The organism is Nonomuraea sp. NPDC046570, assembly GCF_040645915.1.
Taxonomy (GTDB): Bacteria; Actinomycetota; Actinomycetes; order Streptosporangiales; family Streptosporangiaceae; genus Nonomuraea.
This window is the reverse complement of record NZ_JBEYZF010000015.1, coordinates 112,425-168,628: the sequence shown is the minus strand read 5'-3', so window position 1 is coordinate 168,628 and position 56,204 is coordinate 112,425. Positions and strand designations below refer to the sequence as shown.

Genomic DNA, 56,204 nt, shown 5'->3' with positions numbered 1-56,204 from the left:
TCGGTGTTGACCGAGTAGCCGAGGGACTTGATCGCGGGCAGCGCCAGCCAGCGCTCGGTGGTCATCATGGTGACCTTGTTGAGCGCCCAGGCGGGCGGGTCGAGGATGTCCTTCCAGCTGGTCGGCACGGCCTTCACCAGGTCGGTGCGGTAGCAGATGCCGGTGGTGCCCCAGGTGTAGGGCACGGAGAACTTGTTGCCCTTGTCGTAGGAGAGCTGGGTGGCCTCGGGGAAGAGGTTGGCCAGGTTGGGGATCAGCTCGGCGTGGATCGGCTCCAGCAGGCCCTGCTCGTTGAGCGCCTGGGCGTACTGACCCGAGACGAAGGCCACGTCGATGCCGGTGTCGGCGCCGCCGGTCAGCTTGGCCATCGCGATCTCGTTGGTGTCGTGGAGCGCGATCTTCACCTCGGAGACGCCGAGCTTCTCCTTGGCCTTGGCCGGCAGCTCCTCGGGGGTGTAGCCGGGCCAGACGGTGACGTTCAGGTTCTGCTTGGACAGGTCCGCGTTGGCGTTGAGCTGCGCCGCCGCGGTGGCCGCCGGGTTGGCGCCGGTGGCCGACGAGTCACCGCCGCAAGCGGCCAGGGCGAGCGCAAGTCCGGCGACCGCTGCGGCTGCCGGAAGACGACGGGTGTACCGGGTACGGGACACGGCCGCTACTCCTTCTAGATTCAGGTGTACGAGGGGTCGCGCGACCAACCGGGCACGGCAGACCAAAGCAGGAGTGTTGCAGCACACATCAACATGAGCAAGACTTTTCCGGACATAGTCACCTGGAAGTTTGGTCCACTTGTTGAACTCCGCTTCAATATGGGAGCTCCTGCTCTCGCTGGGTGAGAAGCCCATTACCAGATCCGACGGCCCTGATCGCGTTTCGGGATCAACAGTGCCGCATCCGGAAGACGGCCTTACCACCGCCCTCCTCCAAGCGCTGTCCGGCGAGGTGCCGCCGCCCTTCGCCGTGCGCCGGTACCACCCGCTTCCGCAGGTCGGTGCGGGTGAGCGCGGGTTCACCGTGGATCAGACCAACCGGTCGATCGTGGTGGGCGAGCGGGTGGTGGTGAAGTGGCTGACGCCGCCCGTGCCGATGCCGCATCCGACGCCCGCCGCGTTCGCGCATCTGACCGAGGTGGGGTTCGCCGACACGGCTCCGCCGTACGCGGCGATCACCAGGTGGGAGGGGGCGGAGGAGCTGCTGGTCGCGCTGGTGACCGGGTTCCTGCCCGGTGCGCGGGACGGGTGGGAGTGGTGCGTCGACGAGGCCGAGGCGGGCCGGACCGCCTTCGCCGCCGACCTCGGCCGCCTGGCCGCCGACCTCCACCTCGCCCTCGCCACCTTCCCGGACCCGGCACCGGAGGCCCACCCCGCCGAGGGGCTCGACACGACGGCGGCGGCCACCAGGGCCGAGCGGGCTCTCGCCGAGGCGATGGCGCTCACCGGAGGGGCGGACGGCGCGTGGCTGGCCTCGCGCGAGGACGCGATGCGCGCCGAACTCGCCCCGCTGGCCGGGCCCGTCGAGTCCGAGCTGATCCGGATCCACGGTGACCTGCATGTGGGGCAGATCCTCCAGTGGCGCGACGGCTACGCGGTGATCGACTTCGACGGCAACCCGACCATCGCGGAGGCGGCGCCGTACCAGCCGGCCGCCAGGGACGTCGCCCAGCTCACCACGAGCCTGGAGCACGTCGCCCAGGTCGCGGTGAAGCGCCGGGGGACCGCGCCCGCCGACGCCGCGCGCTGGGCCCGGGAGAGCCGCGCGGCGATGCTGGCCGCCTACACCACCCGCCTGTCCGAGCGCGGCCGGCCCGAGCTGCTGGACGCCGCCCTGATCCGCCCCTTCGAGGTGGAGCAGGAGTGCCGGGAGCTCATCTACGCCGCCCGCCACCTGCCCCGCTGGCGCTACGCCCCGATGGGCGTGCTGCGCACCTGGTACCCCGATCCTGAGGAGACCCCGTGAACCCCGAGCTGTACCTGGCCGATCTGGAGGCCAAGCCCGCCGCCCTGGCCGCCCTGGCCGAGTCCCTCGACACGGCCGACCCGTTCGCGGAGTTGCCCGCGGGCATCAGGCGGGTGCTGTTCCTCGGCATGGGCAGCTCCAGGTACGCCGCGGGCGTGGCCGCGCTCCGCCTGCGCGCGGCCGGAATCGACGCCTATGCCGAGTACGGCTCGGCCGCCGCGTCCTTCCCCGCCGGGCCCGAGACGCTCCTCGTGCCGATCTCGGCGACCGGCGGCAGCCGCGAGACCCTCGACGCCGCCGCCCGCTACGCCGGGGGCCGCTCGTTCGTCGCGGCGCTGACCAACGCGCCCGGCTCGGCGATCACCGAGGGGGCCGGGCTGGTGGTGCCGATGCTGGCGGGCGAGGAGCGGGGCGGGGTGTCGTGCCGTACCTTCCAGCACACGCTCGCCCTGCTGCTCGCGCTGGAGGCGCGCCTGACCGGCTCGGGCCGTGACGTCGCCGCCCTGGTACGGCACGCCGCCGAGGCCACCGCCGACCTGCTGGCCCGCCGCGAGGAGTGGCTGCCCACCGCTTTGGACCTGCTCGACGGCCCGAACGGCGTGTACACGATCGCGCCCGCCGAGCGGCTGTCGTCGGCCGAGCAGTCGGCGCTGATATTCCGCGAGGGCCCGCGCCGCCCGGCCGACGCCTGCGAGAGCGGCGACTGGTCACACGTGGACGTCTACCTCACCAAGACCCTCGACTACCGGGCGATCCTGTACCCGGGCTCGGCCTACGACGAGCAGGCCATGGACTGGGTACGGCAGCGCGGCTCGGCCGTGCTGACCGTCGGCGGCCACGTCGAGGGCGAGCGGGCGGCCGTCCGGTACGCGCACGACGACGACCCCGACGTCGCCCTGCTCACCGAGACGCTGGTGGCCGAACTGGTCGCCGCCCACTGGTGGCTGGCTCAGTAGGGGGTGCCGTAGGCGGAGCGGACCGTCAGCGCGTGCTCCACCAGGACGATCAGCGTGTTCTTCACCGCGTCCCTGGCCCGCGCGTCGGTACGGACGATCGGGACGTGCGGCGGCACCGAGAGCGCGTCCCGTACCTGGCTCTCCAGGTGCGGGAAGCCGCCCTCCCAACCGTTGACCCCGACCACGAACGGCAGGCGGGCCTCCTCGAAGTAGTCGATCGCCGGGAAGCTGTCGGCCAGGCGCCGGGTGTCGACCAGCACGACGGCGCCGATCGCGCCCCGGACCAGGTCGTCCCACATGAACCAGAACCGGTGCTGCCCCGGCGTGCCGAACAGGTACAGGATCAGGTCGCGATCCAGCGAGACGCGGCCGAAGTCCATGGCCACCGTCGTCGTCGTCTTCAGCGGCGTCATGCCGAGATCGTCGATGTCCTTGGAGGCGTCGGTCATCACCGCCTCGGTGGTCAGCGGGAGGATCTCCGACACCGAGCCGACGAACGTCGTCTTGCCCACGCCGAATCCACCCGCCACGACGATCTTCGTCGAGGTCAGCCCGTTAGAGCCCGCGTAGTCCACTGAGCACCCCTTCCGGGAGGTTCCTGTCGGGCAGGCCCGGCCCCGTCACCAGCGGCGCACCGACGACAGCTCGGCGCGCACGGCCGGCGTCAGCACCTGCCCCGCCCGCTCCACCAGGATCGTCATCTGGTAGGCCACCAGGCCCATGTCGCAGTCGGGGGCGGCCAGCACCGCCAGGCACGAACCATCACTGATCGACACCACCAGCATCAGGCCGAACTCCATCTCGACCACGGTCTGGATGACGCCCCCGCCGTCGAAGACGCGGGCGGCGCCCTGCACCAGGCTCACCAGTCCCGCCGCCACGGCGGCGAGTTGGTCGGCCCGGTCCTTGGGGAAGCCGCGGGAGAACGCCATCGGCAGACCGTCCGCGGAGACCACCACGGCGTGCGCGACGCCCGGCACCTCCTGGACGAAGCCACTGACCAGCCAGTTGATGTCACGTGCCGCCTGGCTCATTTCCTTCAACGGTCCTCCTCGTTGTCGATCTCGGCGCGGCCCTCCATGACTCCCCGCGCGAAGGCGCGGGCGGTGGCATGCCGCCGTTCGACCGTGCGTCGCCCCCGCGTGGCGGCCCTGCCTGTACGCACCGAACTCAACCTCTCGCCGCGTGGGACTCCTGGGGATATTCCAGCAAGTGCGGGACATTGGAACACATCATTACCAGAACGGCCAAACGAACATAACGCGACATAAGGGGTCTCGCGCGACGCAAGCGCCGAGAAGCTGGAGCCCCTGCTGGTTCCGGCGAAAGTCGATGAAAACTCAGTAAGTATCTGCTTATGATGTTGGCTCGTTCCAGCACCGGAGAGAGGGCCGTAACGCCCGAGAGGCGAGTCGGACTCACGACGGTCACGACATTGTGATTTGCCGACATTTCGCCATATGTTGAGCCGGACCGCGCCTAACCTCGACAACTCCGGACCGCGCCAGGCTGCGAGGCCGCAAGCTTTGGAGGCGAAGTGGCAGCCGAGCAGGTCAGTTCCGCCATTGAGGTCGACGGACTGTGGAAGATCTTCGGTCCCCGGCCCGACCGGGTCCTGGCCGGGCCGGACAGACATCTGGACCAGGCCGCGCTGCGTGAGAAGACCGGCTGCACCGCCGCCGTCAGGGACGTCTCCTTCGAGGTGCGCCCCGGCGAGGTGTTCGTGGTCATGGGCCTGTCCGGCAGCGGGAAGTCCACCCTGGTCCGCTGCCTCACCCGGCTCATCGAACCGACCGCCGGCCGGATCGTGCTCGGCGGCGAGGACGTCGGTGCCGCCTCCCCCGCCCGCCTGCGCGAGCTGCGCCGGCACCGGGTGAGCATGGTCTTCCAGCACTTCGGCCTGCTGCCGCACCGCCGCGTCATCGACAACGTCGCCTACGGCCTGGAGATCCAGGGCCGCTCCCGGGCCGACCGGCACGCCAGGGCGCGCGAGATCCTCTCCCTCGTCGGCCTCGACGGGCACGCCGGGCACTACCCCGACCAGCTCTCCGGCGGCATGCAGCAGCGGGTCGGCCTGGCCCGCGCGCTGGCCGTCGACCCCGAGGTGCTGCTGTTCGACGAGCCGTTCAGCGCGCTGGACCCGCTGATCCGCCGGGACATGCAGGCCGAGGTGATCCGGCTGCATCGGGAGGTGGGCAAGACGATGGTCTTCATCACCCACGACCTGTCGGAGGCGCTCAAGCTGGGCGAGCGCATCGCGATCATGCGGGCGGGCTCGATCGTGCAGCTCGGCACGCCGGAGGAGCTGGTGGGCGCTCCCGCCGACGACTACGTGGCCGACTTCGTGCGCGACGTGCCGCGCGGTCATGTGCTGTCGCTGCGCTGGATCTGCCGCGCGCCGGAGCCGGGCGAGCCGCTCGACGGTCCCGCGCTGCCCGCCGGCACCGTCATCAGGGACGCCGTGCCCGCCACCACCGCGTCGGCCAGGCCGATCCGGGTGATGGACGGGGAGGAGCTGGTGGGCGTGGTGGACCGGGTGGACGTGCTCAGCGCGATGGCGCGTGCCGTACCGGGTGAGGGGGCGCGGGCGTGAGCGCGCCGCCGGTCGCCTCGCCCGTTCCGGCCGGGGTACGGCTGCCGCGCTGGACGGCGCCGGTGAGCGTCGCGGTGCTGTTCACCGCCGGGTACCTGGTCTTCAAGGGCTCGGGGACGCTTCCGCACGACGACGACGCCCGGCAGTTCGTCGCGATCACCGAGTTACGCGAGTGGATCGACGACCACCGCAACGACAACCCGCTGTTCCTGTATGTCGTCAACTACATCCGGCTGTTCATCGGCGCGCTCTACGGCGTGCTCCAGGCGGGGCTGCACGCGCTGGGCTGGCCGGGGCTGATCGGTGTGGCCGGCGGCCTCGGCTGGCTGGCCGGCGGATGGCGGATCGCGCTGATCGCGGTCGCCGGGTTCGGCTCGTTCGGGGTGCTCGGCCTGTGGCCGGCCGCCGTGGACACGCTCGCGCTGGTGGCCTCGGCGGTCCTGCTCTCGCTGCTCGTCGGGCTGCCGCTGGGCGTGTGGGCGGGCCGCTCCCCCCGGCTGCGCAAGGCCGTCACCCCGGTCCTGGACGTCATGCAGATCATGCCGACGTTCGCCTACCTGGCGCCGATGGTGCTGTTCTTCCAGATCGGCGCCGCCGCCGGGACGGTCGCCACGATGATCTACTCGATCCCGCCCGCGATCCGCATCACCGCCCTGGCCATCGAGCAGGTCTCCCCCACGGCCGTCGAGGCCTCCCGCTCGCTCGGCGCGACCCGCTGGCAGACGCTGCGCAAGGTACACCTGCCGCTGGCCCGGTCCACGATGGCGCTGGCGGTCAACCAGACCATCATGATGGCGCTGTCCATGGTGGTCATCGCGGCGCTGATCTCCGCGCCGGGACTCGGCTCGGACATCATCCGCGGCCTGTCCCGCGCCAACGTCGGCCTCATGCTGCCCGCCGGGCTGGCCATCGTGGTCATGGCCGTCGTGCTGGACCGGATGACCACGGCGGCGGCCAGGCGACCGCCCGGCGGCTCGCCGGGCCGCGCCGGGCTCGCCGCCGCGGCGGCCCTCGCCGCCACCGGCCTGGCGCTCACCGCGGTCCTGCCCGCCGACTTCCCCTCGGCGTGGGCCCTGCGCGTCGCCGCGCCGGTCAACCAGGCGGTGGCCTGGGCCGAGCTGCACTGGTACGGCTTCACCGAAGGTCTGCGGAACCTGTCCACCGAGGTGCTGCTCAACCCGGTGCAGGAGTTGCTCACGTCGGCCCCGTGGTGGCTGGTCGCCGGGGCGCTGCCGGCCCTGGCCTGGTGGTCGAGCGGGCTCCGCCCGGCGCTCACCGCGCTGGCCTGCCTGCTGGCGCTGGCCCTGCTCGGCCTCTGGCAGCACAGCATGGAGACGCTCACCACGGTCGCCGCCGCCGTCCTGCTCACCCTCGTCATCGGGCTGCTGCTGGGCGTGACCGCGGCCCGCCGGCCGCGCTACTCCGCCGTGCAGCGCCCGCTGCTGGACGCCGCCCAGACCATGCCCGCCTTCGTCTACCTGCTGCCCGCGCTCGCCCTGTTCGGAGCCACCCGTTTCACCGCCGTCTTCGCCTCGGTGATCTACGCGGTGCCGCCGGTGGTCCGGCTGGTCGAGGACGGCATCCGGGCGGTGGCGCCCACGGTGGTGGAGGCCGCGACATCGGCTGGGTCGACCCCTCGCCAGCTGCTGTGGAAGGTGCAGCTGCCCATGGCCAGGCGAGCCGTCCTGCTGGCGGCCAACCAGGGCATCGTCATGACGCTGGCCATGGTGGTGGTCGGGGGCCTGGTCGGGGCGGGCGGGCTCGGCTACGACGTGGTGTCCGGCTTCTCCCAGCGCACCGACTTCGGCATGGGTTTCGCCGCGGGGATCGCGACCGTGCTGCTGGGGATCATGCTCGACCGGATCAGCCAGGGCGCCGAGAGGCGCCCTTCCCCCCGAGTAAGAGGATGAACGACATGAAGATCGGAAGTAGGGTCCGCCTGCTGGCCGGTGTTCTCGCGCTCGGCCTGGCGGCCGGGTGCAGCGGCGCCAAGGTGGAGGAGCCGGCCGGCTCCGCCGCCCCGCAGGGGAACCCGAGCGCGTCCGCCGCCGGGACCGTCAAGATCGCGATCAACCCGTGGGTGGGGTACGAGGCGAGCGCGAACGTGGTGGCCTACCTGCTGAAGAACGAGCTGGGGTACACCGTCGAGCTGCCGGAGATCAAGGAGCAGCTCGCCTGGGAGGGCTTCGAGACCGGTGACGTCGACGTCATCATCGAGAACTGGGACCACCCCGACCTGAAGAAGAAGTTCATCGAGGAGAAGAAGGTCGCCCTCGAAGCCGGTTCGACCGGCAACAAGGGCGTCATCGGGTGGTACATCCCCAAGTGGATGGTCGAGAAGTACCCCGGCATCACCGACTACCGGAACCTCAACAAGTACGCCCACCTGTTCAAGACCTCCGAGTCGGGTGACAAGGGCCAGTTGCTGTTCGGCGACCCGTCCTACGTCAGCAACGAGGACGCGCTCATCAAGAACCTCAAGCTGGACCTCAAGGTCGTCGTCGGCGGCAGCGAGGCGGCCCTGATCAAGGGCGCCCAGCAGGCCCAGGCGCAGCGGAAGCCGCTGCTGTTCTACTTCTGGGACCCGCACTGGCTGTTCAGCGAGACCGACCTGGCCCGGGTGAGCCTGCCCCCCTACACCGAGGGCTGCCAGGACGACCCCAAGAAGGTCGCCTGCGACTACCCCGAGATGGATCTCGACAAGATCGTCAGCAAGCGGTTCGCCGACACCGGCGGCAAGGCGTACGAGCTGGTCAAGAACTTCACCTGGACGAACGAGGACCAGAACGCCGTCGCGGACGACATGACCAACAACGGCATGACGGGCGAGGAGGCGGCCGAGAAGTGGATCGAGGCCAACAGCGCCAAATGGCAGGCGTGGATCCCGAAATGACCTGACCGGCCGCGGCTTCCTGGGGGTCGTGGAGTGGTGACGAGAACCAACAATCTCCTGGAACACGAACTAGGCGGTGGAGGCATGGGAATTGGCCAAGACCGAATCCTGTGACCGACTCATCCCTCGCTGAGAAGTATCCCGAGGGAATCTCCGCAGTCTCTTCAAAACCAATAAATCTGGAAATACCGATCAGGTGTTCGTCACCCCGATCGTATGGAAGGACCGGCTCCCCAAGTGATCTACGACTACGTCATCGTCGGCGGCGGCTCGGCGGGCTGCGCCCTGGCCAACCGCCTCAGCGCCGACCCCTCGACGACGGTTCTGGTGCTGGAAGCCGGCCGGCCCGACTACCGGTGGGACGTGTTCATCCACATGCCCGCCGCGCTGATGTTCCCCATCGGCAGCCGCTTCTACGACTGGAAGTACGAGTCCGAGCCCGAGCCGCACCTGGACGGGCGGCGCGTCTACCACGCCCGGGGCAAGGTACTCGGCGGGTCGAGCAGCATCAACGGCATGATCTTCCAGCGCGGCAACCCGCTCGACTACGAGCGCTGGGCGGCCGATCCCGGCATGGAATCCTGGGACTACGCGCACTGCCTGCCGTACTTCAGGCGGATGGAGAACTGCCTCGCCGACCCCTCGACGGAGTTCCGCGGCGGAGACGGGCCGCTGAAGCTGGAGCGGGGGCCGTCGCAGGGGCCGCTGTTCGAGGCGTTCTTCGAGGCCGTGCGGCAGGCCGGGCACCCGCTGACCGACGACGTGAACGGCTACCGCCAGGAGGGCTTCGCCGCCTTCGACCGCACCCTGCACCGCGGCCGCCGCCTGAGCGCCGCCCGCGCCTACCTCCACCCGGTACGGCACCGCCGCAACCTCACCGTGCGCACCAGGGCGTTCGTCCGGAAGGTGCTCTTCGAGGGCACCCGGGCGGTCGGCGTGCTCTGCGACGGCGGACCGGTGCACGGCCGGGAGATCATCCTGTGCGGCGGCGCGATCAACTCCCCGCAGCTCCTACAGCTCTCCGGCGTGGGCGACCCCGCCGAACTGGCGGCGCTCGGCATCGAGGTGGTCCACGACCTGCCCGGCGTCGGCGAGAACCTCCAGGACCACCTGGAGGTCTACGTGCAGCACGCCTGCCTCCGGCCGGTCTCCCAGCAGCCGTCGCTGGCCCTGTGGCGCCGCCCTCTCATCGGCGCGAACTGGCTGTTCCGCCGCAGCGGGCCCGGCGCCACCAACCACTTCGAGGCGGGCGGCTTCATCCGGTCCAACGACGAGGTCGCCTACCCCAACCTGATGTTCCACTTCCTGCCGATCGCGGTGCGCTACGACGGCTCGGCCCCGGCGGGCGGGCACGGCTACCAGGTGCACATCGGGCCGATGTACTCCGACGCGCGCGGCTCGGTGAAGCTCAGGTCCGCCGACCCGCGCGAGAAACCGGCGCTGCGCTTCAACTACCTGTCCACCGACCAGGACCGGCGCGAGTGGATCGAGGCGATCAGGCACGCCCGCGACATCCTCGCCCAGCCGGCCTGGTCCGGCCTGGACGGCGGGGAGCTCTCCCCCGGCCCCGCGGTGCGGACCGACGAGGAGATCCTCGACTGGGTACGGCGCGACGCCGAGACCGCCCTGCACCCCTCGTGCACCTGCCGGATGGGCGTGGACCGGATGTCGGTGGTCGACCCGGCGACCATGCGGGTGCACGGCCTCGACGGGCTACGCGTGGTGGACGCCTCGGCCATGCCGTACATCACCAACGGCAACATCTACGCCCCCGTCATGATGCTGGCCGAGAAGGCCGCCGACCTGATCCTCGGCGCCACCCCACTACCCGCCGACCCGGTGGACTTCTACCGGCACACCTGACCGACACCCACTTCGCACCATGCTTCTATTCTGAATAGAATAAATAGATAGTAACGATCAAGTAGCCTGCCGAGATGTGGAAGCTCGAAATCGTTGAGCCGGTGCGAGACTGGTTGCGCACCCTACGCAAGGAGAACCCGAGGCTGGCGCGAGAGGTAGCCGGTGCGATCGATGTGCTCATGACCATCACCCCAGCGTTTCACCGACCCCTGGTCGACAGCCTTGCGGGTGATACCGCCAAGTCCATCGGACTGAAGGAGTTGCGTGTCTCCGGCACAATACGCATCGCCTTCGTCGCCCACCGCGGCACCATCGTGCTTCTCCTGTCCCACGGTGACAAGCGCAACACCGACAGCAGGAAGTTCTACGACGGGTTGATCATAACGGCGCGGGAGCGGTACCAGCAGTGGCTGATCGACAAGGAGGACGAATGAGGTATGACGACAGCGCCCTGGCCGAGATCTTCGACGCGCCCGGTGAGATGGATGAGATCCGGCAGCAGGCCTCCCGGCGCGTCGCGGGGCTCCGACTGGGAGAGATCCGCAAGCGCATGGGGCTGACGCAACAGGTGATCGCCGAACGTATGGGGGTCAGCCAGAAGCGGGTGTCCGCGATCGAGACGGCGACGCTGCCCACCATCAAGGTGTCGACGCTCACCGCCTACGCCGAGGCCCTGGGGGGCAGGCTGGACGTGTCCATCGAGGTGAACGACCAGCATCTGACCGTCGCCTGACCATCAACCGGCCGCTCGTGGGCGGAGACTCGGGCGACCGGCCGAGCGCGCCCGTGGGCTCACGGAGCGGCGCGCCCACGAGGTCACCGGTCGAGGCGGCGCCAGAGGCGGACTGACAGCGGGAAGAAGATCGCCAGCAGCGTGAGCGGCCACGCCACCGCCATGAGCGGTGCGTGCTGGGCGACCCAGGACTCCCCGCCCCAGCCGGGGTTGCCGAACAGCTCCCTGACCGCGGCGACCGTGGACGAGAGCGGGTTCCACTCGGAGATCGCGCCGAGCCAGCCGGGCATCGTCCCGGGCGCCACGAACGCGTTGGACAGGAAGCCGATCGGGAACTCCAGCGCCTGGACGACCACCATCGCGCCCGGGTCCTTGAACAGCAGCCCGAGGAAGATCCCGGTCCACAGCAGGGCGAGGCGGAGCAGCAACAGCAGCCCCACCCCGCCCAGCACCCCGGCCGGGCCGCTCTCCGGCCGCCAGCCCACGGCCAGGCCGCAGGCCAGCATCGCCGCCAGCAGGACGACGGAGTTGAGCAGGTCGGCGACGCCGCGGCCGATCAGCACCGCCGACGGCGCCATCGGCATGGATCTGAACCGGTCGGTGACGCCCCTGGACAGGTCCGTGGTGACGGCCAGCATCGTGGCTCCGAGGCCGAAGAGCATCGTCATGCCGTACATGCCCGGCATCAGGAAGGCGAAGTATCCGGCCCCTTCGGGGACGGCCACCGCCCCGCCGAACAGGTAGCCGAAGGCCAGGGTGATCACGATGGGGAAGACCAGGGAGAACACCACCGTGGCGGGCTGGGCCACCCAGTGCGCCAGGTCCCTGCGGGCCACGGTCCAGCCGTCGGCCAGCGCCCAGCCCAGCCTGCTCGCCGCGCTCTCGGGCGCGATCGTCATCGTGCTCAAGCCGCCACCTCCCGGCGGTCGGTGAGGCGCAGGAACGCCTCGTCCAGTGTGGGCCCGCGCAGGGCGACGTCCTCGACCGTGATCCCCGCCTCGGCGAGGGCGGCCAGCGCGCGGGTCAGGGCCTCGACCCGGTCGGTGACCAGGGCGCTGACCCGCAGGGTGTCGGGATCGGCCTGGGGCTCCGCGCCCGTGGCACGGCCGACGGCGGCCACCGCGTCCGCCAGGTCGGCGGCATCGCGGACGACCACATCGAGCCGGTCGCCGCCGATCGCCGACTTGAGCTCGCCGGGGGTGCCCTCGGCGACCACCCGCCCGGTGTCGATCACCGAGATCCGGTCGGCGAGCAGGTCGGCCTCCTCCAGGTACTGCGTGGTCAGCAGCACGGTCGCGCCGTCGGCGACCAGTTCGCGGACCGCCGTCCAGACCTCGTTCCTGCCGCGCGGGTCGAGCCCGGTGGTGGGCTCGTCGAGGAACAGCACGGGTGGCGAGAGGATCATGCTGGCGGCCAGGTCGAGCCTGCGCCGCATGCCTCCCGAGTAGTCCTTGACCGGCTTGCCTCCCGCCTCCCGCAGGCCGAACCTGTCCAGCAGCTCACCCGCCCTGGCGCGGGCCGCCGCCGCGTCCAGGTGGTAGAGGCGGCCGAACAGCTCCAGGTTGGCCCGGCCGCTGAGGATCTCGTCGACGGCGGGGTTCTGGCCGACCAGGCCGATGCTCCGCCGTACCTGGCGGGGGTGGGTGGTGACGTCGAATCCGGCGACCCGTGCCGTGCCCGAGTCGGGGCGCAGCAGCGTGGTCAGGATCCTGACGGCCGTGGTCTTGCCCGCTCCGTTGGGCCCGAGCAGCCCGTGTACCGTGCCCCTGCTCACCTGGAGGGCGAACCCGTCCAGGGCCGCCTTCCCGCCGTACGCCTTGCGCAGGTCTTCCGCGATGACCACAACGCCTCCTCTGTTCCGTACGCTGTACCGTACAGCATACGACAAGTGGTCCGTACGACGTACGGTACGCTTGGCCGTACTATGGCGACCGAGTACACCGGCAGGGGCGACCCCGCGCGCAGCCTCGCGCTGCTGTGGCGCACCAGTGAGCGCCCGAGCCGCAAGGGCAAGCCCGACCTGGGCGTGGACCGCATCGTGCGCGCGGCGATCGACGTCGCCGACGCCGAGGGGCTGGCCGCGCTGTCCATGCGCCGCGTCGCCGAACGCCTCGGGGTCGGCACCATGTCGCTCTACACCTACATCCCGGGCAAGGCGGAACTGCTCGACGTCATGCTCGACACGGTGTACGGCGAGACCGCCCGGCCGGAGCACGTGCCCGGCGGCTGGCGCGCCCGCCTGGAGCTCATCGCCAGAGAGAACTGGGCCCTCTACCTGCGCCACCCCTGGCTCCTGCAGGTCGCCGTCAGCCGCCCGGTGCTGGGCCCCAATGTGACCGCCAAGTACGAGTACGAGCTGAGCGCCATCGACGGCATCGGCCTGACCGACGTGGAGATGGACTCCGTCCTCACCCTCATCACCGGCTTCGTGCACGGCACGGCCAGGGGCGCGGTGGAGGCGTCCGAAGCCGAACAGCAGACCGGCATGACGGACGTCCAGTGGTGGGCGGCGCACGCGCCCTTCCTCAGCAGGATCGCCGACAGCACCCGCTTCCCGGTCGCGTCACGGGTCGGGCAGGCGGCGGGCGATGAGCACAACGCGGCCTACAGCGGCGAGCACGCCTTCGAGTTCGGCCTGCGGCGCGTTCTGGACGGCATCGAGCACTTCGTGGACAACAAGAACCCGCCGGGCGGTGACACCGCCCGGCGGGAGTAGATCAGCCGGTCAGGCGGGCGTGCCGTACGCCGCCCTGACCCGGACGACGTGCTCCACCAGGGAGATCAGCGTCGACTTGACCGAGTCGCGGGAGCGGGCGTCCGTGCGCACGATCGGGACGTGCGGGGCCAGCGCCAGCGCCTCGCGCACCTCCTCCTCCGAGTGCGGGAACTGCCCCTCCCACCCGTTGACGCCCACCACGAACGGCAGCTTGGCCTCCTCGAAGTAGTCGATCGCCGGGAAGCTGTCGGCCAGGCGGCGGGTGTCGAGCAGGACCACGGCGCCGATCGCGCCGCGGACCAGGTCGTCCCACATGAACCAGAACCGGTGCTGTCCGGGCGTGCCGAACAGGTACAGGATCAGGTCGCGATCGAGCGACAGGCGGCCGAAGTCCATGGCCACCGTCGTCGTCTGCTTGGTCGGGGTCAGCGCGAGGTCGTCGATGCCCGCGGAGGCATCGGTCATGACCGCTTCCGTTGTCAGCGGGAGGATCTCGGACACCGCACCCACGAACGTCGTCTTACCGACGCCGAAGCCTCCCGCGACGACGATCTTCGTCGAGGTGAGCCCGCCGCCGCTAGAGCCTGCGAAGTCCACTGAGTACCCTTTCGAGCATGTTGATGTCTGGCTGTCCCTGGCTGAGTCGCGGCTGGTGCAGGCGGACGATTCCCTCGTCGGCCATGTCCGCGACCAGGACGCGGGCCACGCCGAGCGGGACCCGCAGCAGCGCCGAGATCTCCGCGACCGACCTGAACGACCTGCACAGCGTCATGATGGCGTCCTGCTCGGGGGTGAGCAGGGCCATCTCGTCGTCCGGGATCGACATCGAGGAGATCAAGGTCTCCATGGCCAGATGGTAACGCGGTTCCGATCGTCCACCGGTGACCGCGTATGGACGGAACAGGGGCTCGTCGTCCCCGGTTCCGTCACCGCCGTACACGGCGCTGTCCCATCAGCGTCATCACCGCGTCCTGGCAGCCTGGAGTTCGGCGCGGAGAGCCGGCGTGAGCACCTGCCCCGCCCGATCGACGAGCAATGTCATCTGGTAGGCCACCAGGCCCATGTCGCAGTCCGGTGAGGCCAGCACGGTCAGCACCGAACCGTCACTGATCGCCATCACCAGGAGCAGTCCACGCTGCATCTCGACGACCGTCTGCGTCACCGGGCCGCCCTCGAACACCCGCGAGGCCCCCACGGTCAGGCTCAGCAGGCCGGCCGAGACGGCGGCGAGCTGGTCGGCCCGGTCCTGGGGGAACCCCTCGGAGCTGGCGAGGCAGAGCCCGTCGGCGGAGACGACGACGGCATGGGCGACGCCAGGAGTGTTCCTGACGAAATCGGTGATCAACCAGTCGAACCTATGCGCCTCATGGCTCAAGGTCGTCACGGACGCTCCTCCTCCTTATCCATCCCCGTCGGGGAGGACTCATCACGTACTTCCGCGCGGCCCCGCCGGACGCCCTGCTGGAAGCTGGCCATCCGGCTGCGCACCCGGTCCGCCGAGACCGGCGGCATCGGGCTGAGCGGCTGGGCCGCCTGGCTCGCCGTACCGGGAACCAGGTTGGCCTTGGGGGTTCGCTTGGGCAGGCCGGCGGCGGTGATGCCACCGAGACTGGGATCGCTCGCGGCCGCCGCCGCCTGCCATCCCGCGTCCGCGGGGGTCCGCCACGCATCCTCCCCCGAGGGTACGGCCTGCGCCTCGCGCGTCTCATCCCGGCGTGGCTCCTCCGGCATGTGGTACTTCACCTCGGGTGCCTTGACCGGCTGTTCGGGCGTCCTGGGGGGAGCCTCGTGGGCGCCCAGCGGGTCGTCGGCGTCCACCGGCTTGCGGAACCAGGCGGACTCCACCGAGGCGAAGATCGGCAGGAACTCCTCCTGCTCGGGCTCCAGCGGGTTCGCGCCGACCGCGGGCATCGAGGCCGTGGCGGCCTCCTCGACCATCGGCTGCTTCCAGGGGGAGAACTCCTGCGAGGGTTCCGGCCTGCGCCGCTCACCGGTGTCGAACTGGGAAGGCTCCGGCCTGCGACGCTCGGCGGTGTCGAACGCGCCGGGGCCGAGCGGTGGCGCGCCCATCGGCGGCGGGGATGTCGGGAACGAGCCCGTGGTCTGCCTGGGCTCGCGCCGCGGCAGGCTTTCCACGCTCGGGTAGGAGGGGTTGCTCGGATAGGAGGGGTTGCTCGGGAAGGACGGGTAGGAGCCCTGCCCGGGAGGCCCGCCAGGACCGCCGGGGCCGCCGCCGGTGTCGGAGGTGAAGGCGCCGAGCCCGTGCCTGACCGGGCCCGCGTCGGTGCCGAAGCCGCTGGTGTCGAAGGACTCGTAGCCGGGTGGCCGGCTGAAGGCGCCGTTCTGCGTGGGGGCGCCGAAGGACGGGGCGGGGGCCTGGCCGCCGCCGAAGGCGGGCCGCGGCGTGGGCGCCGACGGCTGGGCGGCGCTGGGGATGAGCGTGGGCGGCAGCAGGACCATGGCGATCAGGCCGGTGCCCTCGCCCCGCCTGAGCTGGACGCGGATGCCGTGCCGCAGGGCCAGGCGGCCGACCACGAACAGACCCATCCGCCGGGAGACCGACACGTCCACGACGGGCGGCTCGGCCAGGCGGCGGTTGGCCTCGGCCAGTTCGTCCTCGGTCATGCTGATGCCGGCGTCGCTCACCGACAGCAGCGCGCCGCCGCCCTCGATGACGCTGCTGGAGACGAGGACCTGGCTGTTCTTCGGGGAGAACTGGATGGCGTTCTCGACCAGCTCGGCGACCAGGTGGACCAGGTCGTTGGCGGCGCTGCCGACCACGGAGGTGGCGCGGTGCACCTTGACCTGGACGCGTTCGTAGTCCTCGACCTCCGACAGCGAGGCGCGCACCACGTCGACCAGCTTGGCCGGCTGGCTGCGCCGCCTGGTGGGCTCGTGGCCGGCCAGGACCAGGAGGTTCTCGGAGTTGCGCCGCATGCGGGTGGCCAGGTGGTCGAGCTTGAACAGATCGGACAGCCGGGCGCCGTCCTCCTCGCCCTTCTCCAGGCCGTCGATCAGCGAGATCTGCCGCTCCACCAGCGTCTGGGTGCGGCGCGAGAGGTTGACGAACATCGAGCTGATGTTGCCGCGCAGCTCGGCCTCCTCGGCGGCCAGCCGTACGGCCTGGCGGTGCACCTCGTCGAAGGCCTGCGCCACTTCCCCGATCTCGTCCTTGCCCTCGACCGCGATCGGCTGTACGTCGGGCAGCGCGGAGTCGCCGGACAGGCGCAGCCTGCGCACCACGTCCGGCAGCCGGAACCCGGCGATCTCCAGGGCCTCGCTGCGCAGCCTGCGCAGCGGGGAGACCATCGAGCGGGCGATGATCACGGTGAGCAGCAGGACCAGGATCAGCAGCGCGAGGATCGAGGCGCTGGCGATGATCGCCGCGGTGAGCTCGCCCTGCCGCAGGGCCTTGGCGCGCAGCAGGACGTCGGCGGCGACCTTCTGCTCGACCTTGCGCATCGCCTCGATGGTCTGGGTGTTGTCGTCGAACCACTCGGCGGGCTTGGCCAGCAGGCCGAGGCGGAAGGTCGCGCCCCGGTTCGGGGCGATCACGATGGCGCGGCTCTTGGCCAGCTCGGCGGCGACGGGCCGCGCGGTCTTGAGCAGGATGTCGAGCTGGAGCGCGTTGTCCAGCCCGGCGTCGGCGCGGAAGGACTCCAGCTCGTCCTTCTGCTGCGCGCCGGAGGCGATGAAGTCGCGGACCGTCAGGGTGTCCATGTCGCGCTGGTAGTAGGCCTGCAGCAGGATGATCCGCTGGTTGGAGATCTCCTCCTTGGCCCTGGTGAGCGCGCTCAGCCCGCGGAACTCACCCATGATCTTGGGGTCGTCGTCGAGGAGGCTGATCTCCTCGTGCAGGCGGGTGAGGATGTCGATCACGCTCTTGTACGACTCGATGCGGACCGACCCCCGGATCGGTCCCAGCGACTTGAGCTGGTTCGCGGCGAGCCTGGCGGCCTCTTTGACGCGCGGGCCGTAGGAGTCGTCCATGGCGGCGAGGTCCGCCTGGACGGGCTTGAGCAGGCCGTCCACGGTGCTCCGGCTCTCCTGCCAGGGCTTCTTCAGCGACTTGGCCTTCTTCGCGGCGTAGTACCAGCCGGTGGTGTCGCGCTCCACAGCGAGACCCTGGATCAGGTCGCGCAGCCGTCCGGCCTGCTCAGCGGCGGTGATCGTGCGGTCGTAGTTGCCGACGCTCTCGACGGAGCCGACCACGCGGGCGCCCGCGAGCACGACCCCGGCGATCGTGGGCACCAGGATCAACACCGTGAGGCGGGACCGCACGCGCCAGTTGCGCAGTCCCAGTGGTGGCAGTGACCGCTTTCCGCGGTCCCGCCTGGCGGCCCGTCCGCCTTCGGAATTCCCCGTCGTCACCGCTGTCGTTACCCCTCAAGCATCCGGTTTCACATTGGGCACCGGAGTTGACCCGCAATTCGAGCACAAGCTATCCGCAGGACACGCGCTACCAGGCAAAACGGGCACAATCGTTACAAATGTGACCGCAGACTGTGCGTTGTTGGTTATCGCAACGCAGCGAGCACGTGATCGCGAACTTGGGCCCGCTGCACATCGTCGCTGAGGGGGCGTCCAATGCGATCAAGCACATAGAAGACGTCAACCGCCTCCGCGCCGAGAGTCTCCACGCGGGCGGCCCTCACGTCAAGCCCACATTCACCGAATGCTCGTCCAATTCGCCACAGAAGCCCCGGGCGATCATGAGCTCTCACCTCCACGACGGTCGCCGTCGCCGAGGCGTCCTCGACGAGCGTCACCTTCGGCGGGGCGACGGGCACCCGCGCGGGCCTGACCGAACGGGTACGGCGGGCCAGGCGCTGCTCGATGTCCAGGCGGCCGGCCAGGACCAGGCGGAGATCGGCCTCCAGGGTGGCGGGGTCGGGGGGCGTGCCGTACTCGGGGACGACGGAGAACTCGATCACGGCGGTCCCGCCGGCCGAGGCGGCGGAGGCCGCCCTGACCACCATGCGGTGCGCGGCCAGCACCCCCGCCGCCCGCCACAGCAGGCCGGGACGGTCGGGCGCGACCACGGTCACGCCGGTGCCGACCACCCGGACGGCGCCGCCGCCGTGCCTGGCCAGCGCCGCCTGGGCCGCCGACAGGCTGGGCGCGCCGGGGGTGGGCGAGCCCGACAGGACCGAGCGCACCCGGCGCACCAGGTCGGCGACCAGGGACGCCTTCCAGGCGTTCCACGCGGCCGGGCCGGTGGCGTTGCCGTCGGCCACCGCGAGGGCGGCCAGCAGGTCGAGCACCTCGCGCGAGCCGACCGCGCCGGCCACCTTCTCGATGGTGACGGGATCGTCGAGGTCCCTGCGGGTCGCGGTCTCCGGCAGCAGCAGGTGGTGGCGGACCAGGGTCGCCAGGATCTCCACGTCGGCGGGCGGCAGGCCGAGGCGGGCGCCGATGTCGCGGACGACCACCTCGCCGCTCGCCGAATGGTCGCCGGGCCAGCCCTTGCCGATGTCGTGCAGCAGCGCGCCGATCAGCAGCAGGTCGGGCCGGGAGACCTCACGGGTGTGCGCGGCGGCGCCGGCGGCGGTCTCGATGAGGTGCCGGTCGACGGTGAAGCGGTGGATCGGGTTGCGCTGCGGGCGGTGCCGCACCCGTTCCCAGTCGGGCAGCAGCCTGACCAGGATCCCCGCCTGGTCCAGCTCCTCCCACACGGGTACGGCTGCCCGCCCCGCGCCCAGCAGGGCGACCAGCGCGCCCCTGGCCTCCTCCGGCCACGGCACCGGCATCGGCGGCGACTGCGCGGCCAGCATGGAGACCGTGGCGGGCGCGAGCGGCAGCCCCGCCTCGGCCGCGGCGGCGGCGGCCCTGAGCACCAGCACCGGGTCCTTGCGCGGGCTGACCCCCCGGGCCAGCACCACCTCGCCGCCGTGCTCGACCACCCCGTCGGCGAGTGGCCTGCGCCCGCGCGGCGCGGGACCGTACAGCAGGCGGTCGACGGTGCGCCAGGTGGCGTCGAAGGAGTGCGAGACCGTGCGGGCGGCCTCGGTCAGGCGGCGCATCAGCGCGTCGGCGTCCAGCAGGCCGAGGGCCGCGGCCACCGCCTCCTGCTCCTGCAGGACCAGGCGGTCGGCGCCGCGGGCGGTGACCACGTGCAGGGCGTGCCGGACGTCGAGGATGAGCTCGTAGGCCTCGCGCACGCGGGGGCCGGGGGCGGAGGCCACCCAGGCGGCGGCGACCGCCTGCATGGCCTGCACGTCGCGCAGGCCGCCGCGGCCGTCCTTCAGGTCGGGTTCGAGCAGGAACGCCAGTTCGCCGGCGGTCTCGGCGCGCTGGTCGGCCGCCTCGCGCAGCTCGGCCAGCCGCCGCCTGGAGTCGGCCCGCCACTCGGCGAGCACGGCCTCCCTGACCGCCCTGGTCAGTTCGGGGTCCCCGGCGACGTGCCTGGCCTGGATGAGGCTGAGCACGGCCTTCAGGTCGTCGCGGGCGACCTGCACGGCCTCCTCGACGGTACGGACCGCGTGGTCGAGGCCGACGCCCGAGTCCCAGACGGGGTACCAGACGCGCTCGGCGATCCCCGCGACGTCCTGGCCGCCGTCGTGCAGCAGGACCAGGTCGAGGTCGCTGCCGGGGGCGAGTTCGCCCCGGCCGAGGCTGCCGACCGCGACCAATGCCGCCCCCGGGGCGCCGGCGGTCGCGGTCCGGAACAGGTCCTTCAGCCAGCGGTCGGACTCCGCGGCCCGCTCCTTGCGGGCCGCGGAGAACGAACGAGCCTCGCCCCTCACCTCACAGGGCCTCGGGGCCGCGCTCTCCGGTGCGCACCCGGATCACGGCGTCCACGGGGACCGACCAGACCTTGCCGTCGCCGATCTTCCCGGTCTGCGCGGCCTTGACGATCACGTCGATGACGTCCTCGGCGTCGTCCTCCTCGGTCAGCACCTCCAGGCGCACCTTGGGCACCAGGTCCACCTGGTACTCGGCGCCGCGGTACACCTCGGTGTGGCCGCGCTGGCGGCCGTAGCCGCTGGCCTCGCTGACCGTCATGCCCTTGACCCCGAACTGCTCCAGGGCGGCCTTCACGTCATCGAGCTTGAAGGGCTTGATGACCGCGGTGATGAGTCTCATGCGTCCACCTTCTTGGAGGCCGGGGTGACGGGGCCGTTGGGCGAGGCCACGCCGGAGGCGTGCACGCTGCCCAGGTCGTAGCCGGTCTCGGCGTGCGTGGTGATGTCGATGCCGGCCACCTCCCGGTCGCTCTCCACCCGGAAGCCCATCGTCTTGTCGATCACCTTGGCGATGATCCACGACAGCCCGAAGGAGTACAGCCCGACGGCGACCGGGCCGAGCACCTGCAGGCCGAGCTGGCTGAGCTGCCCGCCCTCGATCAGGATGCCCTTGTTCTGCCCGGGAAGGAACGGGTAGGCGGCGAAGAAGCCCAGCGCGACCGCGCCGATCACGCCGCCCACCAGGTGCACGCCGACGACGTCGAGCGAGTCGTCGAAGCCCAGGCGGTACTTCAGGCCGACCGCGTAGGCGCAGGCGACGCCGGCCAGCAGGCCGATCACGACCGCCGCCCAGGGGTCGACGAAGCCGCAGGCGGGGGTGATGGCGACCAGGCCGGCGACCGCGCCCGAGGCGACGCCCAGCGTGGTGGCGTGGCCGTCGCGCAGCTTCTCCACCACCAGCCAGGCGCCGGCGGCGACCGCGGTGGCGATCTGGGTGTTCATGAAGGCCAGGCCCGCGGTCTGGTCGGGGGCCAGCTCCGACCCGGCGTTGAAGCCGAACCAGCCGAACCACAGCAGCCCGGTGCCGAGCAGGACCAGGGTCAGGTTGTGCGGGCGCATCGGCTCCTTGCGCCAGCCGACCCGCTTGCCGAGCACCAGCGCGAGGGCCAGCGCGGCGGCTCCGGCGTTGATGTGCACGACCGTGCCGCCGGCGAAGTCCTCGATGCCGAGCTGGCCCAGCCAGCCGCCGCCCCACACCCAGTGCGCGACCGGGAAGTACACCACGGTCACCCAGACCGCGGAGAACAGCACCCAGGCGCCGAACTTGGCGCGGTCCGCGATCGCGCCGCTGATCAGCGCGACGGTGATGACGGCGAAGGTGAGCTGGAAGGCGGAGAAGACCATCAGCGGGAAGTTGTCGGCCGCCGCGGCCTCGGCGGTCACCGTGCCGCCCTCGATGATGAGGCCCTCGTAGACGGTGTTGAAGACGCCGCTCAGGCCGATGGCGTCCAGGCCGCCGACGACCTTGTTGAGCGCGTCGGAGCCCGAGGCGTCGAAGGCCAGCGAGTAGCCGTACAGGACCCAGGCGATGGTCACCACGATGATGCTGACGAACGACATCATCATCATGTTCAGGACGCTCTTGGCCCTGGTCATGCCTCCGTAGAAGAACGCTAGGCCGGGAGTCATCAGCAGCACCAGAGCGGTGCAGACGAGCATCCAGGCGGTAGTGCCGCTGTCGATCACGACGCGACCCTCCTTCAGATTGGCGTGTGGCCGTTGTCCGTGTCGCAGAGCGCCTCCAGGGCACCGTCGACCGGCTGCGCAACTGACGTGTGCATCAGCGTGCGCGTCAGCGGTTTCAGCGTCTGAGCGGGGATGTTTCGCGTGGGTGAATCTCACGCCGACGGTGTTTCGCCGACGTTTCGGACTGCTCACGCCAGGTCATAGTGCGTGGCCGGCCATCAGCGCCACCGCCACCGGCAAGATCCTCGCAATTGACCCGGACGGCGCGGATCGCTCACGCCCTGTTCGTACGGTCGCGACGGGTGCGGAGTTTCTGCCGGTTGCCGCACCGGTCCATCGAGCACCACCGCCTGGCCCCCGGCCGGGAGGTGTCCAGGAAGAGCAGGGCGCAACGCTCTCCGGCGCACATCCGCACCCGCCCGGCCCGCGGCCCGGAGAACAGCTCGATCGCGTCCCTGGCCACGGCGGACAGGAACTGGGCGCCGGTCACGGGATAGGCCCATCCCCGCTTGCGGTCCGCCCCGATCACCGGCGCGGGCGGCGGCGCGGACGCCATCTCGTTCAGCGCCGCCAGGTCTGCGGTGGCGCCCGATTCGGCGAGCTGCTGGATGGCCGCGCGGAGGCGCTTGGCCGAGGTCAGCTCGGTCTCGGTCACCGTGATCCGGCCGGTCACGCCGAGCCGGGTCAGGGGAATCCAGTCGGCCAGGTCCTGCGGCGAGTGGAGCTGCTCCCACTCCGGTACGGCCCCGCTGAGCAGGAACTCCAGGCACAGGGTGCCCGCGTCGAAGCGGAACGCCTGCCCGTCCCGCCCCGTCAGCAGCACCCCGCTTGCGTCGTCCACCACCCCAATGTACCGTGACACCACTTAAACCGGTGTCGGAGGGACGAGCCCATGGACGAGATCATCGAACTGAGCGAGAAGGCCTGGGAGGCCAACCGGAACGGCGACGCCGCCTTCTACGACCGCTTCCTCACCGAGGACCCGGTCAGCGTGTCACCGTGGGGCGTGGTCACCGACCGCGAGCAGATCCTGCGGGGCTTCGCCGAGAACCGGAACCCCTACACCCGCACCGACCAGTCGGACCACCGGGTGATCATGCTGACGCCGGACAGCGCGGTGCACACCGTGACGGTCGAGATCGACGTCCTGGTCAACGGCACCGACAAGCAGACCATGCGGATGTTCGCCACCACCGCCCTGGTCCGCCGCGACGGCGAGTGGCGCGCGGCCCTCTTCCAGGTCACCCCCGCGCCAGAGGCCTGAGCAGCCGCCGAGGCGACTGCTCAGGAAAGAACGATCAGGCGGCGGCGGTCGCCATCTTGCGCAGCCTGGCCAGCGCGTCCCGCTCGATGCGCCGCGCCCGGTCCCGCCCGATGCCGTAGCGCTCGCCCACCTCGGTCAGCGTGTGCTCGCGGCCGTCGACCAGACCGTAGCGCCAGCGCAGCATCTCGCTGGTGTCGCCCTCCAGGTCGGTCAGCCACTGGTCGAGCCGCTCGCGCTCCAGGATGTCGATCGCCTGCTGCTCCGGGTCGGCCCAGGTGTCGTCGGCGATCATGTCGCCCAGCTCGGTCTCGTCCTCGTCACCCACGCCGAGCTGCAGCGACACCGGGTCGGAGGCCCAGCGGCGCAGCTCGCGCACCCGCTCGATCGGCAGGTCGAGCACCTGGGCCAGATCCAGATCCGTCGGCTCGGTGTCGAACTCGGCCAGCATGTCGCGCCGGACCCGCATCAGCCGGGTCATCTGCTCCCCCGCGTGCGTCGGCAGCCGCACCGGCCTGGCCTGCTCGTGGATCGCCCGCCCGACCGACTGCCTGATCCACCACGTCGCATAGGTCGAAAACTTGTAACCCCGCTGGTAGTCGAACTTCTCCACCGCCCGCACCAGGCCCAGGTTCCCCTCCTGGACCAGGTCGATCAGCGGCATGCCCCGCCCCGAGTACTTGCGCGCCACCGCCACCACCAGGCGCAGGTTCGCCTGGATGAACTCGTCCTTCGCCCGTCGCCCCGAAACCGCCAGCCGCTCCAGCTCCTCGTCCGCGGCGTCCCCCAACCTCGGCTCGCTCAGCCCGCTGTCGAGCAGTTGCTCGGCGAACAGGCCCGCCTCGATGCGCTTGGCGAGCTCGACCTCCTCCTCCGCGGTGAGCAGCGGGACCCTGCCGATCTCGGCCAGATATGTCCCCAGGAGGTCGCGGTCCGCGACCTGCTGCTCCTGCGTGCGATTCCCCGTAGGCCTTGCCATCCCCTGGCACCTCGTTCCCGCAGCTGCGTTCTTATCCCGCCAACGTCTGGCCCGATGCAAAGATTCCCTAAAGGCCTACGACCAGGGGACGGTTCTGCGCGTCATCCTCAAGGAGGAGAGGCCCTCAGAGCACGCGTTTTCCGTCCCGCCACACCCGGCTGACCAGGGGAACTCCGGGCCGGTAGGCGAGGTGGACGTAGGAGGGCGCGTCGAGCACCACGAGGTCCGCGCGCGAGCCGGGGCGCAGCACCCCGACGTCGTCACGGCGCAGCGCGCGGGCTCCGCCGTACGTCGCGGCCCTGATCGCCTCCAGGGGGGTCATCCGCATCTCGCGTACGGCCAGCGCCACGCAGAACGGCATCGAGGAGGTGAACGACGAGCCCGGATTGCAGTCGGTGGCGATCGCCACCGTGGCTCCCGCGTCGATCAGCCGCCGCGCGTCGGGGTAGGGCGACCGGGTGGAGAACTCGGCCCCCGGCAGCAGCGTGGCGACGGTGCCCGACCCGGCCAGTGCGGCCACGTCCGCGTCCGTCAGGTGCGTGCAGTGGTCGGCCGAGGCCGCGTCGAGCTCGCAGGCGATCTGGACGCCGGGGCCGGGGCCGAGCTGACCGGCGTGCACCCGGGCGCGCAGCCCGGCCTTGATGCCCGCGGCGAGGATCTCCCGGGTCTGGTCGCCGTCGAAGGCGCCGCGCTCGCAGAAGACGTCCACCCACTTGGCGTAGGGCGCGCAGGCGCGCAGCATCTCGCCGGTGACCGTGCGCACGTAGTCGTCGGCCGACACGCCCGCGGGCACGACGTGCGCGCCGAGGAAGGTGGTCTCGTCGGTCAGGCCGGTGGCGATCTCCAGCGAGCGGCGCTCGTCCTCGACGGTCAGGCCGTACCCGCTCTTGATCTCGACCGTGGTGGTGCCCTGCGCGAGCATCTCGGCGACCAGCGCGCCCGCGTGCGTGGCCAGCTCGGCGTCACCGGCCGCGCGGGTGGCGGCGACGGTGGTGCGGATGCCGCCCGCGGTGTACGGCTCGCCGGACATGCGCGCGGCGAACTCGGCGGTCCGGTCCCCCGCGAAGATCAGGTGCGCGTGGCTGTCGACGAACCCGGGGATCACGGCCCGCCCGCCGACGTCCACCCGTTCGTCGGCGTCCGGCGCCTGCCCCGCCGGTCCGGTCCAGACGACCCGGCCGTCCTGCGCGACCAGTGCCGCGTCCTCGATCTCCTCCCTCGCGGGGTCGCCGGTGTAGAGAAGCCCGATTCCCTCAAACAGCGTGGCTGTCATCGCACCCGTCCTATCGATTCCCGCAGCATCGCCCCGACATCGCCCAGCACGTGCTGCCCGGCCGAGACGATCCTGCGCCCGCCCGACACCACAGAGTGCACGTCCGAGGCCGTGGCCGCGAACACCACGGCCTCCACCGCCGTGTCGCGTGTCGCGCCCGCCGTACGGACCGAGTCGAGCCGGACCGTGACCAGGTCGGCCCACGCGCCGGGCACCAGCATGCCCGCATCGGGGAAGCCGAGCGAGGTGTGGCCCGAGCTGGTGGCGGCGGCCAGCAGCTCGGTGGCGCGCCAGTGGCCGCGCCGCTCGCTGGCCAGCCGCTCGTTCAGCTCGACCGCGCGCGCCTCCTCGAACAGGTCGATGACGGCGTGGCTGTCGGAGCCGAGGGTGATGGCCGAGCCCTCCTCGTGCAGGGCGCGGGCCGGGCCGATGCCGTCGGCGAGGTCGCGTTCGGTGGTGGGGCACATGCACACGTAGGTGCCCGAGCGGCCGAGCAGCTCGATGTCGGCGCCCTCCAGGTGGGTGGCGTGCACGGCGGTGGAGCGGGGGCCGAGCGCGCCGTGCTCGTGCAGCACCTGCACCGGTGTGGCGCTGTAGCGCTCGACGCAGGCCGCGTTCTCGGCCCGCTGCTCCGACACGTGCGCGTGCAGCGGCACGGCGTGGTGGTGGGAGAACTCGGCGACGGTGCCCATCTGCTCGGGCGGTACCGCGCGCACCGAGTGGATGGCCGCGCCGATCTCGACGTCCTCCTGGCCCCGGTAGGCGGCGGCCAGCGCCTCGGCGCGCACCGCCCACCGCTCGGCGTCGCCGTCGCCGAACCTGACCTGCGCCCCGGCCAGCGCGACGCCCACCCCGCCGGTCAGGTAGCAGGTGTCGAGCAGCGTGATGCGCACCCCCGCGTCGCGGGCGGCCCGCACCAGCGCGTGCCCCATGGCGTTGGGATCGTCGTAGGGCTGCCCGCCCGGCCCGTGGTGCAGGTAATGGAACTCGCCCACGCAGGTGATCCCGGCCAGCGCCATCTCCGCGTAGACCGCCCTGGCCAGCGCGAGGTAGCTGTCCGGATCGAGGATGGCGGCCACCTCGTACATCTGGTCCCGCCAGGTCCAGAAGTCCCCCTTGCCGGCCTGCGTCCCCCCGCGCAACGCCCGATGGAAGGCGTGCGAGTGCGCGTTGGCCAGCCCCGGCACCGTCACCCCCTCCAGAGGTACGGCTCCCGCCACCCGCCCGCCCCGCTCGACGCCCGAGATCCGCGCGCCCTCCACGTGCACCAGCACGTCGCTCGCGAGCCCTTCGGGCAGCCAGGCCAGCTCACACCAGTAGGTCGTCATCGGCACAGGTCCTCCAGCACGTTCGCGAGAGCGTGGACCCCCGCCTCGCAGTCTGCCGCCTCGGCGTGCTCTGCGGGTGAATGGGACACGCCGCTGGGGTTACGGACGAAGAGCATCGCGGCGGGCACCCCCGCCCCGGCCAGGATGCCCGCGTCGTGCCCGGCCCCGGTCGCGAGCACGGGCACGGGCCGCTCGCCCGCGACGGCGGCCAGCCGGTCGCGCAGCCCCTCCTCGAACGTCACGACGGGCGTCCACGACTCGGCGCTCACCTCGGCGCCCGACAGCTCGCTCAGTTCGGCCACCAGCGCCCGGACCGGCTCCTCCGCGGCGCCGCGCGCGTCGAGCCAGGCGGAGACCAGCCCGGGGACGGCGTTGGCGTTGTTCGGCGACACCCGGACCTTGCCGAAGGTGGCGAGCACGCCGTGCCGTTCGGCGGCCTGCCTGGCGGCCAGGACCGTGCGCGCGTAGGGCAGCATCGGGTCGTCGCGGTCGGCCAGGCGGGTGGTGCCGGCGTGGTTGGCCTGGCCGTGGAAGTCGAAGCGCCAGCGGCCGTGCGGCCAGATGGCGGCGGCCACCCCGACGGGCGCGCCCAGGTCCACCAGGCCCTTTCCCTGCTCGACGTGGAGCTCCACGAACACGCCGACCCGCCGCAGCGTCTCCTCGTCCCGGCCGAGCGCCAGCGGGTCGCGTCCCGCCCTGGCCAGCACGTCGGCCAGGGTGTCGCCCTCGTCGTCGCGCAGCGCGGCGGCTCTGGCCGGGTCCAGGACGCCGGTGAGCAGGCGTGAGCCCATGCAGGGGACGCCGAACCTGGCGCCCTCCTCGTCGGTGAAGCAGGCGACGCCGAGCGGCTTGGCCGGGGTGAACGCCCGCTCTCTCAGCAGGTCGAGGGCGGCGAAGGAGGAGGCGACGCCGAGGGGGCCGTCGAAGGCGCCCCCCTGCCGTACGGAGTCCAGGTGGCTGCCGGTGACGACGCCGGGCTCGCGCTCGGGGTCGCCCCACCAGGCCCACAGGTTGCCGTTGCGATCCTCGTGCAGGTCGAGGCCGCGCCGTGCGGTCTCCTGCCTGAACCATTCGCGCAGTTCCAGGTCAGCGGGCGACCATGCGTCCCTGACGTAGCCGTGGGTGGCGGGGTCACGTCCGATGTGCGAGATTTCGGCGAGCATGGGGCCACTCTAGTGAATGAACCCATTCATTGAGGCTCGGCGCGTCCATGCCGCCAGTACCCCATGAAGGCCACCTGGGCGCGCGGCACGCCCGCCTCCTGGACCAGGTGCCTGCGCAGCCGCTTGACCACGCCCGCCTCCCCGGCCAGCCAGGCGTAGAACTCGCCGGTGGTGTCCTCCGGGGTCTCCCAGAGGATGTCGGTGTCGACGTCGACGTCCTCGACCGGGCTGCCCTCGCCGCCGGAGACGCCCAGGTCCGCGAGGGCCTGGATCACCGCGGGCTCCAGGAGTTCGCCGTGCGGGCGTCCGTCCCTGGGCAGCCAGTCGACCCGGACGCCGGGCGGCAGGTGCAGGCCGAGGGCGTCCTCGGGTTCGGGGACCTCCAGCAGGATGCGGCCGACGGCGCCGGCGGGCAGGCGCTCGGCGATCGCGCAGACCGCCGGCACCGCGGTCTCGTCGCCGGCCAGCAGCAGCCGGGTGGCGGCGCCGGGGCACCAGTGCAGGCCGCTGGGCGGGCCCTCGTACCTGCCGTCGGGGCCGACGATCACCACCGAGTCGCCCGCGGCGGCCCGCTGGGCCCAGGCGGAGGCGGGGCCGCCGTCGCCGTGCAGGACGAAGTCGACGTCGAACTCGCCCCTGCCCCGGCGTACCTCGCGGGCGGTGTAGGTGCGGATCGGGTTGCGGCGTTCCTGGGGCAGCTCCCGCCATCGCTGGTACCAGTCGCCGCCGTCGGAGAGGTCCGCTAGGCCGTGCTCCGGCAGCGGGAACATCACCTTGATCCGCTGGTCGTAGCCGTGGTCGCCGAACGCCTGGACGTCGTCGCCGGTGAAGGTGACGCGCAGGAAGCTCGGGCTGAGCCGGGTGGTCGCGGCGACGCGCACGTGGAAGGGCCGGTATGGCGCGATCTCTGTCACCCTCTGAAATTTAGCCAAGGCTTACCTAACTTGGCAATCCGCCCCTGGGCCTGAGGGTCAGTTCGGTCAGGTGCGCGTCGGGGCCGGCGGCGATCGCGGCCACGACCGCGCGGGCGACCGTCGCGGGTTCCAGGTACTTCTCCGCCTCGAAGGCGCCGCCCTCGTGCTCGCGCACACCACGCTGCATGTCGGTGGCCACCCGGCCTGGGTAGACCGTGGTCACCCTGAGCGCGGGCTCCTCCAGCCGCAGCCCGTCGGCGAAGGCCCGCAGCGCGAACTTGCTGGCCGCGTACGACACCCAGCCGGGATTGGCCCGCTGGCCCGCGCCCGAGTTGATCAGGACCACATGGCCGGCCGCGGCGCGGAGCGCGGGCAGCAGCAGGCGGGTGAGCTCGGCGACGGCCACCACGTTCACCGCAAGCGTGGTGCGCCAGACGTCGGCGGGCGTCTCGGCGACACTGCCGAGGGTGACCACGCCCGCGCTGTGCACGAGCACGTCGAGCCGGTCCACACCCTCGACGTCGGCGGCGCTGACCTCGGTCAGCTCGACGGGCCAGGCGACGGCGTCGGGGAACTCGGCGGCCAGCTCGCCGAGCGCCTCGCGGTCCCTGCCGCCGAGGATGAGCCGGTGGGTGGGCGCCAGCGCCCTGGCGATCGCCTCGCCCACGCCGCGCGAGGCCCCTGTGACCAGGGCGGTCGGTCGTTCGTTCATGTGCGTCAGCTTTTCATGATTGACAATCATTCAAATTTTAATACAAACTTGAGTATGTCTTCGACGACCCGTATTCTCATCCTCGGCGTTCTCCTTGACGGCCCCCTGCACGGCTACAAAGTGCGCAGGCAACTGGAGATGATGGGCGCCGACTTCTGGGCGAACGTGGCCTACGGGTCGATCTACCACGGTCTCAACAAGATGGCCGACGAAGGGCTGCTGACGATCGTCGAAAGCGGCAAAGCGGGCAAGACGGTCTACGAGCTGACGGACGACGGGAGGCACGAGTTCTACCGGATGCTCATGACCCTCTGGTATGAGATCAAACCAGTGGTAGACCCGTTCCAGGTGGCGATAACGTTCATGGACCGTCTGGACAAACCGACGCTCATGGACGCCCTGCGCACCCGCGCCGAGCAGCTCACGGCGTCGCTGGCCATGTCCGAGCGCGCCTACGGAAGCAAGCAGCGCTTCGGGGCGCCCAGGCACATCGACGAGACCCTGCGGCTCAACATCGGCATGCTCCACGCCCAGCTCGAATGGTGCCGGCAGGCGGCCCAGAAGGTCGAGGACGACGAACTTCCCTGACCCCCACAGGAGACCCACATGATCATCAGTGCGCAGGGACTGCGCAAGACCTTCACCACCAAGAGTCGTAAAGGCACCCAGACCGTCGAGGCGGTCAGGGGTGTGGACCTGGAGGTGAAGAACGGCGAGATCTTCGGCGTCCTCGGCCCCAACGGCGCCGGGAAGACCACCACCATCAGGATGCTGGCCACCCTGATCGCCCCCGACGCGGGCACCGCGATCGTGGCGGGACACGACGTGAGCAAGGAGCCCACCGCCGTACGCCGCAAGCTCGGCTATGTCAGCCAGAGCGGCGGCGTCGAGGACGACGTCAGCCCGCGCGCCCAGATCACCATGGCCGCGCGGATCCACGGAGTCCCTGACCCCGCCGCCAGAGCCGCCGAGATCCTCACCGACCTGGAGCTCGCCGACCTGGCCGACCGGCCGGGCAACACCCTGTCCGGCGGGCAGAAGCGCCGCGTCGCCATCGCGCTCGGCCTGGTGCACAGCCCGCCGCTGCTCTTCCTCGACGAGCCCACCACCGGGCTCGACCCGCAGAACCGGGCCAACCTGTGGGACCGCATCAGGACCCTGCGGGAGAAGGGGACGAGCGTCCTGCTCAGCACCCACTACCTCGACGAGGCCGACGCGCTCTGCGACCGCCTGGTCATCGTCGACCACGGCCAGGTCGTCGCCCAGGGCACGCCCGCCGAGCTCAAGCGCGAGGTCTCCGGCGACGTGGTCACGCTCAGGCTCGACGACCTGACCAGGGCGGCGGAGGTGCTGAAGCCGCACGCCCGGGACATCCGGGTGGACGACGACCTGCTGCGCGTCTACGTCGACGACGGCGAGCACGCGCTGCCCGCGCTGCTGCGCCTGCTGGAGGAGAACGGGCTCGCCCTGCGCTCCATCTCCCTGGACCGGGCGACGCTCGACGACGTCTTCCTGGCCAAGACCGGCCGTTCCCTTCGAGACACGGGAGTCTCCGAATGATCCGGCACACCGGGCTCTTCCTCGGCTACGAGCTCAAGAAGTCCTTCCGGAACCCGATCTGGCCGCTGTTCGGCATCATGCAGCCGGTGCTGTACCTGCTGATGTTCGCCCCCCTGCTCAAGAGCACGACCCCGGGCGGGACCACCGTCGAGGCGCTGCGCATGTTCACCCCGGCGGCGATGCTGATGATCGCGCTGTTCGGCTCGATGTTCTCCGGGTTCTCGCTGATCTCGGAGATCCGCAACGGCGTGCTGGAGCGCATGGCGGTGAGCCCGGCCTGGCGCCCGGCCATCGTGCTCGGCCGGGTCGGCAAGGACATGGTCATGCTGGTCGTCCAGGCGCTCGTCGTGACGCTCGTGGCCGCCCTGATGGGCCTGCGCATCGGGGTCGTCGAACTGCTGCTCGTGATGCTGCTGATGGCGGCGACCGGCCTGTTCGCCTCCGGCCTGTCCCAGGGCCTGGCCCTGGCGCTGCGCGACGAGAACGGCATGTCGCAGACCGTGAACCTGTTCACCTTGCCGATCATGCTGCTCGCCGGACTGTTCCTGCCGATCTCGCTCGCGCCCGACTGGATGCAGGCCCTCGCGCCGTTCAACCCCGTCTACCACGCGGTCGAGGCGGGCCGGGCGCTGTTCGCCGGCGACATGTCCGCGAGCTCCATCCCGCTGGCCTTCGGCCTGTTCATCGGGCTGGCCGTGATCACCACCGTGTGGTCGCTGCGCTCACTGCGACGGCTGTCCGGTTAGGAACGTCCCCGTCTCGTCGGTCATCCTCTCGTACTCCTCCAGCCTGGCCTGGGTACGCAGCGGAGCCGCGTCGGCCATGGCCTCCACCAGGGCCATGGCCACCGCCAGCGGCGCCGCGTGCGAGTCGAACACCAGCCGCTCCCCCACCGGGGCGTCCAGCACGACCTCGGCGGGGAAGTCCGGCCTGTCGGTGATCGCCGCCACCTTCAGCCCCAGCTTCTCCGCATACTCCAGCGCCTGTACGGCTTCCGCCGGATACCTGGGCAGCACGAAGGCCAGCAGCCAGTCGGCCCCCGCCCGGCGCGCGGCGTGCAGCCCCTCGATCAGCTCAGAGCCGCCGTGGGTGAGCAGCCGCACGTCCGGGTGGATGCGCCTGGCGTAGTAGGCGAACGTGGTGGCCAGGCCGGTCGACACCCGGAGCCCGAGCACCGCCAGCGGCTCGGTGGCCGCCAGCGACTCGCCCAGTTCCTTCAGCGGCAGCGCCGGCAGCCGGTCGCGGACCAGCGTGAGGTTGCGGATCTCGCTGTCCAGCGCCTCCCGCAGCAGGCTCTGGTGCTGGTCCCTGGGCGGCCGGACACCGCCCAGGACCAGCGGGCGCAGCGCCTGCCGCAGCTCCGGATAGCCCGCGAACCCCAGCACCATCGCGAACCTGGTGACCGACGGCTGGCTCACGCCGGCCCGCTCGGCGAGCTCCACGCTGGACAGGAAGATCGCCTCGTCCAGGTGCTCGGACAGGTAGTGCGCGATCCGCCGTTGCACAGGCGACAGCCGCCGCCCGTCGAGAAGCCCGTCGAGTCCGTCCGTCACGCCACCTCCAACACTCGGCCCCGCCCAGCCCTTCCCGTCACGCCTCGCGCATCGGGATGCGCACGCCGCGCTCGGCCGCCACCGCCGCCGCCTCGTCGTAGCCGGCGTCCACATGCCGCATGACGCCGGTGCCCGGGTCGTTGGTGAGCACCCTGTTGAGCTTCTCACCCGCCAGCGCGGTCCCGTCCGCCACGGTCACCTGCCCCGCGTGGATGGAACGCCCGATGCCGACGCCGCCGCCGTGGTGGATCGACACCCAGGAGGCACCCGAGGCGGTGTTGAGCATGGCGTTGAGCAGCGGCCAGTCCGCGATCGCGTCCGACCCGTCGGCCATCGCCTCGGTCTCCCGGTACGGCGACGCCACACTGCCGCAGTCCAGATGGTCGCGGCCGATCACCATCGGGGCCTGGAGCTCGCCGGAGGCCACCATGTCGTTGAACCGCTCGCCGGCCAGGTTGCGCTCGCCGTACCCGAGCCAGCAGATGCGGGCGGGCAGGCCCTGGAAGTGGACGCGCTCGCCGGCCATCCTGATCCAGCGGGCCAGCGGCTCGTTGTCGGGGAACAGCTCCAGGATGGCGCGGTCGGTGGCCGCGATGTCGGCCGGGTCGCCGGACAGCGCCGCCCACCGGAACGGGCCCTTGCCCTCGCAGAACAGCGGCCTGATGTAGGCGGGCACGAAGCCGGGGAAGTCGAAGGCGCGGCCGTACCCGGCGAGCTGGGCCTCGCCGCGGATGGAGTTGCCGTAGTCGAAGACCTCCGCGCCCGCGTCCTGGAAGCCGACCATGGCCTCCACGTGCCTGGCCATCGACTCGCGGGCCTTGGTGGTGAAGCCCGCCGGGTCCTTGTCGCGCTCGGCGGCCATGTCGTCGAAGTCGACGCCGAGCGGCAGGTACATCAGCGGGTCGTGGGCCGAGGTCTGGTCGGTCACGATGTCGATCTCGGCGCCCCTGCGCAGCAGTTCGGGCACGGCGTCGGCGGCGTTGGCCACCACGCCGATGGAGAGCGGCCTGCGCTGGTCGCGCGCCTCGTAGGCGAGCCTGAGCGCCTCGTCGAGGTCGGCGGCCTGCACGTCGAGGTAGCGGTGCTCGATCCTGCGGGTCACGCTGCGCGGGTCGCAGTCGATACAGATGGCCACGCCGCCGTTCATGGTGACGGCCAGCGGCTGGGCGCCGCCCATACCGCCGAGCCCGGCGGTCAGCGTGATGGTGCCGGCCAGCGATCCGCCGAACCGCTTGTCGGCGACCGCGGCGAAGGTCTCGTAGGTGCCCTGCAGGATGCCCTGGGTGCCGATGTAGATCCACGATCCGGCCGTCATCTGGCCGTACATGGTCAGCCCCGCGGCCTCCAGCCTGCGGAATTCCTCCCAGTTGGCCCAGTCGGGCACCAGGTTGGAGTTGGCGATGAGCACCCGGGGCGCCCACTCGTGGGTGCGGAAGACGCCGACGGGGCGGCCGGACTGCACCAGCAGCGTCTCGTCTCCGTCCAGCGTGGTGAGGGTCCTGGTGAGCGCCTCGAAGGACGGCCAGTCGCGCGCCGCCTTTCCGGAGCCGCCGTAGACGACGAGCTGTTCGGGATGCTCGGCGACCTCTGGATCGAGGTTGTTCTGGAGCATCCGGAGGGCCGCCTCCTGCGACCATCCCTTGGCGGTGAGCGTGGTGCCTCGCGGCGCCCGCACGGTCCGGCCCATGACGTCTCCCCTTCTGAATGAACATATTCAGCTATGTCACCCGAAGACTACATGTCGTCGGCCAGCCGGTCGCCGATCTCGGTCACCTGATGGAGCATCAGGTTGGCGTGCCGGATGCTGGCGATCAGTCCGGCCTGGCGCAGCACCCTGGCGTGCTCGCTGGCACTCGACGGCGGCAGGCCCGCCCGGCGGGCCAGCTCGGTGGTGCTGCAGCCGGGGGCCAGCGCGATGCAGCGCAGCACCCGGGCCCTGGTCCGGCCGAGCAGTTCGGCCAGGGCGTCCTTGGCCTGCGGGGAGGGCTGGTTGCGGCGGGGCACCGGGTAGATGAGGACCGGGGGGAGGCTGGGATCGGCCAGGGTGACGGGGGCGACCCGGCAGAAGTAGGAGGGGACGACGACCAGGCCGCGGCCCGCCAGCCGTACCTCGCGGCCGCCGGCCGGGTAGTCGATCTCCAGCACCGGGGCGCGCCAGCGGGTGGCGGGCAGCATGCTGAGCATCTGCTCGACGCCGCCTTCGGCGAGGTGGCGGACCAGCATGCCGCGCTCCCTGCTGACCACGCGCTCGACCGTGCCCCAGTGCCCGGCCAGGGCGGCCTGCCAGTAGCCGCCCGCGACCCGGCCCAGCTCCCGCATCGACCTCGGGGTGGCCCGGGCCAGGTCCTCCAGTCGTCCCGGCAGGCCCGAGTGCGCCCGGAGCAGCTCCATCTCCTTGCGTACCCGGGAGGGCGGGGTGTCGAGCAGCGCGCCGAGGCCGCTTCCCATGCCCTGCTGCGCCTCGATCGGCGTCAGGAAGTCGGGGAAGTAGCGGGCCCGGGGCGCCAGCGGCAGCAGCAGTTCGCGCACCTCCGGCAGCAGGCCGGCCTCGGCCAGGTTGGCGCGGGCCTCGCGGCGCCAGCCGGTCATGGCGGCGCCGCCGTCACCGGCCTGCAGGCGCTGCAGGCTGGTGACCAGCTCCCACATCGGGTCGGCGCGTGACGCGACCCGCACGCGGGCGAGATCGTCGCCGGTGAAGATGATCCGCAGAATGCCCCTCGCCATGCCGCCCAGTGTCGCGGCCCCTGATTGCAGTCGGCTAAAGGCCTGCAACCTAGGTCTTTCGGGACAGGCTGAATGTCGGTGACAGATCACTTCCGTCGCGTGTGCAATGAGGCGGGCGAGCGGTGCGGCTGGAGTCGTCGACAGGGGAGTCTCCAGCCCCGCTGGCGCTACCTGGCGAGGAACTGGGTCGCGGCCAGCTCCCGGTAGAGGTCGTCCTGCCCGACCAACTCGTCGTGGGTGCCGACCGCGCGTACGCCGCCCGCCTCCATGACCACGATCCGGTCGGCGTTGGTGACGGTCGACAGCCGGTGCGCGATGACCAGCACGGTCGTCTCGGCGGCCACCTCGGCGATCACCTCGCGCAGCCGCAGTTCGTTGACCGCGTCGAGCTGCGAGGTCGCCTCGTCCAGCAGCAGCAGCCGCGGCCTGCGCAGCAGCGCGCGGGCGATGGCGACGCGCTGGCGCTCGCCGCCGGAGAGCATGATGCCGCGGTGTCCCACCGCCGTGTCCAGGCCCTCGGGCAGCCGTCCGACCAGGTCGTCGAGCCGGGTCCTGGTGAGCGCGGCGCGCACCTCCTCCTCGGTGGCGTCGGGGGCGGCGAAGACGAGGTTCTCCCTGAGCGTGCCGGCCAGCACGGGGGCGTCCTGCTCCACGTAGCCGAGCGCGGCCCGCAGGTCGGCGAGCTCCCAGTCGCGGATGTCCCGGCCGCCGACGGTGATGACGCCCTCCTGGTGCTCGTAGAAGCGTTCGAGCAGGGCGAACACCGTGGACTTGCCCGCTCCCGAGGGGCCTACCAGGGCGGTGAGGCCGCCTGGGGGGACGTCGAAGGTGACGCCGTCGTGGACGGGCTGGCGGTCGTCGCCGTACCGGAAGACCACGTCCTCGAAGCGGACGCCGACCGGGGGGCCGCCGGCGGGGCGGGCGGTCGCGCTCGGCTCGGCGGGCAGGTCCTCGATCTCGCGGATGCGCTTGAGCGCGGCCAGGCCGTTCTGGAGCTGGACCGCGCCCTCGACGAGCTGGCCGATCGGGGCGACCAGGTAGAACAGGTACAGCAGGAACGCGATCAGCGCGGAGACCTCCAGCGTGCCCGAGGCGACGCGGGCGCCGCCGACGGCGAGCACGCACAGGAAGGCGATCTGCACGGCCATCCAGGTGGACACGCCCGCCAGCGAGGTCCATCCGGCGACCTGCAGGCCGCGGTCGCGGGCCTTGACCGCCGCGTTGCCGACGACCTCGACCTCGCGGTCCTCCGCGCCGCTGGCCTTGACCGTGCGGTACGCCTGCAGGGCCCGGTCCAGCACGGCGCCCATCTCGCCCACGGCCTCCTGCGCCTGGTGCTGGGCCCGCTGGATCTTCGGCATGATCAACGCGGTCATGCCGCCGATGACCACCACGACCAGCAGTGTGACCAGCAGCAGCACGCCGTCCATCACCGCCATCATGACGATGGCGCCGATCAGCATGAACACCGCGCTGATCGAGTCGACGATGCCGTTGGTCAGCACCGAGCGCAGCAGCGTGGTGTCGCCGGTCACCCGCGACAGCAGGTCGCCGGGCTTGAGCCGGTCCACGTCGGCCACCCTGAGGCGGAGCATCCGGTCGACCAGGCGCCGCCTGGCGCCCAGCACGATCCCCTCGCCGGTGCGTTCCATCAGGTACGTCCCGCCGGCCGCCACCACCGCGCCCACCAGCACCGCGACCGTCAGCCCGATCAGCGGCCCGGCCATCGACCGGTCGTCGCCGAAGGCGTCGACCGCGAACTTGGCCAGCAGGGGCATCGCCAGCCCCGCCGCCGACCCGATCAGCCCGAGCACGCCGCCCAGCACCAGGGTGCCCCGATGCGGCCGCACATAGTCGAGCAGTAACCGACCGGGCCCCTTCTCGAGCTCCGCCACGTGAGTTCCCCTCTCCAGCTCTCTTCGCCGGTTCCAACGACCGGCGACCCCGGATCTACACCCGTCAACTTAAATTGACGACCTAAGTATGTCAACTTTGGTTGACCTCTCCATCCAGAGGATGAGCCCCGGCGAATACCGCGACGAGGAACCCGGCCGGAACCTCTCGTCACCCACACGACCGCGAAAGGACCGAACATGGAGCACCGACGTGCCCTGATCGGGCTGGGCCTCGCGGCGGCGCTGACCGCCTCCTCCTTCGCCCTGCTCCGTACCGACTCCGGCACCGCCTCCTCGCACCGCGAGGCCCCGGCCATCGCCGGCGACCCGCGCAACGACAACACCGACGTGTACGCGTTCGTCAGCCCCGACAAGCCCGGCACCGTGACGCTGCTGGCCAACTGGATCCCCTTCGAGGAGCCCAGTGGCGGCCCCAACTTCTACACGTTCGACACCAACTCGCGCTACAACATCAAGATCGACAACGACGGGGACGCCCACCCCGACATCACCTACCAGTGGACCTTCCGCGACGAGGACCGGCGCGGCGACAGCACGTTCCTGTACAACAACGGACCCGTCACCTCGCTGAACGACCCCAACCTGCTGTTCCGCCAGCGGTACACGCTCAAGCGGATCACCCCCGGCGGCACCAGGACGCTCGTCGCCAACGGCGTCGTCGCGCCCAGCAACACCGGCCCCGCCTCGATGCCCGACTACGGGACGCTGCGCGCCCAGTCGATCCGCAGCCTGCCCGGCGGCGGCAGGACCTTCGCCGGCCAGTCCGACGAGGCGTTCTTCCTCGACCTGCGCGTCTTCGACCTGCTGTACGGCGGCGACCTGTCCGAGGTCGGCCAGGACACCACCCGCGGCTACAACGTGCACACCCTCGGCCTGCAGGTGCCCGCGCGCGACCTCGCACTGAAGCGCGACGCCAAGCGCAACCCGGTCGTGGGCGTGTGGTCCACCACCGACAAGTGGAGCCCGCGCGGCTTCGTCCAGGTCTCACGCCTCGGCCAGCCGCTGGTCAACGAGGTCGTGCTGCCCGCCCGGCTGAAGGACACGTTCAACTCCATCGGGCCGGACAAGGACGCCGGGATCCCCGCCGTGGTCAAGCGGGTCACCTCGCCCGAGGTGCCCAAGCTGCTGGAGGCCATCTACGGCCTCAAGGCGCCCAAGACGCCGCGTACCGACCTGGTGGAGATCTTCCTGACCGGGATCGCCAAGGGCAACGGGCCGATCAAGGCGGACCTGAACTCGCAGACGCTCAACAAGGACGCGGGCAAGCTGCGGCCCGCCGAGATGCTGCGGCTGAACATGTCGGTGCCGCCCAGCAAGGATCCGAACCGACTCGGGGTGCTCGGCGGCGACCTGCAGGGGTTCCCGAACGGGCGACGGCTGGGGGACGACGTGGTGGACATCGCGCTGCAGGTCATGGCAGGGGCGGCGCTGACGGGGAAGCCGGTACCGGCCCTGGCGGCGGGCGACAAGGTCGACCGCAACGACAAGCCCTTCGGCACGACGTTCCCGTACATCCCGCTCCCGGGCAACACCTCGGTCAACCAGTCCTGACCGCCCCTTCGGTGAGCGCCCGGCCGCCCCCGTCGGCCGAGCGCTCCCCCACAATCGGCCGGCCGCCCCCCGCCGGCCGGCCGATCACCCACCCCATACCCCATTTATCCCTTTTGTCGCCTATTTCATGAAACGGAGGACCACGCTCATGCGATCGCTCGCCCTGCTCGGTGGCGTCGCCCTGGCCGCCACGCTGCTCTTCACAGCGGTCGCGGTGTCCGCCCCACCCTCGGAGAAGCCCCCGCCCGCAGACCCCGTATCCGCAGCGGCCGCACTCGGGCCTGGCCAGCCGTCCGCCGACAGCCTGCGGGCGCGGCTCAAGCGGCTGCCCGGCGACTACCGGGGCTGGGCGCAGCTCGGGTCCTCCTACGTCGAACAGGCCAGACGCACCGGCGACCCGTCGTACTACGCCAAGGCCGACGGCGCACTGGCCACGGCCGCCCGCCTGGCCCCGGAGGACGACACGGTCCTCACCGGCCGCGCCGCCCTCGCCGCCGCCCGCCACGACTTCGCCACCGCCGTACGGCTGGCCGAGCGCGCCGTCGCCGCCAACCCCTACGGCGCGGGCGCGTACGGCGTGCTGGCCGACGCCAGAACCCAGCTCGGCGACCTGAAATCGGCCGCGTCGGCGATCGACCGCATGATGGCCCTCCGCCCCGGCCTGCCCGCCTTCGCCCGCGCCTCGTACGCAGCCGAACTGCGCGGCGACGTGACCGAGGCCCGCCGCTACCTCCGCTACGCCCTGCGCGACGCCCGCACCCCCGACGACCTCGCCTACTGCCGCTTCTACCTGGGCGAACTCGCCCTCCGCTCAGGCGCGCTCAGCACCGCCACCTCCTGGTACGCCAAGGCGCTGCGAGCCTCCCCCGCCTTCACCCCCGCCCTCGCCGGTCAGGCCCGCGCCCTGGCCCTGAGCGGCAGACTCCCCGAATCCCTCACCCACTACCAGACCGTCATCGACCGCCTGCCACTCCCGCGGTACCTGATCGAATACGGCGAGGTACGCCTCAAGGCGGGCCTGACCCCCGACTGGACCCTGCTGCGCGCCCAGCGACACCTGTCCGCGTCCGCAGGGGTACGCGACGACCTCGTCTGGGCCGAATTCGAGGCCGACCACGGCGACCCCGCCCTCGCCGTCCGGCACGCCCGCGCCGAGTACGCCCGCACCCCCAACCCGATCGCCGCCGACACCCTCGCCTGGGCCCTGCACCGCTCGGGCCGCTCCCGCGAAGCCCTCCCGTACGCGCGGAAGGCCACAGCGACCGGCTGGCGCAACGCCCTCTTCCACCACCACCGGGCCCTCATCGAACGCGCCCTGAACCTCCCCACCCGCTCAGCCGCCCTCGCCACCCGCTACAACCCCCACTTCGACCCCACCCTCCCCTCCCTGTCGAGGCCCTCTTGAACCGATGCGACTCCCCACCCCGCTCTCCCCGCCTTGTCGAGGCCCTCAGAAGCCGATGCGGCTCCCCGCCCCGTCTCGCGCCGTCCGGGCGTATGAGCGTCGTGGCGCTGGTCGTGGGCGGGCTCCTGGTGGCCGGGCTGTTCGTCTCACCCGCGCACGCGGGCACGGCGGCGCATCCGCTGGGGAACTTCACCGTCAACCACCACACCGGCCTGCGGATCTCGGCCGACCGGGTGGAGGGCACCGCGATCGTGGACGCCGCCGAACTGCCGACGCTCCAGGCCACGCCAGCCGTACAGGCCACGGGTGAGCAGGCGTACGCCGCGAGCCGGTGCGCCGGCCTCGCCGCCGCCCGGCGGCTCACCGTGGCGGGCGCCCCGGTGCCGTGGCAGGTCACCGAAGCCGCGTTCGCCTACACCCCCGGGCAGGGCGGCCTGCGCACCAGCCGCCTGACCTGCGAGCTGTCCGCCACCGTCCCCGTCTCGGGCGTCGTGGAACTCACCGACGCCTTCGAGCCGGACAGGATCGGCTGGCGTGAGATCACGGCAACCACCCAAGGGGTACGGCTCTCGCACTCATCGGTGCCGTCGTCGAGCGTCAGCCAAGAACTCCGCCGCTACCCTGACGACCTGCTCGCCAACCCCCTGGACCAGCGCACGGCCACCGTCGCCGTCGTCGTAGCGCGGAACATGCCGTCGGAGTCACCGGCGGGGGCTCTCTCGGCAGGAGCGTCCTCGGCTCCCAAGGCCGACGGCTCGGCGGGCGAACTGGCCGGGCTCTCGGTGGGAGGGCCGATCGGGGAGGCGCTGGGCGCACTGGATCGGACGTTCACCGGCCTCATCGGCGCCGACACGCTCACCGTGCCGCTGGGGTTGCTCGCGCTCGCGCTGGCGACGGTTCTCGGGGCGGGGCACGCGCTGATCCCGGGCCACGGCAAGACCATCATGGCCGCGTACCTCGCCGGCCGCCGGGGCCGCCCCCGGGACGCACTGGTCGTCGGCGCGACGGTGACGGCCACCCACACGGTCGGCGTACTCGTGGTCGGCCTGCTCCTCAGCGCGTTCACGGCGCTGGCGGGCGAGTCCGTCCTGGCGGCCCTCGGCATCGCCAGCGGCCTCCTGATCACCTCCATCGGCACCCGCCTCCTCCTCTCCGCCCGCGAACACAAGCACGGCCACGGCCACGGGCATGGACATGGGCACGGCCACGGGCATGGGCGGTTTGGGTTGGTGGGTTTGGGGGTGGCTGGGGGGTTGGTGCCGAGTCCGTCGGCGTTGATCGTGTTGCTGGGGGCGGTCGCCCTCGGGCGTACCTGGTTCGGGGTGGCGTTGGTCGCCGCCTACGGGCTGGGGATGGCGGGGACGCTCACCGCCACCGGCCTCCTCCTGGTCAAGCTCACCGACCGCCTGGCCCACCGCGCCACCACCGGCCGACGCCTGGCGGCCCGCCTGTCCGCCCTGGCCCCGGTCGGCACCGCCGCCATGGTCATCGCCCTCGGCGCCGGCCTGGCCCTCCGCTCGGCCACCGTGTTCCTGTAGCGCGGACCGCGCTCACGATCAGAAATGGACCACTTTCCCATGGCTAGTCGAGCTCGGGAAGGTCCGGAGGATCACGAAGCGTGTCACCGTCCTCGGCTCTGCGGAGCTTGATGTCCTCCGCCCAGGCGTAAGCGAATCGCCGGATCCGCACCAGCCCGTCCTCGTCCACCCCGTACCCCAGGAACCCCTCGTCAGCCAGCGCGTCCACCGTCTCCAGACGCTCCAGCAGGTCCTCGGTGCGGAAGTCGTCGTCGTGAACGGCCCCCAGGCGCTCCAGCTCCCGGAACGAGTACAGCTCCGAAACGGCCGCCACGTCGATGAAGTCCCGCGCCAGCCCCCGATCGTGCAGGGCTCGCACCTTGAGCCCGACCGCGTCGTCCTGCCCCACCACCGGACAGGGCTCCAGCACGGACGGCGGCTCCTGCAACGCCTCCCTGAGCAGGACGATCCGGCACGACTCCTCGGTGTAGGAGTCGGCCACCTCAAGACGGCCGGAAAGGGGCGTGCTCTCCTGGACGGCGACCAGGAACCCGTGCCCCCGCAGCTCCTGCGCCACCTCCTCGGCGACCAGCGGCAGCGGCGTCTCGCCCGAGGTCGCGAAGTCCAGGTCCCGGCTGGGCCGGTCGGTGAACCCGTGGGCGCTCATCGCGTACCCGCCCGCGAGCAGCAGGCCGTACCGGCCGCAGACCTCGCGGGACGCCTCGACGAGCCGCTGGTGGAAGATCGGCAGCCGCACGCCCCCCAGTATGCCCGTCACGGCCGCCGCCGACGCGTGGACGGCAGGTCGTGACGGCCGGAGACGAACTCCTGGATGGCGATCTTCACCTTGATCGCCGGCCGCCGCCAGCGTTCCTCCCGGTGTACGGCCACGGCCAGCTTGCGCGGCGAGCGGGTGGTGAAGAACCAGTGCGCCCACGGCGACCCCGGCCGCGCCAGCCGTACCGCGCCCACGACCAGCAGACCGGGCAGGAACAGTCCCACGAGCCCGGTCCAGATCTTGCCCTTGAGCAGCGTGACGACGGCCAGCGCCAGGTTGGCGACGAGGAGCCCCCAGGGGGCGACGTACGTGCCGAAGTCGTAGCTCAGCGGGCGCAGCCCGATGAGCAGCAGCCCGGTGACGGCGACGGCGACGAACACCGCGTCGACGGAGGTGCGCCCCTCCTCCTCCCAGTACACGTCGTGCAGGTGCAGGATCAGCGCGAACTCGTCGAGGACGAGTGCGGAGCCGATCCCGAAGATGGACGCGGCCACCGCGTCGCCGACCTCCGATCCGGCCGAGACGACCAGCCCGGTGACGCCGCCGACGAGCATCAGCACCACGCCGAAGACGACGTGGTGGATGTGCATCTCGCCGACGTTGACGTTGCGGAACCAGCCGACCTTGGCGCGGATCAGCCGGACGTTGATGCGGGTCGCGACGAAGGCGACGATGAGCGCGACGAAGAAGCAGAACAGCGGCAGCCGCCCCGATTCGACGATTCGTTGCTGAAACCAGATCCCCATATGCCTCGCAAACGATGCTACGAGGCGAAAGGATCCGGCTACGCCCCGGAAGCTCGTTCGGCGGCCGTCACCGCGTTGCGGAACAGCATCGCCACGGTCGTCGGGCCGACGCCGCCCACGCGCGGCGTGATCGCGCCGGCGACCTTCTCCACCGACTCGTCGACGTCCGGCAGCAGCCGCCTGCCCTCGTACCGCACGCCGCCGCCGATGACCACGGCCCCCGGCTTGACGTGCTCGGGCTGGATGATCCCGGGCACCCCGGCCGCCGCGATGAGGATCTCGGCCCGGCGCGTGTAGCGCGGCCAGTCGGCCACCCCGGTGTGCACCACGGTGACCGCCGCGTTGGCGGTGGGCCGCTTCTGCCCGAGCAGGATGGCCAGCGGCCGACCGAGCGTCGCGCCACGGCCGAGGATCACCACCTCGCGGCCCGACACCGGGATCTCGTAGTGGGCGAGCAGCGCCTCGATGCCCGCGGGCGTGCACGGCAGCGGGCCCGGCAGGCCGACCGACAGGCGGCCCACGTTCAGCGGGTGCATGCCGTCGACGTCCTTGTCCGGGTCGACGGCCTGCAGCGCGGCGTCGTAGTCGAGGTGCCCCGGCACCGGGTACTGCACCAGCAGCCCGTGCACCGAGGGGTCGTCGTTGAAGCCGGCGATGGCGGCGTGCAGGTCGGCCTGGGTGGCGTCGGCGGGCAGGTGCGCGTGCGGCGAGTCGAAGCCGAGCTCGGCGGCCTGGCGCTGCTTGATGCGGATGTACCCGGCGCTGGCGTCGTCGTCGCCGACCAGGATGGTGGCCAGCGACGGGGTGACACCCGTGGCGCGCAGCGCGGCGACCCTGGCGGCCACGTCGTTCAGGATGCTCTCGGCGACCGGGCCGCCGGGCAGGAGGCGGGCTTCGGACATGCGTGCTCCCTGGTTCGCGGAGCCCAGGCGGTCGGCTCGCGCGCGGAGCTTCCCGATGGTCGATTCCATCCTCTTGCCGCCAGTCGCACTCCCTGACAGAATGCCCGATCCCCCGCGCCACCGCGAACCGGAGGGTCAGGTGAGGAAGCCCCGGAGCAGGGCGGCGGTGCCCTCCAGATGTTCGGTGACGGCTCTGCGCGCGGCTTCGGGGTCGCCCGCGAGGATGGCTGCGACGATGGCCTCGTGCTGGGTGGCCGCGTGTTCGATGTTGACCTGCAGCATCGGGATGGCGTTGAGCAGGTCGGTGACCCGCAGGCGGGCGTCGGCACAGGTCGAGGCGAGCAGCGTGGAGCCGGTCAGCTCGGCGATGGACAGGTGGAAGGCGGTGTCGAGCCGCCGGTAGTCACCGGGGGCGGCCGCGTTCAGGTCGGCCAGGCGGCGGCGCAGGAGGTCGCGCTGCTCCTGGGTGAGCGGGCTGGTGGCGAGCACCTGGGCAGCGCCGCACTCGACGGCCATCCGGAAGGTGAGGGCGTCGGCGAGGTCGTCGACGCCCATCTCGGCGACCGCCTGGCGCAGGTCGCCGGCGGCGGGCGGGGGCGGGGTGTAGGTGACGAACGCGCCGCCGTACCGGCCGCGCCGTACGTCGAGGTAGCCCGACTCCTGCAGGGCGCGGATGGCCTCGCGCAGGGTGACCCTGCTGATGCCGAGCTGTACGGCCAGCTCCCGCTCGGGCGGCAGCTTCTCCCCGGGCGCGACGACGCCGAGCTTGATCGCCTGGAGCAGCCGTTCCACGGTCTCCTCGAAGGCGTTGCCGGCCCGTACGGGACGCAGCACGGTCATCGGATTCATGGTCGCTCTCGTTCCCGGGTCTTGACAACGGATCCCGCGATGCACGTCAATGGTCTAACACTAGCCCAATAGCCTGGAGGGTGACGGTGGCGGGTGGTTTCCTCTCGGTCGACGAACTGCGCGACGACGTGGCGGCCGGCCTGATCGACACGGTCGTCCTGGCCGTGGTCGACATGCAGGGCCGCATGCAGGGCAAGCGCCTGTCCGCCCGCTTCTTCCTCGAAGAGGTGCTGCACCACGGCGCCGAGGGCTGCAACTACCTGCTGGCCGTCGACGTCGACATGAACACCGTCGGCGGCTACGACATGTCCTCCTGGGATCGCGGCTACGGCGACTTCGTGATGCGGCCCGACCTGTCCACGCTGCGCCGCGTCCCCTGGCAGGAGGGCACCGCCCTGCTGATGGCCGACCTGCTCTGGGAGGACGGCCGGGACGTCCTCGCCTCGCCCCGGCAGATCCTGCGCCGCCAGCTCGCCAGGCTCGGCGAGCGGGGACTGGCCGCCTTCGTCGGCACCGAGCTGGAGTTCGTCATCTACGACGACAGTTACGAGGACGCCTGGCGGCGCGCCTACCGCGACCTGACGCCGGCCAACCTGTACAACGTCGACTACTCCCTGATGGGCACCGCGCGCGTCGAGCCGCTGCTGCGGAAGATCAGACTGGACATGGAAGGCGCGGGGATGTACGTCGAGTCGGCCAAGGGGGAGTGCAACCTCGGCCAGCACGAGATCGCGTTCCGCTACGACGAGGCGCTCCGCACCTGCGACAACCACTCGATCTACAAGAACGGCGCCAAGGAGATCGCCGCCCAGGCGGGCCGGTCGATCACCTTCATGGCCAAGCCGAACCAGCGCGAGGGCAATTCCTGCCATATCCACATATCGCTACGGTCTGTGGACAACTCACCCGTCATGGCCGGGGACGGGCCGCACGGGCTGTCCGAGCTCGGCGCCCGATTCATCGCCGGACAGCTCGCCTGCCTGCGCGAACTCACCCTCCTCTACGCCCCGAACATCAACTCCTACAAGCGGTACGTGCCCGGCAGCTTCGCCCCGACCGCGGTGAAGTGGGGTGTGGACAACCGCACGTGTTCGTTCCGTCTCGTAGGGCACGGGCACTCGCTGCGGATCGAGAACCGGGTGCCGGGCGGCGACGTGAACCCGTACCTGGCGGTGGCCGCGCTCATCGCGGCCGGGCTGTACGGCATCGACCACGAGCTGCCGCTGGAGGAGGCGTTCACCGGCAACGCCTACGCCTCCGGCGCCGAGACCGTGCCGACCACGCTGCGCGACGCGCTGGGCCTGTTCGAGGGCTCGAAGCTGGCGCGCGACACCTTCGGCGACGAGGTGGTCGCGCACTACGCGAACAACGCCCGCGTGGAGCTGGCCGCCTTCGACGCGGCGGTGACGGACTGGGAAATGTACCGGGGCTTCGAGCGCCTCTGACCAGGAAGGGCGAGACGTGAAGATCATCAATCCGGCGACCGAGGAGGTGCTCGCCGACGTCGACCTCGCCGACGCGGCCGAGATCGACCGGGCCGTGGAACGCGCCAGGAAGGCGTACCCGAGCTGGCGCGAGGTGAGTCCCGGCGACCGCGCCCGGCTGCTGCGCCGCTTCGCCGAGGCGGTCGACCGCCACACGGACGAACTGGCCGCGCTGGAGGCGGCCAACGCCGGGCACACCATCGGCACCGCCCGCTGGGAGGCCGGCACCGTCCGCGACGTGCTGCACTTCTACGCCGGCGCGCCCGAGCGCAACCACGGCAGGCAGATCCCCGTGCCCGGCGGCGTGGACCTCACCTTCCAGGAGCCGCTCGGCGTGGTGGGCGTGATCGTGCCGTGGAACTACCCGATGCTGATCATGTCGTGGGGAGTCGCCCCCGCGCTCGCGGCGGGCAACACCGTGATCGTCAAGCCCGCCGAGTGGACCCCGCTGACCGCGCTCCGCCTGGCCGAACTGGCCGTGCAGGCGGGCCTCCCCGAGGGGGTGCTCCAGGTGCTGCCTGGGGCAGGGGAGGTCGCGGGCGCCCGGCTCGCCGAGCACCCGCAGGTCGCCAAGATCGTGTTCACCGGCTCGACCGAGGTGGGCAAGCGGATCGCCGCCGTGGGCGCGCGGACGGTCAAGCGGCTGACCCTGGAACTGGGCGGCAAGTCCGCGAACATCGTCTTCGCCGACGCCGACCTCGACAAGGCCGCGCGCACCGCCCCCGCCGCCGTGTTCGACAACGCCGGCCAGGACTGCTGCGCCCGCTCCCGCATCCTGGTGCAACGCGAGGTCCACGACGAGTTCCTGGTACGGCTCGCGCAGGCCGTCCGGCAGATGAAGGTCGGCGACCCGCTCGACGAGACCACCGACATGGGCCCGCTGATCAGCGCCGAGCACCTGGCCAGGGTCGCGAGCTTCGTCGACGGCACGCCGTACCTGCAGGGCTCCTGCCCCGGTGGCAAGGGCTTCTGGTTCCCGCCGACCGTGCTGACCTCCCAGGTCACCGACCGCGCGTTCACCGAGGAGATCTTCGGCCCCGTGGTGTCGGTGGTCCCCTTCGACGACGAGGCCGACGCGATCCGCATCGCCAACGACACCAGGTACGGCCTCAGCGGCTCCATCTGGACCGGCGACGTGGGCCGCGCCCTGCGGGTGGCCCGCGCGGTCGAAGCGGGCAACCTGAGCGTGAACTCCCATTCGAGCGTCCGCTACTGGACACCCTTCGGCGGCTTCAAGGAGTCCGGCCTCGGCAGAGAACTGGGCCCCGACGCGCTGTCGGCTTTCACCGAGACCAAAAACGTCTTTATCGCAACGGAGTAGCTTATGCAGCGTTTGCAGGACCGGGTCGCCGTGATCACCGGTGCGGGCAGTGGGATCGGGCTGGCCACAGCACGCCGGTTCGCCCAGGAGGGCGCGAAGGTGGTGTGCGTCGACCTCGACGAGACGAGCGGGGCCAAGGCGGCCGACGAGGTGGGCGGGCTGTTCGTACGGGCCGACGTGACCAGCGACGCCGACGTGCAGCGGATGTACCAGACGGCGTTCGACACCTACGGCAGCGTGGACATCGCGTTCAACAACGCGGGCATCTCGCCGCCCGACGACGACTCGATCCTGGAGACCGGCATCGACGCCTGGCGGCGGGTGCAGGAGGTCAACCTCACCAGCGTGTACCTGTGCTGCAAGCACGTCCTGCCGTACATGCGGCGGCAGGGCAAGGGGTCGATCATCAACACCGCGTCGTTCGTGGCGGTGATGGGGTCGGCGACCTCGCAGATCTCCTACACCGCGTCCAAGGGCGGGGTGCTGGCGATGTCGCGGGAGCTGGGTGTGCAGTTCGCCCGGGAGGGCATCAGGGTGAACGCGCTGTGTCCCGGGCCGGTGAACACGCCGCTGCTGCAGGAGTTGTTCGCCAAGGACCCCGAGCGGGCGCAGCGCCGCCTGGTGCACATCCCCGTCGGCAGGTTCGCCGAGGCGTCGGAGATCGCGGCGGCGGTCGCCTTCCTGGCCTCGGACGACGCCTCGTTCATCACCGGGTCGGAGTTCCTGGTGGACGGCGGCATCTCGGGCGCGTACGTCACACCGCTGTAGCAAGGAGAGCACCGCATGTCCCGTCCCGTGATCGGCATCACCTGTTACGTCGAGACCGCGCGGTTCACCGTGTGGGAGATGCCGACGGCGCTGCTGCCGTACATGTACGTCGAGCAGGTGGTCCGCGCGGGCGGGCAGCCGGTGCTGCTGCCTCCGGCGGGCGACCCCGCGCCGCTGGTGGGGCGGCTGGACGGGCTGATCCTGGCGGGCGGCGGCGACATCGACCCGTCCAGGTACGCCGCCACCCCCCACGACCGCACCGGCTACATCCGGAAATTTCGGGACTCGGCTGAGTTTGGGGTGATGGGGAGTGCGCTGGAGGCCGGACTCCCGTTCCTGGGGATCTGCCGGGGGCTTCAGGTGCTGAACGTCACCCTCGGCGGCAGCCTCCACCAGCACCTGCCCGACGTGGTCGGCCACGAGGGCCACTCCCCCGCACCCGCCACCTACGGCCACCTGCCGGTCGAGATCACGCCGGGCACCCGCCTCGCCAAGATCCTCGGCACCGCCCCGGTGACCGTCCCCCACTACCACCACCAGGCGATCGACCGCCTGGCCCCCGGCCTCACCCCCACCGCCCACAGCACCGACGGCACCATCGAGGCGGTCGAACTCGACACCCACCCCTTCGCCGTGGCCGTCCAGTGGCACCCGGAGGCAGCCGACGACTATGCCCTTTTCGAGGCCCTGGTAGCCGCCTGTTAGGAATCATCCGGTGTGGGATACCGGAAAGCCGTTGACCATTAGTGATCTCTCTGGCTTTGATGGTGGGGAACGAGCTGAAGACGCTTTCCCTCTACGTCAAGAGAGGTTGAATGCCCCTCGAACCCCGGTTTCGACGGGTCGCGGCCTTGCATCGCCGTTTCGTCAACCGCGAAACCGCATTTGAGGTATTCGATGAGGAACTCTCCCAAAGCAGGCACGGACCCAGAATCCTCAACATCACGGGTGTCGGCGGAATCGGCAAATCACGGCTGCTGCGTGAGTTCGGCAAGCAGGCCAAGGAAACCCATCGAGTGGCGACGCTTGATCTGCAGGTCCCTGCCCATCGCCAGCAGGAGGACGCCTTGGCCGTACTGCGCGGGCAGTTCGGCGAGCAGGGAGTGCGGTTCGACCGGTATGACATCGCCTACGCGGTGCTGTGGCAACGACTCCACCCGCATCTCGGGCTCACCCGCAGCGAACTGCCTTTCGTCGAACACAGCGAGATCTTGAGGGAGGTGCTCGACAGCGCCTCCGGTGTGCCGGTCTTCGGCACTGCCGTCGGACTGCTCAAAGTTCTGGACAAGGGCAATGCCACCCGTAAGCGCCGCCGCCATCTGCGCGACGACGAGACTCTGCGGCAGTTGGACGTGCTTCCCGGCGCGGAACTGGTGGACGCCGTCACGTTCCTGTTCGCCGAGGACCTGCGCGCCTGCAGCGCCGACGTGCCGTACGTCGTACTCGTCGACGCCTACGACGCGCTTGGCCGGACCGCCGTCGACGATGTCTGGCTGAGGGATCTGGCCGCGCAGCTCGATCGCGGCCTGACCGTGGTGGTGAGCCGGGAGCCGCTCGGGTGGGAGGCGTACGACGCCGACTGGCGGCAGGTGATCCGTCAGATGCCCATCGAGGGGCTGGCGATGGAGGCGCGTCTGGAGTTGCTCGCCGACAGCGGGGTCACCGACGCGGCACAGCGGCAGGTGATCGCCCAGGCGAGCGTCGGCCTGCCGTTCTACCTGCATCTGGCCACCGACAGCCAGGCCAGGGGCAATGTGGTTTCCCAGGATGAGATCGCCCAGCGGTTCCTGCAGCACGTCAACGAGGAGGAGCGGCGCTACCTGCAGTTGCTGAGCGTGACCCGGACCTTCGACTACGACCTGTTCCAGGGGCTGGCCGCGGCTTTCCAGCTCCCCGGCGGGCGGCTGGCCTGGGAGGGGCTGATCGCCTACTCCTTCGTCTACCCGGCGGGCGACGGCTGCTTTCAACTGCATCAGCTCATGGCCGACATGCTGCGGGTACGGCTCTCGCCGGAGATGGCCCAAGACGCCCACCTCGTCCTGCACACCCTCTGGAGCCAACGGACCGACGACGCGGCGGGGATTCGTGAGGCGGTCTTTCACGGCCTGCACGCCGGCACGGTCCGCGACGGCGAACTCCTGGCCCACGCCGACCGGATCACCGCGTACGGCGGGGCGCAGGGCATCACGGGGTTGATCTCCGACATACGCGCTCACCTGGACGACGGCGGTGACCCCGCGCTGGAGGAGACCGCCGCCTGCCTGGCGGCCGAGGCCGCGGTCCTTCTTGGCGATTCCACGCGGATCAACGCGCTGACCCCGGAAACGGTGTGGCGGCTCGACAGTGAGGCCGGGGCGCGCCTGGCCGTTTCCGCCGCCCACGGTCGTCGCATCTCTGGGCAGACCGCTCACGCGTTGCGCATCTACACCGACGTGCTGGCCGTTCACAGCGGGGCGGCGCGCCGCCCGGCCGGGCTGTGGGCCGCCGACCTGCACATGGCCCAGGGCCGGTTCCGGCAGGCGTTCGAGCTGGCCGGGCAGGTCGTTGAGGGGTGCCCGCCAGATGACCACGTGTTCCTCGGGGACCTGGCTCGGCTGGTCCACCTGGCGTCGCGGTTCTCCTATGACTTCACCACCGCGGATCGTCACCTGGAGGAGGCCGCCCGGCACTACCGGCAGGCCGGGACGATCGTCGGAGAAGCGCTGATCTGCACCAACCGGGCGGAACTGCTGGCCTGGACCAACCCGTCCGAAGCGATCGCCGCCGCGGGTGCGGCGGTTGAAGCCAACAGTGATCTTGGGGCGACGCACGAGGTCGGCAAAGCGTACAGCGCGCTGGGCCAGGCACTGCTGGCACTGGGCGAGATCGCCGAGGCGTCCACCGCGCTGGATTCGGCCTGTGCCGCTCTGGAGAAGGCCCGCTACCGCTCAGGCCGGGCGCGGGCCGAGCTGCTCCGGGCCTGCCTGCACGTTCGGAACGAGGAACCTGATCTGGCGGCGGCGTCGGCCCGCTGGGCTGTCGGCGAGCTTCTGGCCGTCGAGGTCTACCCGACCCTGATCACCACCGCGAACAAGTTGCTGGAGGTCGTGGAGCGGCCGGACGAGAATGTGGGCGAGGCCGCGCGGCAGGCTTGGGCCGCAATTGAGCCCATCGACTCACACAGCGCGCTGGAGGCCCGGATGACGTACCACCTGCGAGGGCTGCTGGGATGACGATCGACCTCTATCAGGCCGCCCTCGCAGACGCCGGGACCAGCGGCTTCTACAACAAGAACGTGCGGATCGACGGCCCGTCCGGGCCGGTGATCGTGCGGATTCCGATGCACGACGCGGACAACGTCGACCTGCGCATCTGGCCCGAGCACGAGGTGCTGACCGCCATCGCCCCGTACGTGGCTCACGCTCCCAGGCTTCTGCAGGTCTGTGAGTCGCCCGCCTACCAGGTTCACGAGTTCGTCCCAGGCGACGTCCTGGACGACCTCGCGCCACGAGGACAGCACGTACCTCCGGTCGTGCTGGCCGAAGTGGTCGACTTGTTCGCCCAGCTCACGGCGGTTCCCCCGGAAGACCTGCCCGACCTGCCCGTGGCCTGGCCCGAGAGTGGGGACACCGGCGCTTTCGCGCGTGTCCTGTCGGACACCACGCAGGGGGTCCACGACACGTTCGGCGGAGAGTTCGGCCGGCTGTTCTCCGTTCTCGGGATTCCTGCGGACCCGCTGGCCTCGACGCGTGACCGGTGGTCCTCCCTCACCTCGCGTCCATTCCGGCTGGTCCACTCGGACATCCACCGCAAGAACATGATTCTCAGCTCGGGGCGGGTGGTCTTCCTTGACTGGGAACTAGCCCTGTGGGGCGATCCGCTCTATGAGCTCGCCGTGCACTTCCACAAGATGGGCTACGCCGATGACGAGCGCGACGCCGTACTCGCCCGATGGGTGGGGGCGATGGCTCCGGAGTTCACCCGTGGCTGGGAGCGTGACCTGGACACCTACCTCGCGCACGAACGGGTGAAGTCGGCCATCGTCGACACCGTCCGCTATACCCAGCTCATCGTCGGCGGGAAGCTTCTCGACGAGGAGGAGCAGGCGCTGCTCGACAAGCTCACGGACAAACACGCGGCGGCGGCCGAGGTCTGGGCGTTGCCCGATCCGCCCGACCGTGATCGGGTCGAGAGTGCCGTACGACGCCTCACATCTCCGCTTCCCGACTGATCGTGGTCCACATGCTGGTGAACCAGGACCGCGCCTGAGCGACGTACTGCGAGGCCGCGGCGGACGGGTCCTCGGTGAGCGCGTAGTGGAACAGCACGGAGTCCTTGCCCATGACGTCGTACAGGTCCTTCTGCTCGCCGTCGAGGCGGGCTGTGTGCTTGACGACCGGGTAGAAGCCGAAGAACGCCTGCTCGTGGTTGATCAGGTAGAGCTTGAACGACGGCGTCGCCGCGTAGGTCCGCACCTGTACCGAAGCGTTCTTCACCAAGCCGAGGTCGGCCAGTTCGTGCACGCCGTCGGTGATGGCCTGGGTACTGCGTAGCATGATCCGCCGGGCGCGTTTCCCGACGGCGGGATCGCCGGCGAGGTCGTCGGCCAGGCAGGGCAGGAGCATCGGCTGTTCCAGGTCCGGCAGGAGCATCCGAATGGTGATCGAGTCGGGGGTAAGCCGTCCGATGCGCACCTTGTCCAGCGGTTCCTGAAGCATCCCGGCGAGCGTTTCGCCGGAGAATCCGGCGAAGTCGATGGAGACGCTCTCCGCGTCGAAGGCGCGCTCCAGATGCGGGCGCAGTTCGACCGGACGCTCGGTGCGCTCGCGTACGAACACGCCGCTCCCCTGCCGCGAGAACACCAGCCCCTCGTCGCGGAGGAGACGAATGGCCTGCTGGACGGTCATGCGCGCGACGCCGTACTTCTTCGCCAGTTCGGTTCCGGAGGGGAGCTTCTCCCCCGGCTCGAGCTTCCTGGTCAGGATCGCGGCCCGAAGCGCGTTGGCCACCTGTCTGTACGGCGGGCGCGGGTCGTCGGGGTCCAGGCTCGTCATGGCCAAAGCCTAGGTTGCCTAACCCAGTTCCCGCAGCTCCCTTGACAGCATCGTCACCGACAGTGACATTAGAGTCACTCAGACGATGGCTAGGCAGGTTAGACAAGCGGAGGTGGCTGATGACGCGCAGCGAGAACCTGTGCCTTGGACACGTGGCTCCAGCCCTGATCGACGCGATGGTGGGCTTCCGGCCCGGCGGTATGACCTACCGGCGAACCTTCCCTGGCCGACCGGACCAGGTTCCCCGGGCCCGCCGCTTCATCCGATTCCTCCTGGAGGACTCCTCCTGCCGGGACGACGCCGAGCAGATCGTCGCCGAACTCGCGGCCAACGCCATCGCCCACACGAGCAGCGGGCACTCCCGTGGCACCTTCATGGTCGAACTGGCCCGTAAAGTCACGACGATCCGGGTCACCGTCTACGACTGCGGCTGGGACGGTACCCCCAGGTTCGACCTCCCCCAGGACGTGACTCCACTCGCCGAGCGCGGCAGGGGCCTGCTCGTGGTCACGGCACTGGCCACCAGGGTCGGCTGTCGCGGCACACAGGCGGTGGGCCACGCGGTGTGGGCCGAACTGTCCCCGATCTCAGCGAACTAGCCGACCCGCTGGAGATACGGCGGCACAATCACCAGGCCGTCGGTTCAGTCGAGGAGGCGGGTGTAGCGCACCCAGGCCCGGATCCAGGCCGCCTCCAGCACGGAGTCGACCAGGTAGGTCGGCCTGATCACACCGCGTGGCACGTAGTACAGCTCCACCGTCAGCAGCGTCGCGGCGGCGGCGACACCTATACGCCGCGCGTACACGACCCCTTCACCGGTCGGCGCCACGCGCAACTGACTCCACCCCACCCCCACCAGCAACCCCGCGACGGTACGCACCAGCCACTTGTCCCGCTTCGGCCCGAACACGAATTCAAAACTCCGCATATGAACCAGCGGCCACACCCCGCCCACCAGGTTGAACACCCCATGAGCCCGCGCCAGCCCAACCCCTCTTTCCCCCATGTCCGCAGCCTTGCCCGACCATCCCCACCGAAAACCGCCGACCACCGGATGAATCTGCTGGTCGGCCTCCCGTACGTCGTGGAGGTGGATGAGGGGTTCAGGCGAACAGGCGGGGGACCTCGGTGTCCAGGTTGAGGCGGGTGCCCTGGGCGAAGGCGGCGTCGAAGGCGTGGTCGCCGACCAGGGCGCAGGCCGCCTCCTCGCAGGCCCGCCGTGGCTCGGCGAACGCCGGAGAGCCCATCCCCACCGCCCCTTGGGCCCGCCACACCTGGTGGGACAGTCCGAGCAGGCGGGCGGCCAGGGTGCCGTCGGCGCGGGTGACCGCGATCCTGGCGAGCAGGTCGAGGGCGAGGGCGGTGCCGACGTGGTCGCGCAGCCGCCACTTGGTCTCCAGGCAGCGGCGGGCCAGGGCGGCGGCCCCGGCGATGTCGCCGCGCGCCAGCCGTACCGAGGCCAGGTGGTGGTCGGCGTAGGAGCGCAGCCAGCGTCCGCCGAAGGTGTCGGCCAGCCGCCACATCTGCTCGACCACGGCCTCGGCGGGCTCCAGGGCCTCGCCGCCCTGGCAGAGCAGCGCGAGCGCCTGGACCGACAGCGACAGCAGGACACCGAACCCGGGGTCGCCGAGGTCGTGGTGGATCCGCTCGGCGAGGCTCGCGATCACGCGCGCCTCGGTGAGGTCGCCGCGCAGCAGGGCGAGCCCGGCGCGCAGGGTCAGGATGTACGCGGCGCCCATCTCGTCGTCCTGTGCGCGAGCCTCGGTCGCGCCTTCGGCGAGCAGGTCCTCGGCGGTGTCGTGGTCGCCCTGCGTCATGGCGACGCACGCGCACGCCCACAGTGCGGCGGTCCGCGCGGCGCTCGGCCCCCGGCAGCGGGCCAGCGCGCGGTCGAGCTGGAGTCTGCCGTCGTGCAGGTAGCCGCAGGCGACCCAGAACCAGACCAGGTGCCCGGCCATGTCCAGGCCGCGTTCGTGCTCCCGGGGGTCGGACCAGCAGTGGTCGAAGGCCGCCCGGATGTTGGCGAGTTCGCCGGACATGCGCCGCGACCAGCCGATCTGGTCGGGCCCTTTCCATTCCTGGTGGAACCAGCGGGCGAGGCCCAGGTAGTGGTCGAGGTGGCGGCGGCGCAGGTCGGCCTCCTGCCCGAGGTGGGCGAGCCATTCGCGGCCGTAGACGCGCAGTGTGTCGAGCATCCGGTAGCGGCGTCCGGCCGTCAGCACGATCGACTTCTCGATCAGTCCCTCCAGCGCCCGCTCCGCGCCCTGCGGGGTGAGCGGCTCGTGCCCGCACACCGCGGTGATCGCGTCCAGGTCGAAGTCGCCGCTG

At 71.1% G+C, this 56,204-nt stretch carries 54 protein-coding genes and 1 riboswitch (2 of these 55 cut by a window edge); of the genes, 23 read left to right on the top strand and 31 right to left on the bottom strand.

The annotated features are described in order from the left end of the window. A protein-coding gene (locus tag ABZ911_RS24125) for a spermidine/putrescine ABC transporter substrate-binding protein (RefSeq protein WP_358059846.1) crosses the window boundary here: on the bottom strand, window positions 1-647 show its 5' portion. Its footprint begins 475 nt before the window's first position; the window shows 647 of its 1,122 coding nt (coding positions 1-647); its start codon is at window positions 645-647; its stop codon lies beyond the left edge, outside the window. A gap of 235 nt (window positions 648-882) precedes the next feature. On the opposite strand from ABZ911_RS24125, the gene ABZ911_RS24120 reads away from it, so the two are divergent. Together ABZ911_RS24120 and ABZ911_RS24115 are read left to right on the top strand one after the other, a co-directional pair. Beyond that, window positions 883-1,953: a hypothetical protein gene (locus tag ABZ911_RS24120; protein WP_358059843.1), complete on the top strand. Its 1,071-nt coding sequence runs from the start codon at window positions 883-885 to the stop codon at window positions 1,951-1,953. Beyond that, window positions 1,950-2,909 (top strand): SIS domain-containing protein, encoded by a 960-nt coding sequence (locus ABZ911_RS24115; protein WP_358059840.1) that lies wholly within the window; start codon window positions 1,950-1,952, stop codon window positions 2,907-2,909. Before ABZ911_RS24120 ends, ABZ911_RS24115 begins: the two co-directional genes overlap by 4 nt. Here ABZ911_RS24115 and ABZ911_RS24110 read toward each other — a convergent pair. The 3 genes from ABZ911_RS24110 to ABZ911_RS24100 are packed head-to-tail and all read right to left on the bottom strand — an operon-like array spanning window position 2,903 to window position 4,074. Next, a complete protein-coding gene (locus ABZ911_RS24110) occupies window positions 2,903-3,484 on the bottom strand; it encodes an ATP/GTP-binding protein (RefSeq protein ID WP_358059837.1) in 582 nt (193 codons plus the stop codon). The genes ABZ911_RS24115 and ABZ911_RS24110 overlap by 7 nt on opposite strands. A 45-nt stretch (window positions 3,485-3,529) precedes the next feature. Continuing rightward, entirely contained in the window at window positions 3,530-3,952 is a 423-nt protein-coding gene (locus ABZ911_RS24105) for a roadblock/LC7 domain-containing protein (protein WP_358059834.1), read from the bottom strand. Continuing rightward, window positions 3,949-4,074 carry a hypothetical protein gene (locus ABZ911_RS24100; protein WP_358059831.1) on the bottom strand — a complete coding sequence of 42 codons (126 nt, stop codon included), beginning with the start codon at window positions 4,072-4,074 and terminating at the stop codon, window positions 3,949-3,951. Before ABZ911_RS24100 ends, ABZ911_RS24105 begins: the two co-directional genes overlap by 4 nt. 372 nt (window positions 4,075-4,446) lie before the next feature. Here ABZ911_RS24100 and ABZ911_RS24095 point away from each other — a divergent pair, with 372 nt between their 5' ends. From ABZ911_RS24095 to ABZ911_RS24070, 6 genes are all read left to right on the top strand, one after another. After that, window positions 4,447-5,502 (top strand): glycine betaine/L-proline ABC transporter ATP-binding protein, encoded by a 1,056-nt coding sequence (locus ABZ911_RS24095; protein WP_358059828.1) that lies wholly within the window; start codon window positions 4,447-4,449, stop codon window positions 5,500-5,502. Beyond that, window positions 5,499-7,412, top strand: coding sequence for an ABC transporter permease subunit (locus ABZ911_RS24090; protein ID WP_358059825.1), 1,914 nt, complete (start codon window positions 5,499-5,501; stop codon window positions 7,410-7,412). Before ABZ911_RS24095 ends, ABZ911_RS24090 begins: the two co-directional genes overlap by 4 nt. A gap of 5 nt (window positions 7,413-7,417) precedes the next feature. Further along, on the top strand, window positions 7,418-8,395 hold the full coding sequence (locus ABZ911_RS24085; RefSeq protein WP_358059822.1) for an ABC transporter substrate-binding protein: 978 nt from the start codon (window positions 7,418-7,420) through the stop codon (window positions 8,393-8,395). A gap of 216 nt (window positions 8,396-8,611) precedes the next feature. Further along, window positions 8,612-10,258, top strand: coding sequence for a choline dehydrogenase (gene betA, locus ABZ911_RS24080; RefSeq protein ID WP_358059819.1), 1,647 nt, complete (start codon window positions 8,612-8,614; stop codon window positions 10,256-10,258). A 74-nt stretch (window positions 10,259-10,332) separates the two neighbouring features. Beyond that, window positions 10,333-10,692 (top strand): type II toxin-antitoxin system RelE/ParE family toxin, encoded by a 360-nt coding sequence (locus ABZ911_RS24075; protein ID WP_358059816.1) that lies wholly within the window; start codon window positions 10,333-10,335, stop codon window positions 10,690-10,692. Continuing rightward, window positions 10,689-10,991 (top strand): helix-turn-helix transcriptional regulator, encoded by a 303-nt coding sequence (locus ABZ911_RS24070; protein WP_358059813.1) that lies wholly within the window; start codon window positions 10,689-10,691, stop codon window positions 10,989-10,991. Before ABZ911_RS24075 ends, ABZ911_RS24070 begins: the two co-directional genes overlap by 4 nt. An 83-nt stretch (window positions 10,992-11,074) precedes the next feature. On the opposite strand, the gene ABZ911_RS24065 is transcribed toward ABZ911_RS24070, so the two are convergent. Further along, window positions 11,075-11,890 (bottom strand): ABC transporter permease, encoded by an 816-nt coding sequence (locus tag ABZ911_RS24065; RefSeq protein WP_358059877.1) that lies wholly within the window; start codon window positions 11,888-11,890, stop codon window positions 11,075-11,077. 5 nt (window positions 11,891-11,895) lie between these two features. Continuing rightward, window positions 11,896-12,834 (bottom strand): ATP-binding cassette domain-containing protein, encoded by a 939-nt coding sequence (locus tag ABZ911_RS24060; RefSeq protein ID WP_358059810.1) that lies wholly within the window; start codon window positions 12,832-12,834, stop codon window positions 11,896-11,898. 81 nt (window positions 12,835-12,915) lie between these two features. Between ABZ911_RS24060 and ABZ911_RS24055 the strand changes: the two genes are divergently transcribed. Continuing rightward, the gene (locus tag ABZ911_RS24055; RefSeq protein ID WP_358059807.1) at window positions 12,916-13,707 is read left to right on the top strand and encodes a TetR/AcrR family transcriptional regulator; all 792 of its coding nucleotides are present in this window, start codon (window positions 12,916-12,918) and stop codon (window positions 13,705-13,707) included. A gap of 9 nt (window positions 13,708-13,716) precedes the next feature. On the opposite strand, the gene ABZ911_RS24050 is transcribed toward ABZ911_RS24055, so the two are convergent. From ABZ911_RS24050 to ABZ911_RS24015, 8 genes are all read right to left on the bottom strand, one after another. Then, window positions 13,717-14,304, bottom strand: coding sequence for an ATP/GTP-binding protein (locus ABZ911_RS24050; protein WP_358059803.1), 588 nt, complete (start codon window positions 14,302-14,304; stop codon window positions 13,717-13,719). After that, window positions 14,285-14,647: a DUF742 domain-containing protein gene (locus tag ABZ911_RS24045; RefSeq protein WP_358059800.1), complete on the bottom strand. Its 363-nt coding sequence runs from the start codon at window positions 14,645-14,647 to the stop codon at window positions 14,285-14,287. Before ABZ911_RS24045 ends, ABZ911_RS24050 begins: the two co-directional genes overlap by 20 nt. A gap of 21 nt (window positions 14,648-14,668) precedes the next feature. Then, window positions 14,669-15,091 (bottom strand): roadblock/LC7 domain-containing protein, encoded by a 423-nt coding sequence (locus ABZ911_RS24040; RefSeq protein ID WP_358059797.1) that lies wholly within the window; start codon window positions 15,089-15,091, stop codon window positions 14,669-14,671. Beyond that, a complete protein-coding gene (locus tag ABZ911_RS24035; protein ID WP_358059794.1) occupies window positions 15,088-17,988 on the bottom strand; it encodes a nitrate- and nitrite sensing domain-containing protein in 2,901 nt (966 codons plus the stop codon). Before ABZ911_RS24035 ends, ABZ911_RS24040 begins: the two co-directional genes overlap by 4 nt. Window positions 17,989-18,224: 236 nt before the next feature. After that, window positions 18,225-20,453, bottom strand: coding sequence for a [protein-PII] uridylyltransferase (locus ABZ911_RS24030; protein ID WP_358059791.1), 2,229 nt, complete (start codon window positions 20,451-20,453; stop codon window positions 18,225-18,227). 1 nt (window position 20,454) lies between these two features. Then, window positions 20,455-20,793 carry a P-II family nitrogen regulator gene (locus ABZ911_RS24025; protein ID WP_358059788.1) on the bottom strand — a complete coding sequence of 113 codons (339 nt, stop codon included), beginning with the start codon at window positions 20,791-20,793 and terminating at the stop codon, window positions 20,455-20,457. After that, complete coding sequence (locus ABZ911_RS24020; RefSeq protein ID WP_358059874.1) at window positions 20,790-22,112, bottom strand: ammonium transporter; 1,323 nt, start codon at window positions 22,110-22,112, stop codon at window positions 20,790-20,792. Before ABZ911_RS24020 ends, ABZ911_RS24025 begins: the two co-directional genes overlap by 4 nt. Before the next feature lie 301 nt (window positions 22,113-22,413). Continuing rightward, window positions 22,414-22,980 carry an ABATE domain-containing protein gene (locus ABZ911_RS24015; RefSeq protein WP_358059785.1) on the bottom strand — a complete coding sequence of 189 codons (567 nt, stop codon included), beginning with the start codon at window positions 22,978-22,980 and terminating at the stop codon, window positions 22,414-22,416. Between the two features lie 51 nt (window positions 22,981-23,031). Between ABZ911_RS24015 and ABZ911_RS24010 the strand changes: the two genes are divergently transcribed. Then, window positions 23,032-23,403: a nuclear transport factor 2 family protein gene (locus ABZ911_RS24010; protein ID WP_358059782.1), complete on the top strand. Its 372-nt coding sequence runs from the start codon at window positions 23,032-23,034 to the stop codon at window positions 23,401-23,403. A gap of 34 nt (window positions 23,404-23,437) precedes the next feature. Here ABZ911_RS24010 and ABZ911_RS24005 read toward each other — a convergent pair whose 3' ends face one another. From ABZ911_RS24005 to ABZ911_RS23980, 6 genes are all read right to left on the bottom strand, one after another. Beyond that, a complete protein-coding gene (locus tag ABZ911_RS24005; protein WP_358059779.1) occupies window positions 23,438-24,379 on the bottom strand; it encodes a sigma-70 family RNA polymerase sigma factor in 942 nt (313 codons plus the stop codon). Between the two features lie 124 nt (window positions 24,380-24,503). Beyond that, window positions 24,504-25,652 (bottom strand): imidazolonepropionase, encoded by a 1,149-nt coding sequence (gene hutI / locus ABZ911_RS24000; protein ID WP_358059776.1) that lies wholly within the window; start codon window positions 25,650-25,652, stop codon window positions 24,504-24,506. Then, window positions 25,649-26,980 (bottom strand): formimidoylglutamate deiminase, encoded by a 1,332-nt coding sequence (locus ABZ911_RS23995; RefSeq protein ID WP_358059773.1) that lies wholly within the window; start codon window positions 26,978-26,980, stop codon window positions 25,649-25,651. The genes hutI and ABZ911_RS23995 overlap by 4 nt, the downstream gene beginning before the upstream one ends. Next, window positions 26,977-28,143: an allantoate amidohydrolase gene (locus tag ABZ911_RS23990; protein ID WP_358059770.1), complete on the bottom strand. Its 1,167-nt coding sequence runs from the start codon at window positions 28,141-28,143 to the stop codon at window positions 26,977-26,979. Before ABZ911_RS23990 ends, ABZ911_RS23995 begins: the two co-directional genes overlap by 4 nt. Before the next feature lie 26 nt (window positions 28,144-28,169). Further along, entirely contained in the window at window positions 28,170-29,057 is an 888-nt protein-coding gene (locus tag ABZ911_RS23985) for a siderophore-interacting protein (protein WP_358059767.1), read from the bottom strand. 25 nt (window positions 29,058-29,082) lie between these two features. Beyond that, a complete protein-coding gene (locus ABZ911_RS23980) occupies window positions 29,083-29,769 on the bottom strand; it encodes an SDR family oxidoreductase (protein ID WP_358059764.1) in 687 nt (228 codons plus the stop codon). A gap of 54 nt (window positions 29,770-29,823) precedes the next feature. Here ABZ911_RS23980 and ABZ911_RS23975 point away from each other — a divergent pair, with 54 nt between their 5' ends. The 3 genes from ABZ911_RS23975 to ABZ911_RS23965 are packed head-to-tail and all read left to right on the top strand — an operon-like array spanning window position 29,824 to window position 32,075. Continuing rightward, entirely contained in the window at window positions 29,824-30,357 is a 534-nt protein-coding gene (locus ABZ911_RS23975) for a PadR family transcriptional regulator (protein ID WP_358059761.1), read from the top strand. 18 nt (window positions 30,358-30,375) lie between these two features. After that, on the top strand, window positions 30,376-31,329 hold the full coding sequence (locus tag ABZ911_RS23970) for an ATP-binding cassette domain-containing protein (RefSeq protein WP_358059758.1): 954 nt from the start codon (window positions 30,376-30,378) through the stop codon (window positions 31,327-31,329). Next, on the top strand, window positions 31,326-32,075 hold the full coding sequence (locus ABZ911_RS23965) for an ABC transporter permease (RefSeq protein ID WP_358059755.1): 750 nt from the start codon (window positions 31,326-31,328) through the stop codon (window positions 32,073-32,075). Before ABZ911_RS23970 ends, ABZ911_RS23965 begins: the two co-directional genes overlap by 4 nt. On the opposite strand, the gene ABZ911_RS23960 is transcribed toward ABZ911_RS23965, so the two are convergent. The 4 genes from ABZ911_RS23960 to ABZ911_RS23945 form a co-directional block, all read right to left on the bottom strand. Continuing rightward, window positions 32,052-32,882, bottom strand: a complete 831-nt coding sequence (locus ABZ911_RS23960; RefSeq protein WP_358059752.1) for a MurR/RpiR family transcriptional regulator — start codon at window positions 32,880-32,882, stop codon at window positions 32,052-32,054. The genes ABZ911_RS23965 and ABZ911_RS23960 overlap by 24 nt on opposite strands. Window positions 32,883-32,919: 37 nt before the next feature. After that, window positions 32,920-34,569, bottom strand: a complete 1,650-nt coding sequence (hutU, locus tag ABZ911_RS23955; protein WP_358059749.1) for a urocanate hydratase — start codon at window positions 34,567-34,569, stop codon at window positions 32,920-32,922. Between the two features lie 47 nt (window positions 34,570-34,616). Then, window positions 34,617-35,606 carry a helix-turn-helix domain-containing protein gene (locus ABZ911_RS23950; RefSeq protein ID WP_358059746.1) on the bottom strand — a complete coding sequence of 330 codons (990 nt, stop codon included), beginning with the start codon at window positions 35,604-35,606 and terminating at the stop codon, window positions 34,617-34,619. 167 nt (window positions 35,607-35,773) lie between these two features. Further along, a complete protein-coding gene (locus ABZ911_RS23945) occupies window positions 35,774-37,501 on the bottom strand; it encodes an ABC transporter ATP-binding protein (protein ID WP_358059743.1) in 1,728 nt (575 codons plus the stop codon). Between the two features lie 198 nt (window positions 37,502-37,699). Between ABZ911_RS23945 and ABZ911_RS23940 the strand changes: the two genes are divergently transcribed. The 3 genes from ABZ911_RS23940 (at window position 37,700) to ABZ911_RS23930 (ending at window position 42,016) form a co-directional block, all read left to right on the top strand. Further along, window positions 37,700-39,073 (top strand): DUF4331 domain-containing protein, encoded by a 1,374-nt coding sequence (locus ABZ911_RS23940; RefSeq protein WP_358059740.1) that lies wholly within the window; start codon window positions 37,700-37,702, stop codon window positions 39,071-39,073. A gap of 148 nt (window positions 39,074-39,221) precedes the next feature. Next, window positions 39,222-40,478: a tetratricopeptide repeat protein gene (locus ABZ911_RS23935; RefSeq protein ID WP_358059737.1), complete on the top strand. Its 1,257-nt coding sequence runs from the start codon at window positions 39,222-39,224 to the stop codon at window positions 40,476-40,478. Window positions 40,479-40,570: 92 nt separating this feature from the next. Beyond that, the gene (locus ABZ911_RS23930) at window positions 40,571-42,016 is read left to right on the top strand and encodes a High-affinity nickel-transporter (RefSeq protein ID WP_358059734.1); all 1,446 of its coding nucleotides are present in this window, start codon (window positions 40,571-40,573) and stop codon (window positions 42,014-42,016) included. A 43-nt stretch (window positions 42,017-42,059) separates the two neighbouring features. Here the strand turns inward: ABZ911_RS23930 and ABZ911_RS23925 are convergent, their stop codons facing one another. The 4 genes from ABZ911_RS23925 to ABZ911_RS23910 all read right to left on the bottom strand — a co-directional run bounded on the left by ABZ911_RS23925 (window position 42,060) and on the right by ABZ911_RS23910 (window position 45,261). Then, window positions 42,060-42,752, bottom strand: coding sequence for a nucleotidyl transferase AbiEii/AbiGii toxin family protein (locus ABZ911_RS23925; RefSeq protein ID WP_358059731.1), 693 nt, complete (start codon window positions 42,750-42,752; stop codon window positions 42,060-42,062). A 17-nt stretch (window positions 42,753-42,769) separates the two neighbouring features. Continuing rightward, window positions 42,770-43,519, bottom strand: a complete 750-nt coding sequence (locus ABZ911_RS23920; protein WP_358059729.1) for a hypothetical protein — start codon at window positions 43,517-43,519, stop codon at window positions 42,770-42,772. 38 nt (window positions 43,520-43,557) lie between these two features. Beyond that, window positions 43,558-44,421 carry a bifunctional 5,10-methylenetetrahydrofolate dehydrogenase/5,10-methenyltetrahydrofolate cyclohydrolase gene (locus tag ABZ911_RS23915; RefSeq protein ID WP_358059726.1) on the bottom strand — a complete coding sequence of 288 codons (864 nt, stop codon included), beginning with the start codon at window positions 44,419-44,421 and terminating at the stop codon, window positions 43,558-43,560. A gap of 14 nt (window positions 44,422-44,435) precedes the next feature. Continuing rightward, window positions 44,436-44,518: riboswitch (ZMP/ZTP riboswitch) on the bottom strand. Window positions 44,519-44,556: 38 nt separating this feature from the next. Beyond that, window positions 44,557-45,261, bottom strand: coding sequence for an FCD domain-containing protein (locus tag ABZ911_RS23910; protein ID WP_358059723.1), 705 nt, complete (start codon window positions 45,259-45,261; stop codon window positions 44,557-44,559). 95 nt (window positions 45,262-45,356) lie between these two features. On the opposite strand from ABZ911_RS23910, the gene ABZ911_RS23905 reads away from it, so the two are divergent. From ABZ911_RS23905 to ABZ911_RS23880, 6 genes are all read left to right on the top strand, one after another. Next, a complete protein-coding gene (locus tag ABZ911_RS23905) occupies window positions 45,357-46,715 on the top strand; it encodes a glutamine synthetase family protein (RefSeq protein WP_358059720.1) in 1,359 nt (452 codons plus the stop codon). Between the two features lie 16 nt (window positions 46,716-46,731). Beyond that, a complete protein-coding gene (locus tag ABZ911_RS23900) occupies window positions 46,732-48,075 on the top strand; it encodes an aldehyde dehydrogenase family protein (RefSeq protein ID WP_358059717.1) in 1,344 nt (447 codons plus the stop codon). A gap of 3 nt (window positions 48,076-48,078) precedes the next feature. Beyond that, window positions 48,079-48,843, top strand: coding sequence for a 3-oxoacyl-ACP reductase (locus ABZ911_RS23895; RefSeq protein WP_358059714.1), 765 nt, complete (start codon window positions 48,079-48,081; stop codon window positions 48,841-48,843). A gap of 15 nt (window positions 48,844-48,858) precedes the next feature. Further along, on the top strand, window positions 48,859-49,548 hold the full coding sequence (locus ABZ911_RS23890) for a gamma-glutamyl-gamma-aminobutyrate hydrolase family protein (RefSeq protein ID WP_358059711.1): 690 nt from the start codon (window positions 48,859-48,861) through the stop codon (window positions 49,546-49,548). Window positions 49,549-49,859: 311 nt separating this feature from the next. After that, window positions 49,860-52,055 carry a hypothetical protein gene (locus ABZ911_RS23885; protein ID WP_358059708.1) on the top strand — a complete coding sequence of 732 codons (2,196 nt, stop codon included), beginning with the start codon at window positions 49,860-49,862 and terminating at the stop codon, window positions 52,053-52,055. Further along, window positions 52,052-53,053, top strand: coding sequence for an aminoglycoside phosphotransferase family protein (locus ABZ911_RS23880; RefSeq protein ID WP_358059705.1), 1,002 nt, complete (start codon window positions 52,052-52,054; stop codon window positions 53,051-53,053). Before ABZ911_RS23885 ends, ABZ911_RS23880 begins: the two co-directional genes overlap by 4 nt. Here ABZ911_RS23880 and ABZ911_RS23875 read toward each other — a convergent pair. Further along, complete coding sequence (locus ABZ911_RS23875; RefSeq protein WP_358059702.1) at window positions 53,031-53,876, bottom strand: GntR family transcriptional regulator; 846 nt, start codon at window positions 53,874-53,876, stop codon at window positions 53,031-53,033. The two genes, ABZ911_RS23880 and ABZ911_RS23875, sit on opposite strands and share 23 nt — an antisense overlap. Before the next feature lie 119 nt (window positions 53,877-53,995). Between ABZ911_RS23875 and ABZ911_RS23870 the strand changes: the two genes are divergently transcribed. After that, window positions 53,996-54,475: an ATP-binding protein gene (locus ABZ911_RS23870; protein ID WP_358059699.1), complete on the top strand. Its 480-nt coding sequence runs from the start codon at window positions 53,996-53,998 to the stop codon at window positions 54,473-54,475. 44 nt (window positions 54,476-54,519) lie between these two features. On the opposite strand, the gene ABZ911_RS23865 is transcribed toward ABZ911_RS23870, so the two are convergent. Beyond that, on the bottom strand, window positions 54,520-54,804 hold the full coding sequence (locus ABZ911_RS23865) for a hypothetical protein (protein WP_358059696.1): 285 nt from the start codon (window positions 54,802-54,804) through the stop codon (window positions 54,520-54,522). 175 nt (window positions 54,805-54,979) lie between these two features. Then, window positions 54,980-56,204 carry the 3' portion of an NB-ARC domain-containing protein gene (locus ABZ911_RS23860; RefSeq protein ID WP_358059693.1) on the bottom strand. 815 nt of this gene lie beyond the right edge of the window, so 1,225 of the gene's 2,040 nt are visible here — the last part of the coding sequence; its start codon lies off the right edge, out of view — the gene reads right to left on this strand; its stop codon occupies window positions 54,980-54,982.

Coding starts and splice junctions, on each gene's coding strand:
- ABZ911_RS24085 (WP_358059822.1), top strand. CDS start 7,418: ATGAAGATCGGAAGTAGGGTCCGCCTGCTGGCCGGTGTTCTCGCGCTC.
- betA (WP_358059819.1), top strand. CDS start 8,612: ATGGAAGGACCGGCTCCCCAAGTGATCTACGACTACGTCATCGTCGGC.
- ABZ911_RS24075 (WP_358059816.1), top strand. CDS start 10,333: ATGTGGAAGCTCGAAATCGTTGAGCCGGTGCGAGACTGGTTGCGCACC.
- ABZ911_RS24070 (WP_358059813.1), top strand. CDS start 10,689: ATGAGGTATGACGACAGCGCCCTGGCCGAGATCTTCGACGCGCCCGGT.
- ABZ911_RS24065 (WP_358059877.1), bottom strand. CDS start 11,890: ATGACGATCGCGCCCGAGAGCGCGGCGAGCAGGCTGGGCTGGGCGCTG.
- ABZ911_RS24055 (WP_358059807.1), top strand. CDS start 12,916: ATGGCGACCGAGTACACCGGCAGGGGCGACCCCGCGCGCAGCCTCGCG.
- ABZ911_RS24025 (WP_358059788.1), bottom strand. CDS start 20,793: ATGAGACTCATCACCGCGGTCATCAAGCCCTTCAAGCTCGATGACGTG.
- ABZ911_RS24020 (WP_358059874.1), bottom strand. CDS start 22,112: ATGCTCGTCTGCACCGCTCTGGTGCTGCTGATGACTCCCGGCCTAGCG.
- ABZ911_RS24010 (WP_358059782.1), top strand. CDS start 23,032: ATGGACGAGATCATCGAACTGAGCGAGAAGGCCTGGGAGGCCAACCGG.
- ABZ911_RS24005 (WP_358059779.1), bottom strand. CDS start 24,379: ATGGCAAGGCCTACGGGGAATCGCACGCAGGAGCAGCAGGTCGCGGAC.
- hutI (WP_358059776.1), bottom strand. CDS start 25,652: ATGACAGCCACGCTGTTTGAGGGAATCGGGCTTCTCTACACCGGCGAC.
- ABZ911_RS23995 (WP_358059773.1), bottom strand. CDS start 26,980: ATGACGACCTACTGGTGTGAGCTGGCCTGGCTGCCCGAAGGGCTCGCG.
- ABZ911_RS23990 (WP_358059770.1), bottom strand. CDS start 28,143: ATGCTCGCCGAAATCTCGCACATCGGACGTGACCCCGCCACCCACGGC.
- ABZ911_RS23980 (WP_358059764.1), bottom strand. CDS start 29,769: ATGAACGAACGACCGACCGCCCTGGTCACAGGGGCCTCGCGCGGCGTG.
- ABZ911_RS23975 (WP_358059761.1), top strand. CDS start 29,824: ATGTCTTCGACGACCCGTATTCTCATCCTCGGCGTTCTCCTTGACGGC.
- ABZ911_RS23970 (WP_358059758.1), top strand. CDS start 30,376: ATGATCATCAGTGCGCAGGGACTGCGCAAGACCTTCACCACCAAGAGT.
- ABZ911_RS23965 (WP_358059755.1), top strand. CDS start 31,326: ATGATCCGGCACACCGGGCTCTTCCTCGGCTACGAGCTCAAGAAGTCC.
- hutU (WP_358059749.1), bottom strand. CDS start 34,569: ATGGGCCGGACCGTGCGGGCGCCGCGAGGCACCACGCTCACCGCCAAG.
- ABZ911_RS23950 (WP_358059746.1), bottom strand. CDS start 35,606: ATGGCGAGGGGCATTCTGCGGATCATCTTCACCGGCGACGATCTCGCC.
- ABZ911_RS23940 (WP_358059740.1), top strand. CDS start 37,700: ATGGAGCACCGACGTGCCCTGATCGGGCTGGGCCTCGCGGCGGCGCTG.
- ABZ911_RS23935 (WP_358059737.1), top strand. CDS start 39,222: ATGCGATCGCTCGCCCTGCTCGGTGGCGTCGCCCTGGCCGCCACGCTG.
- ABZ911_RS23930 (WP_358059734.1), top strand. CDS start 40,571: ATGAGCGTCGTGGCGCTGGTCGTGGGCGGGCTCCTGGTGGCCGGGCTG.
- ABZ911_RS23920 (WP_358059729.1), bottom strand. CDS start 43,519: ATGGGGATCTGGTTTCAGCAACGAATCGTCGAATCGGGGCGGCTGCCG.
- ABZ911_RS23915 (WP_358059726.1), bottom strand. CDS start 44,421: ATGTCCGAAGCCCGCCTCCTGCCCGGCGGCCCGGTCGCCGAGAGCATC.
- ABZ911_RS23910 (WP_358059723.1), bottom strand. CDS start 45,261: ATGACCGTGCTGCGTCCCGTACGGGCCGGCAACGCCTTCGAGGAGACC.
- ABZ911_RS23895 (WP_358059714.1), top strand. CDS start 48,079: ATGCAGCGTTTGCAGGACCGGGTCGCCGTGATCACCGGTGCGGGCAGT.
- ABZ911_RS23890 (WP_358059711.1), top strand. CDS start 48,859: ATGTCCCGTCCCGTGATCGGCATCACCTGTTACGTCGAGACCGCGCGG.
- ABZ911_RS23880 (WP_358059705.1), top strand. CDS start 52,052: ATGACGATCGACCTCTATCAGGCCGCCCTCGCAGACGCCGGGACCAGC.
- ABZ911_RS23875 (WP_358059702.1), bottom strand. CDS start 53,876: ATGACGAGCCTGGACCCCGACGACCCGCGCCCGCCGTACAGACAGGTG.
- ABZ911_RS23870 (WP_358059699.1), top strand. CDS start 53,996: ATGACGCGCAGCGAGAACCTGTGCCTTGGACACGTGGCTCCAGCCCTG.
- ABZ911_RS23865 (WP_358059696.1), bottom strand. CDS start 54,804: ATGCGGAGTTTTGAATTCGTGTTCGGGCCGAAGCGGGACAAGTGGCTG.